This window comes from Porphyromonas gulae (assembly GCF_000765945.1).
Taxonomy (GTDB): domain Bacteria; phylum Bacteroidota; class Bacteroidia; order Bacteroidales; family Porphyromonadaceae; genus Porphyromonas; species Porphyromonas gulae.
In genome coordinates this window covers 57,672-115,342 of record NZ_JRAT01000014.1, presented here as the reverse complement: position 1 = coordinate 115,342, position 57,671 = coordinate 57,672, and the positions used below count along the sequence as shown (strand labels likewise).

The window sequence follows — 57,671 nt, the reverse complement described above, 5'->3', positions numbered from 1 at the left end:
CAGCCAAGTTTGGGATTACGGAAGGCACGGTATATAAGCATATTAGGAAATTTTCCATCCCCATAAGGCAGATTGGTAATTATGTCTATGCCCCAAAGTCAGAGATAGACCAACTGTACAAATAACCTTAGATACACATGAGAAAGGAATTACACAACACGAAAGTAACTGTGCGACTTCGCAAGAGTGCATATAGAAATGAGTGGTATCTCTACATTGAGAGTTATCCTGTCTATACTGCGGGTAACCCCGAGCCACAACGTGTCCGTGAGTATCTCAACCGCATAGTAACTACGGTAGTCTGGGATAAAACTCGGACTGCACGGACAACATCTTCGAGCAAATCGTACAAACCCAAGCGAGATTTGAATGGAGTGATACAGTGCAAAAGCGAGGTCGATCAAGAAGCTTGTATCTATGCCGATGAGGTGCGAAAGCTCCGTCAAAAAGAATACGATAATGCTGATTTGTACAGCGATGCAGATACGGCACAGGCGGAGCAAAAGGAACGTTTACAACAAAATTTCATTGCTTATTTTCGAGAGGCGATGTATAAACGACACAAAAACAGCTCCACTTCTATTCTTGTCAATTGGAAGAGAGCTCTGGATTTTCTTAAAATGTATGCGGGAGAAAATTTGCCGTTTTTCAAAATCGACAATGCTTTTGCCGAAGAGTACAAACGTTTCCTTTTGACAGCTCCTCGTGGAGGGAATAAATGTGGTACTATTTCTCACAATACGGCATCCACTTATTTTTCTATTTTCAAGGCAGCTCTTAAACAGGCATTTATAGATGGTTACCTAACCGTTGATATACCCGCCAAAATAAAAGGTATTCAGGAACAGGAGTCTCGCCGTGAATACCTTACCGTAGAGGAGTTAAATACGCTTGCTTCAACCCCTTGTGATCGTGAGGTGATGAAACGGGCAGCTCTTTTCTCTGCTCTGACAGGATTACGCCACTGTGATATTCAGAAACTAAAGTGGAAAGAGATTAACATGGATGGAGAACAGCCGAGATTGCATTTTACTCAAAAGAAGACCAAGGGAGTGGAGTATATGCCTATTTCGGAACAAGCCTTACAACTATGTGGAGAACGAAGATTGCCAGAACAATTGGTTTTTGAAGACCTGCCTAATCCGTCATGGATTTCTAAACCCCTAAAGCGTTGGATAGAGGCTGCAGGCATCAAAAAGTCCATAAGCTTTCATTGCTTCCGCCACTCCTACGCGACTCTGCAGCTTGCCAGCGGTACAGATATTTATACCGTAAGTAAGATGCTGGGACACACGAATGTGAAGACAACGCAAATCTATGCAAAGGTGGTCGATGAAAAGAAAAACAAGGCGGCTCAAGCCATAAAATTGGATACGATAGAGACAAAGAGTCAGGAATAACCTCACAAAAATGAATAAAGATGCAGTCTAAGTACTTTGAATATATAATTGTTTATTTATCCGTCTTGCTGGCGTGTGCCTTAATTGGTATAATTGTGAGATTTGTTTTTGTCTCGGCTGGAGTTGATGAATTTACTGCAACTGTAATTTTCTGGATTGTTACAGGTGTAGGTATCATTCTCTATTCAGCCCTGATGCTTCTGATTGACGGCTTGTTCACAGCTATTGTGAAGAAGTTTTTCCCTCACAAGCATTCTCCATCATCACTTCAAAAAAAGAAAGAAGTTGAGCAGGATTTGGCCCCAAAGAGTATAGAGCCCGAATTCATTCAGGAGATACGAGTTAACCAACAGCGTAAACAAAGCAATAAATCAAAAGAGAAGTTGGAGATAGCCATCTCTTATACACAGCAAGAATTTGCCCCTTATGTCTCTGATGACGATTTGATACGACTTTGTCAATACATCACAGCTTATTCAGAAGGAAACATCTTACAAAACCCTCAACCTGTCAGGGTAGCAAAGCTTGCTTCTTTAGACCTGTATCATTTCGGCTGGAATATTTGGAAACATTTCAGTATCGGCAAACAAGACGAGGTTGCTCTTTTCCTCAAACTTGTTTTTGCCGAAGCACTAAAAGACGTTGAACCCGACACCATCAAAAGCCACCTCAAAGACGATGAACAAAAAGGGCTAATCAAGATTCAGAAAAATCTATCGATCTAGATAGGGTTTGAGAGACTACTTTTTTAGAATAACTCCTTGTACTTATGTAAATATCAGACTTGAAATGTTTTGAAATTAAGAGATTTGAATTGCATAAGACTCCTAATTTTGGAGATAAAACGTTGCAAATCTAACTAAAAAACATGTTATAGCTCGTTTTTATATAATTGACAAGATTCCAAATATAACTGTGAGTATTACACCAATCACAGCTAAAGGAATGGACCACTTATTTAAACGCTCTATTTTCTTCTGTTGCTCGTATCTAGTTATAATTACACTACTTAGCTCATGAATTTTCCTGTTGACGGCTTCTTTATCTCCGAGTCGATTATAACTACTTATGTCATTAATAATATTTCTCTCATTATCAGGCAAATCCGTGTATGGATTTGTCTTTTCATTTTCTTTTATGAACTCTGTGATTGTGTTTTTAATGGCATTTGTTTCATCTGTACTAAAATCTCCTATTTCTTTACTTATAAGCATCGCCAAAATTTGTCTGAGCCATTTATTTAATCCCTGTTTATTCTCTAAATCTGCTGTGCTTAGATTTGTTATCCCTGAATAGATATTTATTAGGTCTTCGTAACATTCAATAGTGTTCTCAGAGAGTCCTCTTATAAAAGTCTCCACAAATGATTTCTTTTGAAGCTTGCGTCTTCTTCTAGTTCTTCTTAAAGTAAAAACAACAGCATAGACATAAGTTGTTGTTATTAAAGAAATTGTTATACCATAAACAATATCCTTTTCTATAAGGGCGTTTAAAATATCTTGATGTTCCATGCTCAATTCTTTCTACTTAAATTGCTTGTGTTCCATTTTTCTTATGAAGTTTATTCCATATTCTATGGGGCGTTCTTCGGCCTACCCCAATTTATAAATATCTACCTCTGCAAAGGTACAAAAATAGTCCTTAATTTATATTTTTTAGAAAAACACTTTGCAATTCCCATGAAAAATATAACTAAAACGTAGCAATCACAGTGTTTTTGTAGTGTTTTCTCCGTGTTTTGAATCACAGGGAAAACACTTTATTCATTTGTACCATGTTAAACTCAAAATAGTATAAACATGGACAACAACGAAATTTCTTTTGAGAATCTACCTAAGGCGGTAGCTCACTTAGTGAACGAAGTAGCTGAGATCAAAGCCTTGGTCGAGAAAGGGCAAGATGCAGTTATTTCTCCAAAACGTATTCCTATCGGGATAGATGAAGCGTGTAAAATCATCGGGAAGGCCAAACCTACAATTTATACGCTTGTGCGTAAGCGTTTGCTTCCTTGCTATAAGAACGGAAAGCAACTCTACTTCTTCGAGGACGAGTTGCTCGAATGGATAGCCAATGGTCGTAGAAAAACTGTGCGAGAACTTGCCGAAGACTCGAAGCTCTTTATCTCTGAAAAGAAGGCCAAGCTCTCTCATTTCTAATATCTATTCAATGATGAAAGAAGAAATGGATGAACGACCAGAAGGGAAGCAATCCAAGAATGAACGGATAGAGTCCTTTCTAAGGGAACACTATGAATTTCGATTCAATACCGTAAAAAGTCGCACGGAGTTTCGACGCTCGAATAAAGATGAACCTTTCTACCCACTCGGTAAATTCGACATCAACTCCATGCGACGGCTATTGGATTCTTCAGAAGGTATCAGTACCTCGGCAGAGAATATACGAGCGATATTGGAAAGTGATTTCTGCCCGCGTATCAATCCTGTACAGGAGTATTTCCAAAAACTATCGATTTGGAACGATGGAGAGGACTCGGAGATTATTCACTTGGCTTCGTGCGTAACGGTTCGGAATCCTGATAAGTGGCAAACTTATCTGACCAAATGGCTTATTGCAGTGGTGGCGAATGCGATGGATGATTTGTTCTGTCGCAATCACACCTGTTTGGTTTTGACTGGAGAGCAGGGTAAGTTCAAGACAACTTTCTTAGACTTGCTTTGTCCTGTGGAGCTAAAAGCATATTTGTTTACAGGTACTATTGACCCTCAAAACAAGGATACGCAGACCCTTATAGCCGAATACCTGTTTATCAATATCGACGACCAACTCAAAGCCCTCAACAAAAGAGACGAAAATGAGTTGAAGAATCTCATCACTACTCCACGGGTTAAGTATCGCAGACCATACGATACGTACATTGAAGAGTATCCTCACTTAGCCAGTTTTATGGCTTCGGTAAACGGTAATGACTTCCTTACAGATCCGACGGGTAGCCGCCGATTTCTTCCTTTTGAGGTAGAAGCTATTGACATAGAAGCTGCTAAACAGGTTGATATCAATAAGGTTTATTCGGAGGCTTGGTGGTATTGTAAAAGTGGGTATCGGTACTGGTTTGATGATGCTGAGATTGCAGAGTTGCACCGAGAGAGCGAAGGCTTTCATGTGCAGACAGTCGAATACGAAATGTTACTCAAAGGCTTTGAGAAACCAAGTCCTACGGAAGAATCTTATATGACCACTTCGGAAGTTCTGAATTATTTGCGTGGATACACTACGCTGAACCTCTCTGAAAAACGAATGGGAGAAGCTCTGCGCAAAGCAGGATTTGAACGAAAGTCTCGACGGATAGGAGGTAACCCTATGTATGTTTATCATATCAGGAAAGTCTTCCCGAATCCGTTCGTGAGTCCTTTTTGACTTATTGATGAATTACAGTTACTACTTACTACAAGAGAGGATAATCCAGTGAAAGAAAAAAGATTGAGCGTGTAGTATGGTTTTATAATCTGTCTTACAACAGAATTACTACTCGCACCAATGATACTACTACGAGAAAACAGGTTACGACTCTTTTTCTTTTCACGGTGAATGAGTTATTCATCCATATTCATGTAGTAAGGAGAATCTCCAAAACTTAGAAAAACATGATGAATATTGAACATATAAAATCCTTATCTCTGAAGGATTATTTGGCTAATAAAGGCCATTACCCAGTGAAGGAGTATACGACTTATGGAATGTATAGAAGTCCTTTTCGGGAAGAGAGTAGTCCAAGTTTCAAGGTTGATTACAGAGCAAGTCTCTGGTATGACTTTGGAAGCGGAGAAGGTGGCAGCATAATTGATTTGGTAATGAAACTACATGGCTGCACACTGTCTCAAGCAATTGGACTGTTAGAAAACCGTGTAGAGATTAGCCCTCTTACGCAGAATGACTTTGACCGACAGGCCGAAAGTGGCGAAGAGATGAAAATAATCGAAGCCGTCTCTTTGCATCATCCTAATTTGCTGAGATATCTGCAAGATCGTAAGATTGATTGTTCTGTGGCGAAACAATATTGCCGTGAGGTTCACTATCAAGTAAAAGGGCGTACTTATTACGCTATCGGAATGCCCAACGACTTGGGAGGTTATGCTATTCGTAATCTCTATTTCAAAGGCTGTTTACCTCCTTCCAGTGTCTCCTCCTTTGATCGAAATACGGACACTGTAAATCTCTTTGAAGGATTTATAGATTACTTGAGTTTTTGTACCCTTTATCCTGACAGAAATACTGAATCTGCGATTGTACTGAACTCTGTAAACAATCTCCAAAAGGCTCATTCCTTACTCTCGAAATATGCCATTGTTAACGCTTATCTCGATAACGATGCAGCAGGAAAGAAAACGCTTGAAGTGCTTCGGAGAATGAATCTTCCCGTTAATGATTGCTCCAGCCTCTATGGGGAGCATAAAGACTTGAATGATTTTCTCTGCCGAAAAAATCAAGGACTCCTTTCTCCTCCGAGAATGAAAAGTCGGGGACTCAAACGATGAATGGGTATGGAGTCAAGCCCTTTGCTTATTAGGGGAGCAAGTTTGTGTTTTGGTCAGACCAAAACCTTGCTCTTCGAGGATTGACTCATCCCGTTGGTCTATTCATAAATCAAAAAACAAATACGGCAATGAAAACAATAGAAAATCGTAATACGAATGGTCGCCCACCCAAACGACCAGTAGAAAAGAAGAAATATAAGGTTACACTGAAAATGGCAACCGAGGAGTTCTACTCTCTGAAAGCTAAAGCACGTCTTGCTGGGATTACCCGAAGTGAATACATCCGTCGTTGTATCGCTGCGAGTATCGTCAGGCAGAGACTATCTCCCGAATTGATGAATCACATTCGTCAGCTAAGTGGAATGGCCAATAATGTTAATCAGATTGCTCACAAAGCCAATGCTATGGGATACACACGAGTCTATCAAGATAACCTTGCGATGACTGAGAGATTGGATAACATCATAAAACGAATCGAAGATGATTGCTAAGATTGTTCAGGGAAGAGGATTTCGAGGGGTGATAAACTATGTTTTAGGGAAAGAACGTGCTCAGCTCTTGCAGGCGGAAGGCATTCGTCTGAAAGATAGAGAAGCTATAATCCGAAGCTTTGTTACTCAAAGCAAACTTAATCCCAAGATTACGAAACCTGTAGCCCACATCTCTTTGGATTTCTCAGCTCAAGATAAAGGGCGTTTAACGGATGCTTTTATGGTCAAGGTGGCACAGGAATATTTACAGAAAATGGGCTACTCCAACACGCAGTATATTATTGCTCGTCATCACGATACAGACCATCCACACATACACATGGTAATCAATCGTATTGATAACGATGGTCGAAGAATTTCAGATCAAAATGAAAAACTACGTAGCACAAAGGTCTGCATGGAACTGACTAAGAAATACGGATTATATATTGCTTCTGGAAAAGAGAATGTCAAGCGTGAACGGCTGAAAGGGAACGACAAAACCAAATATGAGATTTGCGACGCTCTCAAAAAAGCTATTCCTCAAAGTTTGACGTGGGGCCAGTTGCAAGCGACCCTAAAGCAATCAGGTATAGGCTTGGAATTCAAAATGAATGGCAATACAGATAAGATTCAAGGCATCATTTTTGAGAAAGACGGTAATCGGATTTCGGGTTCCCATGTAGATAGAGAATGTAGCTTCTCAAAGATTGACAGGCAGATTAAAGATAATGCCTATCAAGCACTGCAAGTGGCAGAAAAACAAGAGTTCAAAACATCGGAAACTGGAGGTGTGATGGATGCTCTTGATTCTCTTATCGGGCAACTCAACATTTTCTCTCTCTTTAATAGTCCTCATTATGATGCAACGCTTGCCGAATACATTCAGGCTCTGAAAGCCCGAAAGTTGGCAGCTAAAAGTAAAATCAGAATACGCAGGGTACTGCACTAATGTTTAATCACAAAAGAAAAAGTATATGAATACAGATAGAATGGATACCTCAGCCGTATATGGCCTATTTGAGGAATTGAAGCAAAGTCTTACTGAAATGACTACCTCCTTAAAAGGAAGATCTGAACCACAAACAATCGATTTGAGTAAAATTGAAGAGCTTTTTGGGAAGATGAATACACTTTCAAAGCAAGAGATGTTTTCTCCCGAACAAATCAGAGTCTTGGAAGAAATACTTACCAAGAGCGTAGTGGCAGGACGGGAAACAGCCTTTGAGAAGCTGGATGGATGGAATGTAGAGAAAAGAGAGACTCTACAAGCCTTTGAGGCGAAAATTGATGAGATGGGCAAAGAGAGTCGCACTGTCATCCGTAAAGAACATGTTTTTAGTCTTGACTTTAAGAATAGTAAAACGGTTATCACTCTTTGCTGTATGGGGCTTGTTATTTTGTTTTCACTGCTTGGAAACTTCTGGCAAATGCGACAAAATAGTCAACTGTCGGATAATGACTTGAAGTATCGCCACATCAAAATGTATGGAGAAGCCAATCAGGAAAAACTAATGGACTTGGAAACGGTTTTTACTTATCAGAGAGACGAAGAGCAGATTGCACTTATCCGAGAACAAGTGGAAACTTATGAGCAATTAGTCAAAGAGCAAGCTGAAAAGACAGAGCGAGCCCGTTTGAACACATCGCAGGCAAATGAACTTCAGAAGCAAGCAGAATCTATAAAACAACGGAAATAAAAGCTTCTATTTCACGCTAATTAAAATATTTAAGGGGATGAGAAAATAAATTCTCATTCCCTTTTTCTATGCTATTTCATTTCATATCTTTGCGCTATCAAACAGAAAATCTTGAAAAGATGGATAAACCTATGAATCGAATCAAAGAAGTGCTTGAGGAGAAAGGTATTAAGCAAACATGGCTTGCCGAAAAAATCGGCAAAAGCTTCAGCATCCTCAATTCCTATGTCTGCAACCGCCGTCAACCAAGTTTGGACATATTGTTTGAAATTGCGAAGATATTAGAGGTGGACGTGAGAGAGTTGATTGGCACTAAGGAAAACAGACAGAAGAGCAAATAAATTCAAAAGTTATGAAATCAAAACTAATAATGCTGATATTAAATGCTATTTATTTGATAGCAACAATCATTTGGGTAATAATTGACAAATCAATGGAATCAATAGTTGCTATTGTTGGAGGAATTGTTTCATTTGTAAGTTTCTTTGTCGCAAATGACAATTCGTTTTCAGTTAAACAAAAAATTGTTCAAAGTGGAGATAATCCTATTTCTATTGTAGGAGATGTTAAAGGAAGTCATATTGGTCACACAACTAAATAAATATATCATGAAATTATTTAGAAAGTTGTTTGGCAAGGAACTGGCAAAACCAAACACCTCTGTTGAACAGCAAGGAAAAAATCCCATATCTGTCATAGGCAATGTGACAGAGAGTTATATTGGATGCACAATCAGTATTAATGAAATTGAACCACAATGGCAAGATCGGCTCAATGCATATATAGCTACTTTGCAACAATTTAAGCCCAAAACGGCGTTATCATTGCTTGAAAAATTGGAGGCAAGTTTCGCAAGCTGTGTAAAAAAGCCTTCTCAGGAGTTTCGTTCCCTAATTTCATTTCAAAAAGGGATGTGCTATCGTTTTTTGGACGAACGAAAGAAGATGTGTGAATGTTTTATAACTGCATACAACGAAAATGCTACAGTACTTGAGTTTGAGGAGCAAGCTGCTTTATCTTATTTTAAAATAGAAGATACAACTAAGGCAAATGAACTTGCTGATAAATTATTATTGAAAAATGAATACAATACAATTGCATGGTATATTAAATTTTTGAGTACTACGCCTCACGATTTTAATTCTATACCAGCCTTTGTTCGGCAGAATATCATGTTTCAATATATGCTTTATAACTATTTCAATGTGAAGAATATTTATGAATATATTTCACAGATGAAAGTTTTCTCAATGCTTCCAGATATCAAGAATTATAACCCTCAGGATGTAACGATAGCAAATTTTGATGAAAACATGTTTTATTTAAATGTGTTTTTTGCAGACTATATACACAATTATTTTTTCTCTTTCTGCGCTCTAAATGAAGGGGATATTGAAATTTTGAGTATACTGGAGGTGCTTTTGGGCAAAATACTATCTAAAATTGAAGGGTCTGAATTAGAAAAGAAGTGTGGAACATTGTTTTTTCTTAATGCTTATATCCAATATATACTTACAAAAGAGCTGAGATATATTTCCGACATGAGAGATCATTATCTCAAATTAGAGAGCAAAAACGACACTCTTGCTTTGGTTTGTGCCAATGTGTTACAACTCAATGGACAAATAGATTATGCTCTTGAAATCTTAGATGATTCTGATTTAAAAGAGTCGAATATTTTCTACCTGAGGGCTTTCTGTTATCTAAAGAAAAATGATAAAATCCAATATAGGACAGCAATACAAGGCTGGATAAATTCCATTGAGAAAATTGATAACTATGTAGTTGATAACTATCTTGCTTCAATTTTTATATTAAAGGATATAGGCGAAACAGATGAATTAAAACTATCTGATTTTATTCAAAACGGGAAGTTTGAAAATCAGGAATTGAAAACTTTAATAGAAACGATTGTTAAATCCCTAATTAGCGGAATATTGGACTCTCCGCAGATATCGACTTTGAGCGAGTTAGCTTCTACTATTCAACAGCCGAATTTATTATTACACATTGCTTATACCTACTATCATTTTAAAATGTATGAACCTGCTATAGAGTTATATGAAAAGCACGTTGACAGAGAAAAAGAGAATCTTCATTTATTTTCCTATATGAACTCTTTATATGCAGCAAAAAAAGGCTCGGAAGAACTACTTGGACTATTAGAAAATTGGAGATTGAATTTTTCATTTCAACCTGATTTACTAAGAATTGAAGCTGATTTGTGTGTTATTTTACATAATTGGAATAGATGCTTGCAAATTTGTAATCTATTCTTAGATAAACACAAACAAGATGAGGTTTTTTTATGTCTGAAATTAAGGTGTTTAGATGTTATAAACGAAGATTGGTGTGATAGTGAAATTAAATCAATGGCAAAAAGTTTTGAAGACTATGCTTTTTCTATTGATCAAAACATACCAATAGTGGCAAGTATATTAGTCAATAGAGGTTGTTTTGTTGAAGGAATGGAAATCCTTTATAAGTATTCTGATAAAAGAAATGTCCGTTCTGCATATCTGTCTGCAACACTTATATATTCTCAAAGATCACAAAATAAAGAGCTTCTGAAAGAATTTGATGAAATTACAGATGGCTGTTTCGTAAAATATGAGTCTAATGATGAAATCAATTTCTTTGAAATGAATAAAAATGGCTCTGACAACTTATATGATGAGTTATTAGGACACAAATTAGGTGATGTAATATCCATTAAAAGAATGTCAAGCAAAGATTATTTTATTCGCATATTGCGAATAATGGATAAGTATCTTTATTTACATGATAAAATCTTAGAAGAAGCCAAGCAGCCTCTTTCGGGATTACCAATGGAACCTTTCAATTTTACTAGCACTGACCCAGAAGAAATGAAGAAAGATTTAATATCTCTTTTTGGACAACAAGGTGAACAAGAAAAACGCTTTAGAGAAACCGCGATAAATAACTACTATAAGAGAGAATTATCTTTTACTGAAGTAATAATACAGGCATTTAGGCATGATTATTTAGGAGGTTATACAAGTTTGATTTATGAGCACAGTGGTATCTCAATCCTTCCTCTTTCATTTTATGAATCACCACCTCAACTTGTTACAACGAATTATATTATTGACTTTTCTTCATTGGCTATTCTTTATCAGATAGCAAAAGAACACAGCATTACATATCCTAACAAATTTCTAATTTCAGTTTTTACTATAGATGTGATAAAACAGAAATTGAGAATTATTAAATCAGAACCAAAATCTGAATTATCAGTTGTTGTAACAAACGAAGACGTAATAAAATATCAGATTCCAGAAAATGTGCATCAAAATAATATTATATATTTAGAAGGCCTTTTAAAATGGATAGAAAATAACTGTGAAGCAGCTGTTTCTCCTAGAGTGATTGATTTTAAAAGGAATATAGATATAGAAGATAAAAAAGAGGATTTTATTGACTATGTTTTGAATACTTTGTTAGTTTTTGAAGATAAGCAATGCGTATTGCTGACAGACGACTTTGTTTATTTCAAATTCAGTTTAGCTCAGATTCAGTTCTCAATGAGCACAGAGCGATATATAAAAAACATTTTAGGAGACGAGCACCCAGCCTTGTTTGAATTTATCAAAAATAAGTATAGGGGATATACATTGACTACAAAACAATTATTCGGAGAGTTTAATAAAAAAATGAATTCCCAAGATAATTATTATACTAATTGTTTGGAAAATATCAGTATGGTTTCTGCTACTCCATGTGTAGAATTAGTGAATATGATTGTACAAACACAACTTGATACTAATCAAAAAGAGATTGAGATAAAAAATATATTTGTTAATATATTCAAAAATGGCCCTTTAACTAATGAGATTATTCAAGGTTTTCAACAGCTGCTCTTCTTAAAGTTAAACTACTCGCAAGAGAACCTCAATTTTGTTCGTCAATGTTTAGAACATGTGTATCAAATACTTGGAATAAGTATGAAGAATATAAAGAAATGATATAACTATCTCTCACAAGGAGATAAAAACCTCCTTGTCAAAACCTATTTGCTTTGTAAGTGATACACAAAATTTTCTGAATGAATTATATGTTTGACATTGGGGTGTTGAATTTATGAGCAAAGATTATCCGATACGAATGAAAATAAATAGAGATAAATGATAACGAAAAAAGAACTTCTGCAAATGCTTTCAGACACGGAGAGCTACAATATTGAGAGAACAGAATCGACTGGCAATATGGATAAGTTTTGTCAGGCTATATGTGCTTTCTCAAATGATATTTCGGGTAGTGGTAAGAATGGCTATCTCATTATTGGAGCAAAGGATAATGGAGAGTTGTCAGGTTTGCAGGTCGATGATAAACTCTTATTGCAGATTGCCAATATCCGTACTGATGGCAACATTCTCCCTCAGCCCACCATGACCGTGGAGAAGTTCCATTTTGATGAAGGGGATGTATTGGTGGCAGAAGTTCAGCCTTCTGAATTTCCTCCTGTACGTTATCGTGGTCGTGTTTGGGTGCGTGTCGGCCCTCGGAAGAGCACTGCAACAGAGGCAGAAGAAAAGATACTCACCGAAAGGCGACTCTCCAACGTTCATACTTTTGATGCCATGCCTTGTTTGGGAACGAGCATTGACGACTTGGATGTATCTCTCATTCGTAAGGAGTTTTTGCCCAAGGCTGTGGCAGAGGATATTCTCGCTGAGGACAAACGAGATATTACGGATCAACTCGCCTCCCTTGGCTTATATGATTTGCGTTATAACTGTCCGACTAATGGGGCTATTGTCCTGTTTGGAAAGAATCCTGAGCGACACGTACATGGGGCGTATATTCAATATGTACGCTTCAAGGGTAAGGATCGTGCGGGTGATATTCTCAATGAACATAAGTTTAGCGGAAATCTTTGTAGGGTATTGCCTAAGATTGATGCTTTTGTCGAGACAAGTATCTCACAAAAGCGTCCCATTCCCGTAAGTGTACTTCGGGAAGAAACAGTTTCCAAGTACCCATATTGGGCTACTCGAGAGTTGTTGATGAATGCCATTATGCACAGGGATTACGAGGGCAACGCTCCTATTCAGTTTTATGAGTACGACGACCGCATCGAGATTCAAAACCCAGGCGGATTGTACGGCAAGGTCAGTCCCGATAATTTCCCCAATGTGAGTGATTATCGGAATCCTTTTATTGCCGAAGCAATGAAAGTCTTGGGCTATGTAAACCGATTCAGCCGTGGAGTCTATCGAGTTCAGAAGGAGTTGGAAGAAAACGGTAACGGGCAAGCCTCTTTTGATTTTTCATTGATTACAGCTTTTCGAGTAGTTGAGAACGTTTCTCAAAAGTATTTTGAAGAGGGCTTTGGAGGAGAAACTGCCCAAGAAAAGCCCAAGAAAGGCCCAAGAAAAGCCCAAGAAACATCCAAGAAACATCCAAGAAACATCCAAGAAGAACTATTAGGCATAATCCAAGAAAATCCAGAGATTACACGGAGAGAAATGGAAATGATACTCGGATGTTCAACGGGTAAAATAAAGTATTACATTGAAAAAATGACCAAGCAAGGTGTCATCAAGCACGAAGGCTCTACAAAGGCTGGAAAGTGGATAATAATCAAATAAAACGTGTACATAATATTGAGCGGTCTTTTATTGCTTGTATTGGTTGTCGTGGTCATAGGAACATTTCTGCCGAGAACCAGAACAGAGACAAAACAGTGCATTTTGAATGCCCCTGTTGATGTTGTTTTTGCTATCGTGACCAACAATCAAGAATGGCATTACAGAAATTCTTTGGATGATTTGGATATCATCCGTACCTAAGGGGATATTGAAGAATGGGGAGAGACTGCCCATGGTGTAACTATCCGATTCAAGACACTTGAGAAGAGACCACATTCTTTCTACAGTTTTGAGATGGATAGTAGAATGTTCACAGGAGAGTGGCAGGCAACATTCGAACCGATGGAAGGAGGTAAAACTCTATTCACTGCGACAGAAAAGATAGAATACAAGAATCTGTTCTATCGTTTGGTTGGGTATGCTTTTATGGACTTAAACAAGTTTATGACCACATACCAAGAAGAACTCACAGCTCGAATAGAGGTCGAAAAAGCAGAGCAATAAAGACAATATAACCGATTGTTTATAATCGACTTCAGAAATCATATTTGTACCATGTGATTGCAATTTACTGTAAATCAATATAGATTTGTTTTGAAGAAGTGAAGTAATTCCGCTCACAAACGAGTACCAAACAAATAAAAATCGCAGTAAGCTATCTACTTACTGCGATTTTTATTTTTGAAAATTTGATCTATAGATTCTCTTTGAGAACCTGGATGAATGGGATGCAGAGAAAAAAGAGACTCTAGAAGCGGTCAAGGCGAAAGTTGATGAGATGGGCAAAGAGAATCGCACTGTCATCCGCAAAGAACATGTTTTTAGTCTTGACTTTAAGAATAGCAGAACAGTTATCACTTTTTGCTGTATGGGGCTTGTTATTTTGTTTTCACTGCTTGGAAACTTCTGGCAGATGCAACAAAACAGTCAACTGTCAGATAAAGACTTGAAGTATCGCCACATCAAAATATATGGAGAAGCCAATCAGGAAAAGCTAATGGATTTGGAAACGCTCTTTACCTATGAGAGAAACGAAGAGCAGATTGCACTTATCCGAGAACAAGTGGAAACTTACGAGCAATTAGTCAAAGAGCAAGCTGAAAAGACAGAGCGAGCCCGTCTGAACACATCGCAGGCAAATGAACTTCATAAGCAAGCAGAATCCATAAAACAACGGAAATAAAGCTTCTTTGCTTGTACTAGTTGAAAAGATTTAAGGGAATGAGAAAATAAATCCTCATTCCCTTTTTCTATGCTATTTCATTTCACATCCTTGCGCTATTAAACAAAGAATATTGAAAGAGATGGATAAACCTATGAATCGAATCAAAGAAGTGCTTGAAGAGAAAGGTATTAAGCAAACATGGCTTGCCGAAAAACTCGGCAAGAGCTTTAGCATTGTCAATGCCTATGTCTGCAACCGCCGTCAACCAAGCCTCGAAACCCTCTTCCAGATTGCGAAGATACTGGGAGTGGACGTGAAAGAATTAATCATTTATGCAAAAAGTACGGATTTTTAAAATTTGCCTCAAAGGATGGTATATGTGTAAAAATGACATCAAAAAAGTTGAAAACATAAAAGAAAATACGATGACTACACTAACGCATGATTTAACAAGGCATCTTAGGACTCTTCTTCAAACTCTCTCAGGATAAAAAACCTATTGGGTTCTTTATTTCTGCAGGTTGTCCATTATCTGTGCCAATGCCAGAGGGAGAATGGCCTCTCATTCCTGATATGAAACAATTATCCGAGTATGTCTCATCCCAACTACAATCTAAACTTCCTAATACCCCAAGTGTTTTTGATAGATTGATAAAGGAACTCGAATCAGCGGACAAGGATAAAAATAACCTAGAAGACGCTCTAAGCTTTGTTCGCTCGCTAAAAAGTGTGGCATGCGGAGGGGGAATGTGCACCCCTGTTGCAAGTATGGCTGTTTTCATCGAAAACTCTATCTTTGCCGATGGGAGTATTAATAACTCAAACAGAAAAAAAGATGAATAAGATGGTTGTTTTGGCAGCCGCCATAGCTATGACGGTTGCATTCGGCTCATGCAAATCCAAGCAAAGTGCCTACCGCCAAGCTTACGAGCAGGCCAAAGAACGTGAGATTGCCCAAGCTGAAGACAAGGATACGGAAACTCGTCCGATAGTTTCTAAACCGGCTATCAATGTACAGATCCGTCAGGAAAAGCTCTCTGCTTACAGTGGAGAAGATGCTTCTCGATTGGATCGGTTCAGCGTAGTGGTAGGCAGCTTCCGCAATGCAACGAATGCTCGTTCTCTGAAAGAACGCTTGGAATCTGAAGGTTATACCCCTATTTTGGCAGAAAACGAACAGGGGATGCTACGCGTAATCGTAGCCAGCTTCCCTTCACGCGAAGAGGCCATCGCTGCTCGTGAGGCCATCAAGGAACGCTATGCCCCGAACTTTCAGGATGCATGGCTGCTTGAGCGTGCTAACTAATGGACATCAGACAAGACTATCCACTCTCCAAACGCAATACATTCGGTATTGCAGCCCGGACGGATTGGTGGATCGACTACACATGCGACGCCGATATCGATCGGCTTGTGAAAGACGAATTTTTTCAAGAATGTCGCGTACAAACGATTGGCGAGGGGAGCAATCTGCTCTTCCTCGCTAATTTTCATGGTATACTGCTTCATTCCGAAGTAAAGGGTATCACCGAACTGCACAAGGATCAGGACAGTATTCTCTTGCGTGTAGGATCGGGTATGGTATGGGACGACTTCGTCGCCTATGCCGTAGAGAACAACTATTATGGCATAGAGAATCTCTCCCTCATACCGGGCCAGGTGGGGGCGTCGGCAGTCCAAAACATCGGAGCCTATGGAGTAGAAGTATCTCAGCTGATCGAGGCAGTTCATGCTCGTCATTACCGAACAGGAGAATCTCGTGTGTTTCGCAACGAAGACTGCCGATACGCATACAGATACAGTATCTTCAAAGAACCGGACTATGCCGAATGGGCTATTATGTATGTGGACTATCGTCTGCGCCTGAAGCCCTCTTTCTCACTTGAATACAAAGCCTTGGCCAAGGTCCTGGAAGAAGAACGAATCACCCCTACCCTACGATCGATTCGAGATACGGTCATACGCATCCGCAATTCCAAGTTGCCCGATCCGACCACAATAGGTAATGCGGGCAGCTTCTTCGTGAATCCGGTGGTATCTACCGAGAAATTCAATACCCTGCAAACCGAATACCCCTCCATACCAAGCTATCCCCAACCGGACGGCAGCGTGAAAGTGCCGGCCGGATGGCTGATCGAGCAATGCGGATACAAAGGGCATCGCTCCGGTGCAGTAGGCGTCTATGAACATCAGGCTTTGGTCTTGGTGAACTATGGCGGAGCTACGGGCACTCAGGTGGGTGCTTTGGCAGAAGAGATCATAGGCAGTGTCCGACAGAAATTCGGAATCACTCTCCATCCGGAGGTCAAATACATTTTATAATATATCAAGTAGCAAGCCTTTTGCCCCATGCGTTGCATATTATTAGGCTCAGGCACCAGTACCGGCGTCCCCGAAGTCGGCTGTCATTGTAGGGTATGTCGTAGCGAAGACAGGCATGACAAGCGCACCCGTACTTCTCTTCTTATAATCACGGATGCAGGGAAACGAATCCTCATCGACTGCAGCCCGGACTTTCGCCAACAAGCTCTGTTTGCCGGCATCGATTCGCTCGATGCCATTTTGCTGACTCACGAACATTTCGACCACGTCGGTGGACTCGACGATCTGCGCACCATCTGTTGGCATCGTGAGCTTGCCGTCTATGCCGAACAGAACGTACTGGACTCCATACGCGACAGACTGCACTATGTATTCCGCAAAAATCCTTATCCGGGTACTCCTCTACTGAAACTGTGCGAAGTAAAACCCGGCATGCCGTTTCAAGTAGCAGACCTGATAGTAGAGCCTCTTCGCATCATGCATGGCAGGCTGCCGATACTCGGATATAAGATAGGAGAGATGGCTTTCCTTACCGATATGAAGGATATAGCAGCAGAAGAAATCGAGTGTCTGAAAGGCTGCCGACTTCTTTTTATCAACGGCCTTCGCTACCGAAAGGAACACCCTTCGCACCAGACCATAGAGCAAGCTATTGACACAATAGGACAAATCGGCAATCCGAAAAGTGTCCTGATCCACCTCTCCCACCATGCACCTCTGCATCAGGAGCATTTGGAGATTCTTCCTCCACATATCCATTCGGGATACGACGGGCTGGAAGCCATAATCGACGAGAAGAGGATAAGAATTAAGGACTTCGAGTCGCATGTGTCCCGTTCGGAGTACCATTATCAAGACTGCGGACGCATCGATTACGAATCGGCACTGACCCTGCAACGCAAGCTCTTCCATGATGCTGTAGTAGACAAATTGGAAAACAGGAAACCGCAAAACACACTACTCTTCTGTGAACATGAACCTGTCCTAACCTTGGGGAAACACGGTCATGAAGAAAATCTGCTGCTGTCCGAATCCGAACTGAAAAGTCGCAGCATCCGACTATTTCATATAGAACGAGGAGGGGACATCACCTACCACGGGCCGGGACAAATCACGGGGTACCCCATATTCGATCTCGAACAATACGGTATCGGCTTACGCACCTATATCGAAATGCTTGAGCAGTGTATCATCGATCTCATTGCCATATTCGGTCTGAAAGGCGAACGTTCGGCCGGAGCATCCGGTGTATGGCTGGATCCTGATATACCGGGGCGTGCTCGCAAAATCTGCGCAATAGGGGTGAAAAGCAGTCGCCACATAACGATGCACGGCTTCGCCCTCAATGTCAATACGGATCTCGATTACTTCAAACTGATCAATCCCTGTGGATTCTCGGATAGAGGGGTGACTTCCATCGGTCGTGAACTCGGACGCGAGCAGGATTTCATCCTCGTCAAACAACAACTCGAAGCTATTTTCCGACGCAATTTCGGTGCTTTATAGCTCTTCTCTTCACACAAACACTCCTTTTTGATTGGAAATGTATTTTCCAGTCATAAATACACGTGAATAAACGAAAATCTCCCCACTGAGAATGCAATACGCTGATAAACAGCACATTGCATGTTTCCCTCGGATCGAATCCGCACTGTTTTATAGCCTTTGGGAACACATGCCGGAGGGGGGGCGAGCTACGCCCTATAGAGACCTTTGCGCAATAACCCTTCCACCCCCCTCATATTGATCAAGACGGACACAAGCATTGATTTGATGAAGAGAGGAGAGCTTCATGTGGGTCTCTGCGAACCTCAAGTATATACCTGAAGGAAACTTGGGGAAATCTCTGTTTACTTGGCAACCATACATCTGCTCTTCGATCTTTGCCTAAGATACAGAACTAACATGAGAGGATACTATGGTCTCATATGAGAGGATACTATGGTCTCATATGAGAGGATACTATGGTCTCACATGAGAGGATACTATGGTCTCACATGAGAGGATACTATGGTCTCATACGAGAGGATAATATGGTCTCATACGAGAAGATAATATGGTCTCATACGAGAAGATACTATGGTCTCATACGAGAAGATACTATGGTCTCATACGAGAGGATACTATAGTCTATTGATGGAAGATGCTATCTGCTCTGTGTCGGATGGCAGGTTCGGGGAGTGGGAGATTCCGTGCGAGCTGTTAAACCGATAGATAAGATCGTCGCACGGCATTTTCTTGGAGATTTCATTGTCAATTGACCGATTTCCGAGCTTCAACATCGGCTCGATCCAAGCAGAAACAGGATACCTCTCTGTACATTTGCTTGAACTGATGTATTACACAGGGATGAAAAGTTTCATCAATGGTATCCTGTAGTTCAGATCGAATCTTTTTCTACTTTGGACAGCTTGGCAAACCGAAGCAATAAGCGTTTGCGTCCCACCTGCTGAAACGAGACTTCTGCCTTAGCATTGTCGCCTTCGCCTTCGAGGGATTCGATGATTCCGATTCCGAAGCGTGCATGTGCCACCGTGTCGCCCACACGCAAATCTCCTATCTGCTGATGAACCATCCGCTCCTCATGAACAGGGGAGGAGCCGATGCGTACCAGCCGTCTGCGAATCGGCTCCGGCTGAGGCAATCTTTCGAAAGCATCGCTCCGAGAAAAATGGATGGGGAGTTCGTCACCTTGGCAGTGTCCCCCTAACATTTCTTGCGGTACACGTCGCTCAACGTACGCATCATCAAGTTCTTGCAGGAAGCGACTCGGACGCGAACGTTCTGTTCGCCCGTTTCGGGAGCGTTCCGCAGCAAAGCTGATATGACAGGATTCTTTGGCACGAGTGATAGCCACATAGAAGAGACGACGCTCCTCCTCAAGACCTTGTTCGGTAGCATTCATCATCGAAGGGAAAAGGTTTTCTTCCATACCAACGATAAAAATATGCCTGAACTCAAGTCCCTTTGCGGCATGTACCGTCATCAGGGTGACATAATCTCCGGCTACTCCCTCGGTATCTTGGTCTGTCAGGAGTACGACCTCGTTGAGGAACGTTCCCAAGGAGGGGTTCTCTCCCCTTTCTTCGGCGTAAGAAGTGCTGTATTCCTCGATGCCGTTGAGTAATTCTTTGAGGTTTTCCTGCCGACTTATTCCCTCGATACTTTTGTCCGAAAAAATTTCGGCCGAGATCCCACTCCGTTTGACCACATCGGCTGCTTGCTCATACAGAGATTCGTATTCGGACTCCTGAAGTTCACGGATGAGAGAGACGAACTCACTAAGACGGCGTCGGGCTGTAGCACTAAGATCAGGAAGGCCTTCCTGCGATTCGGACAGCACATCCCACAACGAACGTGAAGAAGCCGCGGCTATCTCGTTAAGACGAGACAGAGTGGTATCCCCTATTCCTCGCTTGGGATAGTTGATTACACGCCTGAGTGCTTCGTCATCATCGGGATTTACGATCAGACGGAAATAGGCCAGAACGTCCTTGATCTCTTTTCGCGAATAGAACGAAAGCCCACCATATATACGGAAAGGAATATTGTGTTTGCGGAGCGCCTCTTCGAAAACTCGGCTCTGCGCATTAGTGCGGTACAGAATGGCGAAATCGGAATAAGGGCAATGCTCTTGCAAGCGTCGCTCCACGATCGAGTCCGCTACCGTATAAGCCTCCAAATACCCCGATAGGCAGCCCGTCAGGCGAATACGCTCGCCTACCTGTTTGTTCGAAAAAACTTGCTTGGGGATTCGCCCCTCATTGTGAGCAATCAAGCTATTGGCTGCATTGACGATGCTCTGCGTACTCCGATAGTTTTCCTCAAGTTTGAAAAGCTTGCTCCCGGGGAACGACTTTGAAAAGCCCAGAATGTTTTCCACCTTGGCACCACGAAAGCTGTATATACTCTGAGCATCATCCCCCACAACAAATACCCTACCTTTCTCTCCCATCAACTGCCGAGCGATCAAATACTGTGCAAAGTTGGTATCCTGGTACTCATCGATCAACAAATAATCGATGCGGTCACGGTAGGTCTGCAAGACATCAGGGAAATCACGAAAAAGGACATTGATTTTGAAAAGCAGATCATCAAAATCCATGGCATTATTCTGCTTGCACAGAATGGTATAGAGAGAATAAATCTCTGCCATCCGAGGCATTCGACAGTCTATATCGTATCGGGAGAGATCCTTATTGGCAGCATACGACTCGGGAGAGATCAGCTGATTCTTGGCCATCGATATACGATGCTGTACCGCGTTGATACGATATACCTTATCATCGATATTCATGCGCTTCATCACATGACGGAGCAAGCTCTTGGTATCGTTCGTATCGTAAATGCTGAAGTCACGAGTATATCCGAGGTGTGCGGCATTCTCTCTAAGGATACGAGAGAAAACGGAATGGAATGTACCCATCTGTATCCTGTAAGCAGCAGGCCCGATCTCGCTTGCCACACGCTCCTTCATCTCTCTGGCAGCTTTGTTTGTAAAGGTCAGTGCCATCAACCTTGCGGGATCGTAGCCGGAGCGAATCAGGTGCAGCAACTTATAAACGAGTACCCGTGTTTTGCCGGAGCCTGCCCCGGCTATCACCAAGGCAGGCCCGTCATTATAAAGAACGGCAGCCTTTTGGCTGTCGTTCAATGATGAGAGATAATCTTCGGACATTACGATGCCCCGACAATCATACTGATTCTTTTAAGAAATACTTCTCGCAGCGTATCATTCGAGAGAACACGATTGAGATGACGCAGGAGTTTGTCGATCTCTTCTTCCGCATCAGTACCATGCAACAGGATTTCTGCCGTACGGATGGGAGGAAGCATTTCGTTCATTTCTCTAATCGAATCGGATGTGTACAGGAACATAAAATCACGCACATCCTCAGGCAGATTGGAGCCATCATTTCTAAGCGGGAAGATAGGACGATAGTCTCGGATAAAGCGATAGAACGGACCTAAGATGAACGGGTCTATATGCTGTACCACAGAGGAGAACTGAACGGGGGTGAGATCTTCGATGGTCTCCAGATTCATATAAAGATGGTCGATCTGCATCCTCTTGATAGCCACCGAAACAGGATCGCGCCACTCCTTCAAACGAGCAGCCTGCTCCACAAACATGAATGTACAGGGGGGGACATTATTAGCCACCTTCTTAACAAAAGCCGAAGCATGCATCACCTCGATGGGCAAGCGGCGAAGCACAGGATTTGCAAAGGCATTTCGCCAAAGGATGAAACGCTGCGGATCATTGATAATCACATATCCCGTAGCTCCGGGCTGATCGCGCAGATATACATCGGCAAGGGCAACGACTTCGCGAACGATTACATCGGAAGGAACACCGACCATCACGCCATGTCCCTCATAAGCCAAATCATATACATGCCTACGCATCTCTTCCGGCATATCGGCTGTATACTCATTATCGACTCGCTTGTCCGGATTGGTCTCGCGCAAATAATCCTGCCACTCCGTCCTACGGCAATGTTCCTGAGTCAGATCGAACACATCCTCATAGCAACGGAATGAAGCGGCAATATCCTTGGCCTCATCACAAATCTGCGGTAAGAAGCTGTAATTCTCAGGAGGCAAAGTGCCTGACTCATCGAAAAAGCGAGCACGCAAGGCCTCGAAGCGTGCCGTCTCTTCGCGTCCAACACGCATCTTGATGCTCCGGCCGCCTTTATAGCTCACGTAGATGGAACTATACTCGGGTGTATAGTCAAATTCGCCCCAAGGGTAACCGGGTACCTGATCTTGAAGAAAGAGCGTTACGGCCTCGATATGCTTGCATGTTCCAAGCCCATTCGTTCTAAAATCCAGGCAAGAACAATAATTCCGTTCGCTCCGAACACCACGGAATGCAACTCGGTATCGGTTGCGGCCGTTTGCCACCAAATAATCACCCCATATCCGATTATCATCCAAATGTTCGACCTCGAAAGGGTTCTGTTCAGCAAATTCTCTTCTTAATCCTACTTGCCACTCTTCTACGGTCATGCCTTCGGGACAAAACCGATTAGACAATTTCTGTTCTTTCATTGAATAAACCTTCCTTTACTTTACATTATATATTGTCTGCAGAATTCATGTGTACAGCACCCATCCGGCCTCTTTCGAGTTCGGCTTTTACAAATTGAGCTGTATAACTATTCCTGCATTCTATTATATCCTCCATTTTCCCTTGGTAAAGCAACCGGCCACCGCCTGCTCCTCCCTCCGGTCCTATATCAATCAAATAATCCGCACAGCGGATCACATCCAAATTATGTTCGATCACTATCACCGTATTCCCTCTCTCTATCAGGCGATTAAGGATCCCCAACAAGACGCGTACATCTTCGAAATGTAAACCCGTAGTCGGTTCATCTAATACATAGAGTGTATTTCCCGTGTCGCGTTTACTCAGCTCGGCAGCTAATTTGACTCGCTGGCACTCTCCTCCCGATAAAGTCGAAGATGGCTGTCCCAATTTGATATAGCCCAAACCGACCTCCTGTAAAACGGAAAGCTTGGATAAAATATGAGGTACATGTTCGAAAAATTCGACAGCCTTATTGATAGTCATATCCAAAACATCCGCAATGGACTTTCCTTTGTAACGGACTTCGAGTGTCTCCCTATTGTATCGCTTCCCCCGGCATCCCTCACACGGAGCAAATACATCAGGCAAAAAATTCATTTCGATCGTCTTGTATCCATTACCTTTGCAAACCTCACAGCGTCCGCCTTTGACATTGAAAGAAAAACGCCCCGGCTTATATCCACGAGCTTTACTCTCGGGCAGACCGACAAAAAGAGCACGAATATCGGTAAACAATCCCGTATATGTGGCTGCATTGCTTCTAAGCGTCCGCCCGATAGGACTTTGGTCCACGGCTATTATCTTATCTATATGCTCTAACCCCTCTATGCGGTCGTAGGGCATCGGATCCTGCAAAGAGCGGTACAGTTTTTGGCTGATAGCAGGGAATAGAGTCTTATTGATCAATGTACTTTTCCCACTACCGGAGACCCCGGTAACACATATAAATACCCCCAGCGGAAAGATAACGTCTATATTCTGCAGGTTATTGCCTTTGGCTCCAAATAATTTTATCGTTTTCCCGTTGCCGTCTCTCCTGCCGATCGACTTTTCTATACGCTTTCGTCCACTTATATAATCGGCAGTCAGCGTATCAGCCTGCACCATCTCTTCGGGACTGCCGGCAAACACCACTTCACCACCATGTCTACCGGCTCGTGGTCCTAAGTCTATTACATAGTCGGCATGCATCATCATATCCTGATCATGCTCTACCACTACCACTGTATTGCCTATATCACGCAAATCCTGAAGCGAATGAATCAACCGAAGATTGTCCCTTTGGTGAAGACCGATACTCGGTTCATCCAATATGTACAAGACCTCGACCAGCTTGCTTCCTATCTGGGTAGCCAAACGAATCCGCTGACTTTCTCCTCCGGATAAGGATGCTGCGGCTCGATTCATCGTCAAGTACTCCAGCCCCACATCTTTAAGAAATCCTAAGCGTGTCCGTATCTCTTTCAGTATCTCTATAGAAATAGCTCGCTGCGTATCCGAGAGATGTTCATCCAAAGAATCTACCCATTCTATAAGAGTCTTGATGTCCATTGCATTCACTTCTGCAATGTCCTTGCCGGCCAAACGATAGGACAGAGCTTCTTTGTTCAGACGCTTGCCGGCACAGTCAGGACAAGTCGTAGTCTTGAGAAACTGATCTGCCCATTTCTGTGCAGTCGCCGAGGCATCGGATTCTTCTGCCTGCATCAGTATATACTTAGCCACACCGTCGAAAGTAAGAGCATATCTCGACTGTCCCAGTGCCTTGTTGTTGATCGTTAGCAACTCATCCGTACCATATAGAATATCTTCGATCAGCTCTTCCGGCAAATCGCGCAAAGGTGTTTTGATCGTCACGTCGTACTTTTCGCACAATGCCTCTATTTGCCAAAAGAAAAGATTGTTCTTGTATTTACCCAATGGCTCGATGCCACCTTCGTATATACTCTTCTCACGAAATGGAATGATCTTGTCCATATCCGGCAGATTCACTTCACCCAAGCCCTTGCAGCGCGGGCAATAGCCATGAGGGGAATTGAAACTGAAATTGTGCGGAGCCGGATCGCTATACGAAATTCCCGTATCAGGACACATCATCATCCGACTAAAATGTCCCACTTCGTTTTTTTCCGAATCCAACACCATCACAAGCCCCTCGCCCTCACGCATAGCCAGTGCCAAGCTCTCCGCTATACGTTTGCTCTGATCCGGTGCCACGCGCAGCTTGTCGATCTGCACTTCGACATCATGCATCTTATAACGATCAAGCTTCATCCCGTGCAAAATCTCACGAATCTCACCATCCACGCGTACATGGAGATAGCCTTTCTTACGAAGCCTTTCGAACAGCTCCTTATAATGCCCCTTACGCGAGCGAACCACCGGAGCTAACAAAGCTATCTTTCGCCCATCGTACTTTTCCAAAATGAGGTGGAAGATTTGCTCTTCGGTGTACTTCACCATCTTCTTACCTCCGGCATAAGAATAAGCCTCCGCAGCACGGGCAAAAAGCAAACGAAAGAAGTCGTACACCTCCGTAACGGTACCGACGGTCGACCTCGGATTCCGATTGGTCGTCTTCTGTTCTATGGAAATGACCGGACTCAGCCCCTTTATCTCATCCACATCGGGGCGTTCCATGCCACCACCGAGGAAATTCCGGGCATAAGCCGAAAAAGTTTCTATGTACCGTCGCTGTCCTTCGGCAAAAAGCGTATCGAAAGCCAGTGAAGATTTTCCACTGCCGCTCATTCCCGTGATGACAGTAAGGCTATGACGCGGAATGCACACATCGATATTCTTCAGGTTGTGCACCCGTGCTCCATAGACTTCCACAGCATCGTGTAGAGCTATCTTGTCTTTTACGTTTATAACTGTATCGCGCATATATTTCCGACCACTTCCTCATACATTGCTCATGGTATTAGAACAATTGGAAAGGTCGATTCGTTTTTTGCTATCGTGGGAGGTTTCCCTCCAAGGGTGTTTCGTGTGCAGGTCGGAGGATATTGATATCCCCTTTTCGTTTGTATTTGATTCCGTCAGCCCCTTCCGCTTCAATTACGTAATAGTATACGCCCGTAGGCATCATCTTACCTCTATATTTACCGTCCCAACCTTCATCAGGATTGGTCCAGCGAAAAATCTGTTTTCCCCAACTATCGAATATGCGTCCGTCAAAACGAACGAGTGAAGAATGCTTTACCCTGAATACATCGTTCACACCCGGACTACCGTATGGGCTGAAAGCGTTAGGTATAGTCAGACTGGACTCTGCTACTTTGTAATAGTTTTCCAACAAAACCTCATCGGTACAAGTTCCCGTCCGATTCGTAGCCTGTAAGAGGATACTATACACGCCGGCCTGGCGGAATGTAAAATCCGTAGTAGTTCCATTATAAACAAGAATGCTGTTTTCTGCCCCTTCCTCTGTCCGATAGATACGCCAGACAAAGTTTGCGGCCGAAGGCTCGTTGCCGTATGCAGCAAGCGTTACAGAGAAAGGAGCGGACACGAGAGAAGCATCTCCCTCTTCGGGCGTATTATCTCCTATTGCGCTCCCATCCTCCAGCTTGTCCACGAAAGCATACACCTCCACTTTCGGTGTCAGAAGTTCATCCGTGGCAATAGCAGTGAAAGGCAGCGACAGCTCCTTGGTAAAGCGATCGCCATGAATCGTATAGACAGCGTCTGCCAACGATGCCGACACCACAAGAGTTCGTTCGTCATCCGATGCTTCAACCTCAACTTCCTTCATGGAAGGCCGAAACAAACGAGCTTCGACATCCCATTCCATATCCGAATAAGAAATCCGCACCCCCCGATCCAAGCGGCGGGGCACACCGTTAGGCTGATTATAAGGAATAGGCGGGATGGCTGCATCCACAGCTAAGTCCATCGAGATACAGGGAGACGTCTCAGAAGGTTTCCCCGTAACAGTAGAAACGGTCAGAGAATAGTCTGCATAGTTGCTTATCCAATAGTACTGAGGTAGTCTCCCATCACCGGAGATGAAATAACCACAGTTGAGTTGAGGAGCCGTAAGCGTCCACATACCATCCGAATAGGTAGCTGTAGTCACCTCTTCCGCTTCGATGGCTTTGGTCGTATAGCGATACAACTTTCCTGTACTCGTTCCGGCAAAACGCAGGGTGACAGATGCGGGATTCAGTGTATGCAGCATAAAAACCTGCAAGCGATTGGGAGAATCGTCCAGAGCTTTCATACTCGGTGCACCGACTATCTGTATCTGTGCCTTTGCTGTGCCGAAAGCCAACATGGAGAGCAAACACAGCTTTAGGAGTGTGCACAACTGATTATTTCCTTTCATCCGATTGTTTTTCTTTTTTATCCGGTCAATAATTTTTGTCAACGATTTTGCTTCGTGAGAGCGAATGGAAAGAAGGAAGAGGACGAGAGATACTCGGCTGACAGAGCATCAGTATTCCATTGTCTTGGCAAAAACAAAGTTCTTGAGCGACGTACAATCCGAAGAGTTCAGCGTTGCACTCGATCCTTCCCACTCCTTACTGCCATGACGGATGTAGATGATCTTGTCTCCGATTGTCTTCACGGAGTTCATGTCATGAGTATTGACTACTGTGGTAATACCATGCTCTTGTGTAAGAGTATGTATAAGATCGTCTATGACGAGCGAAGTCTTCGGATCCAAACCGGAGTTAGGCTCGTCACAAAAGAGATACTTCGGCCCCAAAGCAATCGCACGGGCGATGGCAGCCCGTTTCATCATACCGCCACTAATTTCGCTGGGATACTTATGTCTGGCATCGGAGAGCCCCACCCGATGCAGTAGGTGCTTAGCCCTCTCGCGACGGACTGCCGGCTTATCGCTCGAAAACATATTCATCGGAAACATAACGTTCTCCATGACCGTCATACTGTCGAAGAGCGCAGAGCCCTGAAAGAGCATACCGACCTCACGACGCAGGATTTTCAGCTCACTCTCACTCATAACCGTAATATCTCGACCATCATACAATACCTCTCCCGATGTGGGAGCGATAAGCCCAATGATACACTTCAGCAGGACGGTCTTACCCGCTCCACTGCGTCCGATGATCAGATTGGTTTTGCCCGTCTCGAATGTCGCCGAGATATTGTTGAGTACTTTCTTATCTTCGAACTGCTTACTGACTTCTCTGACTTCGATCATAATACGTTAGTATAACATTTACGCAAGCAATAAATTAGTGAGGAGCAAATCCGCCACAAGCACCAATATACTGCACTGAACCACGGCATTGGTACTTGCTTTCCCCACCTGCAATGCTCCACCCTTCACTGTATAACCGTAGTAACCGGCCACGCTCGATATGATGAAAGCATAAGCCACCGACTTGATAATGGAGTAAAACACATTGTAAGGGGAAAAGAAAAGCTGCAAACCATACTCAAAGTCGCTCCGAGGCAGATTTGGCACCAGCGAACAGGCCAGATAACCACCGACAATACCCGTGGCCATACTGATTATACTCAGAACCGGAACGAAGAGCATGAATCCGATGATTTTAGGCAGGATCAGATAATTGGCCGAGTTCACACCCATCACTTCCATAGCATCGATCTGCTCTGTCACACGCATGGTTCCCAATTCGGAGGCAATACTTGATCCCACCTTACCGGCCAAAATGAGACACATAACCGTGGAAGAAAACTCCAACAGAATGATCTCACGTGTAGAATAACCGATCGTAAAGCGCGGAATGAGTGGAGAGGTCATATTCAGAGAAAGCTGGATGGTGATAACGGCTCCGATGAAGAACGAAATGATAATTACGATCCATACCGAATCGACTCCGAGCTTGTCTATCTCCTTAATCAATTCCCTGAATGACATCCTCCACCTGTTAGGCAGAGAAAATGTCCGCTGCATCAATTTTGTATACTCTCCTATCTGTTGCAGAGTTTTATTGTTCATTCGCTTTGCTTTGGATTAGTCCTGACAAATATACGAGGTTTCGGACAAAACACTCCGAAAGCAAAGTCAGCCACATGACAATTACCATCTATCAAGCATGAAAGACAACCCCTTAACCATGTATCTTTCTGCTGACAGCTGCATTCATGTAAAATAGAACAAGCCCCTTGGTAAAGAGGTCAAAAGACATATCCCAAGAGGCTTTTTAGAGACAAGGTCAAGTGATCACGCTACAACAGATGGCTATATCTGCACCTTATGACTGAATACCTGTCCGGAAGAGAGTCGCACCGAGACTATATAAATACCATTTCGCTTTAGTCCGTTAATATTTATATCCGAATAGATTTTATTATCAACGGTTTGCCGAAGTACCATCCTGCCAGCCAAGTCGAAAAGCAATACCTCAGACACCGGAGTTTCACTTTCGATCCTTATCTTCCCGCCCAAAGTATAGACATCCACTCCTTGCGCAACTGTCGGTGAAACGAAAGAGGTTATAAGAGATTCTTTGCTCCTGAGCATTATTCCACCAACTTTCGCATAAAGAAGTTTGTCCCAAGGGCTATAGAAGAAAGTGTCAAATATCAGGCCTCCGTATATTTCATCTTCATACCACTCAAAATCAAAGACAGATGCGTCAGAGACGCAAACCCTTGTCCGACCATCTACTCCGTTAGGAGCCCCGAAAACTTCACAAGCAATCTTGTTGTCGTCCATCATGCATATATTTTGAACGATTGCATTTTGTATGTCTCCGCCAACAGGTTGCCATTTTCCTTCAGCTGCTTTTCTGATCGCAAGGGTTCCACTCATAAGTTCTGTATATGAAGTAACAAGAGCTATTATATCACCTTTTTTATTCGAGCACATGGATGCAATAATCGAGTTACTCAATTCACTTTCCGATATATCGACGAACTCACCGTTCTGATAAGTAAAGATAGTCGTAGACATTGTGGTTTCATGCATCAATGCCAGATAGATGGTGCCACTATTCGTAGCCTCTGCAAAGCGACAGCTCATAGGAGTAGAGTCTTCATAGATAGAGTTGAACTCGAAATCATTTACACCTGATGCAAAGATGTGATGTGTAGTACCTATATAAGTCACCCCTGTCGAAGAGCGGAAGACGGTCATACCATGTTCATCTGTAGCCACGGGTGTTTTGAATATACATCTCCATTCGTTCTGCTCGTTTATATACAGTTGATACTCTTGATCCCGAGAAGAAGTCGTACATACATAAACTCTGCCGTATGCATCTGTCTGAATATCCGTAACTAACTTGTCATCAAAATACGGATCATGTTCCCACCATTGTGCATTATCTCCTAATGGACGATAGTATATACCTAATTGCTCAGAAGTATAATTTGCTCCCTGCTGAGTCCTTTTTGTCACGGTTACATAGACTGTTCCCTTTGAATCAATCCCCATACTGGGAATTATATACTTAACGTTAGGCTCATTACTGATAAAAGGAGGAACTATTTCTTCCCAAAAGCTCTGTGCATTTCCACCCAATACTCCTAACATCATTAAAGCCAGACACAGAATAATTTGTTGAACTGTTGTTTTCATTTCCTTTTCGATTATTAGTTTATTTATCATTTTATTTCATCCGCATCTTTCGGCTACAGATTTCCTTTCCATTTACAATCCATGAATACACAGAACAAATCTCTGAAATACATCATCATATGACACATGCCGAAAGGTAATAATTATATCAAAAACAACAAAATCACAAAAGAAATAAGACGGGAACAATACAACCGGGGTCGGATATCATCCGCCAGCTGTCTGAACGTGGTAGAAATATTTCCGCACCTCAAATGCTGCGATTGTGGCTCGTATTTTCGAGAAAAGTGGAGTGAGATTTTTTTCGTTTTGGCTCGAGATTTTTTCTTTTCCCGAGCCAAAAGAAAAACTTTTACGCGCCACGTTTTTGGGGGGTGGCAAATCACCGTTTTTTCGGTTTGACGTGTACTGAAATAAAATTCACTCTCCGCGAGGTTTTGCCTGCGTTTTATGTTTTAGTTAGGTACGCTGTGAAAGTTGCGATGCCGTAGGCTGTTCCTTCATGATTAGAGGGCTGCACCGATGAGAAGGCAATGTGCAAATGCGTATTTCTTGTTCAGTAAAGTGATCGGGTACGTTTTGATTATTATTTTTGTGCCTCTCTTCACGATGAAGAATAAGGAATATCGGACAAACACTCATTGTACTATGGCCATCGCACCGAATCAAGCTACCCCTCAGATAGATCTGATCTACAAGATCGAAGACAAGCCTTCTTGCAAAGATGCTGTCTTTGCAGCTTTCCAACACCTCCTTGCCATCTTTGTGGCTATCATTACCCCCCCGCTTATCATTGCAGGAGCACTTAATCTGGATTTGGAGACTACTTCTTTCCTCGTCTCCATGGCTCTGTTCGCTTCGGGGGTATCCACCTTTATCCAATGTCGAAGGGTGGGGCCTTTGGGTGCCGGACTGCTATGCGTGCAGGGTACGAGTTTTTCTTTTATCGGCCCTATTATCAGTGCCGGCTTGGCCGGCGGTCTGCCGCTTATATTCGGCTGTACGATAGCAGCAGCTCCGGTGGAGATGATCGTCAGCCGCAGCTTCCGTTATCTCAAGCGGATCATTACGCCCCTCGTTTCAGGAATCGTAGTCTTGCTGATCGGTCTGAGTCTGATCAAAGTGGGGATTATCTCATGTGGAGGTGGCAATGCGGCTATGAGCGATGGGACTTTCGGCAACTGGCAAAATCTCAGTATCGCTGCTCTCGTCCTGGTGAGCGTCCTCTTCTTCAATAAGAGCAAGAACAAATACATTCGTATGAGTTCTATCGTTCTCGGTCTGCTCGTCGGTTATGCTTTAGCTTACATCCTCGGTCGTGTGGATCTCTCCGGTATGGAGACGACGAAGATTGCGCTGTTGAATATCCCTGTCCCATTCAAATACGGCCTTAGCCTGAACATCTCGTCCTTTATCGCCATAGGGCTCATCTATCTTATTACAGCCATCGAAGCGACGGGGGATATTACTGCCAATTCGATGATTTCGGGCGAACCGGTGGAGGGCGATAAATACATCAAACGTGTATCGGGTGGGGTATTGGCCGATGGGTTCAATTCCCTCCTTGCCGGTGTATTCAATTCTTTTCCCAATTCTATTTTCGCCCAAAACAACGGGTTGATTCAGCTCACGGGCGTGGCCAGTCGTCGCGTGGGCTATTACATTGCCGCTATGCTCATCGTGCTTGGCTTGTTTCCGGGTATCGGTCTTATCTTTTCTCTGATGCCCGATCCCGTATTGGGAGGAGCCACGCTCTTGATGTTCGGGACGGTAGCAGCAGCGGGGATACGCATCATTGCAGCTCAGGAGATAGACCGCAAAGCCACGATGGTCTTGGCCATTAGTCTGTCGCTGGGCTTAGGTGTCGAGTTGATGCCGGACATCTTGCGCAACATATCTCCTGATCTGAGAGGGATCTTCTCTTCGGGAATCACCACCGGTGGTCTTGCAGCTATTATCTCTAATATACTTATCCGCGGCAAATAAAATGGGCGGACAGGTAGAAAACCCAATCATTGTCTTATGGAATTGCTCAAACAGAGGATTTTGCAGGATGGCAAGTGCTATCCGGGCGGTATATTGAAAGTCGATAGCTTCATCAATCACCAGATGGACTCGAAGCTGATGTACCAGGTGGCCGAAGAGTTTGCACGACTATTTGCCGACAGCGGAGTCAACAAGATCGTTACCATCGAAGCCAGCGGTATAGCCCCGGCTATCATGGTAGGTTATATTATGAATCTGCCCGTGGTCTTCGTGAAGAAAAAACAGCCCAAGACGATGGACAATATGCTGACTACTACGGTGCATTCCTTTACCAAAAGTCGGGACTACACCGTTTGTATCAGTCACGACTTTCTGACTGCCGACGATCGCATTCTGTTCATTGACGACTTTCTTGCCTATGGCAATGCAGCTCAAGGGATCATCGACTTGGCCGAACAGACAAGTGCTAAGATTGTCGGTATGGGCTTTATCATAGAAAAAGCCTTTCAGAATGGGAGAGCAGCCCTGCAAGAAAGAGGCATAAGAGTGGAGTCGCTCGCGATCATCCAAAGCCTCGACAACTGCTGTATAACCATCGCAAACGAAGACTAACTACACGTCAATCCCATACACATCCCGTCTGCCGGCACTCAGCGGGTGGGATGTTGCTTTTCCCTTCTCTTTTCTCCCGATAAAAGGCGTGCCGTTTTCCATTTCTCGGTCGGAAATCTCATCTTTTGTAGGCATATTATGAGTACTTTTGCCCGAAAGACAAACTACAAGGATGGAACCCTTCGTACATCTGCACGTACACTCCCAATTCTCTCTGCTTGACGGACAGGCCGCTATCAATGACTTGGTAGACAAAGCCATTGCTGACGGTATGCCCGGTATTGCTCTGACCGACCATGGAGCCATGTTCGGCATCAAGGAGTTTTACAACTATGTGGAGAAGAAGAATAGCGGGCACAATGCTACGCTGAAGGACTGCAGGCGTGAACTGGATCAGTTGAACGACTCGAAGAGTGCAGATCTGCTGACCGACGAAGAGCGCGATCGCATCGTCAAGCTACAACAGAAAATAGAGGAGACGAAAAGGCTCCTCTTCAAACCCATACTCGGCTGTGAGGCTTATTGCGCTCGACGTACACGCTTCGACAAGGACAGCCAAATTCCTGACCCGTACCATCCCAGACGTTCCATCGATGCCAGCGGTTGGCACTTGATCCTGCTGGCGAAGAACTTGCAGGGGTATAAGAATCTGATCAAAATGGTCAGCTATTCATGGACCGAAGGGCAGTATTATCGTCCGCGTATCGACAAGGAGTTGTTGCAGAAGTACCATGAAGGTATCATCGTGTCTTCGGCCTGTCTGGGCGGAGAGATCCCGCAACATATCATGGCCGGAGAGATCGGCAAAGCCGAGGAGTCTATTCTTTGGTTCAAGGAGATTTTTGGGGATGATTACTACTTGGAGATTCAGCGGCACGAGACGCACAATCCGCTCGGCAATCAGGATGTTTTCCCCCAGCAGCAGCGCGTAAACCGCGTGATACTCGAGCTTGCCAAGAAGTTGGGCGTCAAGGTAATTGCCACGAACGATGTCCATTTCTGCAATGAAGAAGATGCTGAGGCGCACGATCGTCTGATCTGCCTGAGTACGGGTAAGGATCTGGACGATCCGAACAGGATGCGTTATACCAAGCAGGAATGGATGAAGACAACGGCAGAAATGAATACCATTTTCGAGGATCTGCCGGAGACGCTGTCCAATACGTTGGAAATTCTTGACAAGGTAGAGTTCTACAGCATTGACAACAAGGCCCTGATGCCGGACTTTCCGATTCCGCCCGAGTTTAAGGATGATGACGACTACCTGCGCTTCCTTACCTACGAGGGAGCCAGACGCAAGTATGGAGAGGATCTTTCCAACGAGATAAAAGAGCGTATCGACTTTGAGTTGGAAACGATCAAAGGAATGGGGTTCCCCGGCTATTTCCTCATCGTACAGGATTTCATCGCTGCCGCGCGCGGTATGGGCGTCTCTGTCGGACCCGGCCGAGGATCAGCTGCGGGATCGGCTGTAGCCTACTGTCTGGGCATCACGGACATTGATCCGATCAAATACCATCTGCTTTTCGAGCGTTTCCTCAATCCCGATCGTATCTCCATGCCTGATATCGATGTCGACTTCGATGATGACGGGCGTGCCGAAATACTTCGTTGGGTGACGGAAAAATACGGCAAAGAACGTGTGGCCCATATCATCACCTATGGTACAATGGCCACAAAGAGTTCCATTAAGGATGTGGCTCGCGTACAGAGGTTGCCCTTGCCCGAAAGCAATCGTTTGGCTAAGCTCGTACCGGACAAGATTCCCGGAGAGAAGAAAGTCAATCTGAAAAAAGCAATAGAATTTGTTCCCGAACTCAAGCAAGCATCGCTAAGCTCCGACAAGGTAATGCGTGATACGCTGAAGTATGCCCAAATGCTGGAAGGAAATGTGCGCAATACGGGTGTGCATGCCTGCGGCATCATCATCGGGAAAACGGACATCAGCGATATCGTTCCGGTCAGTACGGCTCCGGACAAAGACACGAAGGAGGAACTGCTGGTCACCCAATACGAAGGTTCTGTCATCGAGCAGACGGGGCTGATCAAAATGGACTTCCTAGGGCTGAAAACGCTCTCCATCATCAAGGAAGCTCTGGCCAACATCAAGCGACGCCATGGCATCAACTTGAATATAGACACGATCCCGCTCGACGATCCCCTTACGTATAAGCTATACAGCGATGGACGTACCATAGGTACTTTCCAATTCGAATCCGGTGGGATGCAAAAGTATCTTCGGGAGCTGCAGCCCTCTGCATTCGAGGACTTGATAGCGATGAACGCGCTCTATCGTCCCGGACCGATGGACTATATCCCATCGTTTATCGCGCGTAAGCATGGGCGTGAACCTATCTATTACGACCTGCCGGAGATGGAGCAGTATCTCAAAGAAACATACGGCGTGACGGTGTACCAGGAGCAGGTCATGCTTCTGAGTCGTAAGCTCGCCGATTTTACCCGAGGCCAGAGCGATGAGCTTCGAAAGGCTATGGGTAAAAAGCTCATCGAGAAGATGAACGTCCTCAAGGTGAAGTTCCTCGAAGGGGGAGCCCGAAATGGACATCCCAAAGATGTGCTGGAGAAGATTTGGGCGGACTGGGAGAAGTTTGCCAGCTACGCTTTCAACAAGAGTCATGCCACCTGCTACAGTTGGGTAGCCTATCAAACGGCCTATCTGAAAGCGAACTATCCGGCTGAATACATGGCCGGGGCCTTGAGTCGCAACTTGAACAACATCACAGAAATCACTAAACTCATGGATGAGTGCAAATCCATGAAGATCGGCGTATTGGTGCCTGACGTGAACGAGTCCGAAATGAAATTCTCGGTGAATGCCGATGGAGACATCCGATTCGGTCTCAGTGCTGTGAAAGGTGTAGGATCAGGAGCCGTGGAGCAGATCATTGCCGAGCGTGAAACCAACGGATTTTATAAGGATATCTTCGATTTTGTGGAGCGGATCAATCTCTCCGCTTGCAACCGTAAGACGATGGAGAGCTTGGCGTTGGCTGGTGCTTTCGACAGCTTCGGTCTGTCGCGAGAGGAATATATGGCTCCTCCTCTGACGGGTAAGGAGGAGTCGTACATACAAGCACTGATGCGCTATGGCTCCGTGGTGCAGGAGGAAAAGCACAGCCAGAGTAATTCTCTCTTTGGAGAGGAAGAAGATCTGATGATCCCTCGTCCACAACCGTCTCCCACAGAACCGTGGAACGACTTGGAGAGACTCAATAAAGAACGTGAGCTTGTGGGACTCTACCTTAGCTCCAATCCTATGGCTCAGTATCAAGTGATCCTCGACCACTATTGCAATACGCATGCAACAGACTTGGCCGATCTGGAGTCCCTGGTAGGGAAAAATCTGATTATGGCTGGTATCGTAACCAAGGCATTTCAGGGCATATCCCGCTCGAACAATCCATATTCGAAGATTACGCTGGAGGATTTGTCCGGTACCGGCGAAATACCTCTTTTCGGACAGTCGCATGTGAATTTCGGCAATTATTGCAAGGAAGGCCTCTATCTCCTCATTCGGGCATCCGTCCAGCCTCATAAGTGGAAACAAGGTGAGTTGGAATTGACTGTAAACACGATAGAACTGCTTCCGCAAGTGGCCGATACTTTGATCAAAAAGATGACCATCTTGCTGCCGGCATCGAAGATCGACAATGAACTGATCGAAACGCTATCGGACGAATTGACAAACAATTCGGGAAAAACGATGTTATTTATCAAAGTGTACGACCATACGGAAACTTTCGACGTCGAGCTGGCACAACATAAATCGCTGATCAAAGTATCCCCCGAACTGGTGAATCGATTGAAGGCTTGCGAGATTAATTTTGCACTTGAATAGACCAATCATTATAAACAAGAATAATAACCAATTAAAAACGAACAAAGTTATGGCACTGCAAATTACAGATGCAACATTTGACGGCTTGGTAGCAGAAGGCAAGCCGATGGTAGTGGATTTCTGGGCTACATGGTGCGGTCCTTGCCGCATGGTAGGTCCGATCATCGACGAACTGGCAGCGGAATATGAAGGACGAGCTATCATAGGAAAGGTGGATGTGGATGCAAATACGGAATTGCCCATGAAGTACGGCGTACGTAATATCCCTACCATCCTGTTCATCAAGAACGGCGAAGTGGTAAAGAAGCTTGTGGGTGCTCAGTCCAAAGACGTATTCAAGAAAGAATTGGATGCCTTGTTTTAATTAAGTCGGTATTGGCATTCCAAAGAAAAGTCCTGTCTGACATGCTATCTTTTGCATCGTCAGACAGGACTTTTTGTTTTTCGTTCTCAGGGCAGAGCGGGAGAGCTTTTAGTAAGCGTCGTTGCAGAAGTTCATGGCTGCTGAACACTTGGGAGGCAAATACGGTGATTTAAGAGGCGACACCAACAAAGAGAAAGGGTTGCAGTCCGGAAGTTTACGCTTATCCGATGCAACCCTTTCTCTATCGTTGTCTCACAAGGATTCGAACCTTGACAAACAGAACCAAAACCTGTTGTGCTACCATTACACCATGAGACAATCCTCATAGCAACGGAGAAGATTCCTCTCAATTGCGCTGCAAAGATATGTATTTTCGGCAAATACACAACTGTTTTCCTGTTATCTGACAGAAAATATTCTTCAGAGGCTCTTATCAGATACGAGAAATCAGGCCAATGCCTCCATGTTTCACACATCGAGTCCGTCGAATCCCAAGAGATACGCTGCCGTCTCTTCCCCGTTTGAGCGAAGGATTTTTCGAGGTCGATACCCGTACCGTTGAACGATTTGTCCTTGGCGGCCTCCCTTTGCTCTTCGATCATAATAGCCAAGTTGGCTTTGCTCCCGAAGGGGATTTGTCCCACCTTGAAAAGACAGCCTCTATTTTCTCTATCACTCTCTGAAAATAATCTCGCCGTTCCGTTGCTTGATCTTTGATTGCAATGGTAAAAGGAAAAAGTCTGTCGTATAAAAACAGCAGAGGGTGTATCGCAAGCGAAACACCCTCTGTCATTTGGAAAAATTCGTCGGTAATTATTCTGCGCTCTCAGCCGCAGGAGCTTCTTCAGCAGCGGCTTCTACCGGAGCCTCTTCCGTCTGGGCAGTCTCTTCGGCAGCGGCTTCTGCTTCAGCCTTAGCTTTGGCCTCAGCAGCTTTCTTCTCTGCCACAGCTTCTGCGCGAGCCTTGTTTACGGCCTTCTCTGCTTCGAGCTTAACCTTGTTGTCTGCTACGGCAGCTTCTTTCACCTTAATCTTCATGTTGTTAAGGGCGTCTTTTTTACCCTTCAACCAAGCTTCGAACTTGCTTTCTGCTGCAGCTTGATCAAAAGCACCCTTCTTAACACCACCGAGGAGATGCTTCATCATGAGTACACCCTCACGTGACAAGATATTACGTGCCGTGTCGGTAGGCTGTGCACCTACACCGATCCAATACAAAGCGCGCTCGAAATTCAAATCTATTGTAGCAGGATTCGTGTTCGGATTGTATGAACCGATCCTTTCAATAAACTTGCCATCTCGTGGCGCCCTGCTGTCTGCGACAACGATCTTGTAAAAGGCATAACCTTTGCGACCGTGTCGTTGCAATCTGATTTTTGTTGCCATTCTTTTGAATTTATTATTTGCGTTCGCTATTGTATTAGCAGCCGCAAAGATAGACTATTAAAATGGAACATACAAAGTGATTTTTTGCTTTGGGGGCATTACACATTCGATTCTCATGCATAGTTTACACGTAAGATATTTTTCTGAGGGGGGGAGTTTGATCGGATTGATCATGGTTGAACTAACTATATGCTACCATTTTTGTCTGCATCCTAAAACATACACAAGCGGATTTATAGGCATGGACAGGCAAGCAAGCCGGATTTTAACGAGGTAAAATCTTAAAAAAAGAGGGTATCTCTTGTCAATTGGCAGTTCCAATTTATCAAGAGATACCCTCTTACTCTTATTCGTTGCCTATGGCAGGATTCGCTTACTGTTTGATGAGCTTAGTGGTATAGTTATCGAGACGGAAGAAATAAGTGCCGTCAGGAAGATGCGTCAGGTCAATGTTCTGACGGAGAGTCTCTACTGCGAAACTATAGACTTTTACCCCATTTATATCGTATAAAGCAGCTTCCTGCCCCAAAAGAAATTCGGGGATCTCGACGAGCGCATATCCTCTTACCGGATTGGGATATATCCTGATAGAGGGAGCATCTACTGCCAAGTTCGATGTCGGACTTCCTTCGTATGGAAGCATATTGTCAGCATCACCATTGAAGTCGAATACCCGCCAGTTCTTACTTTTAGCCTTTTCCACATCCTTTACGGTACAGATATTCTTCTCATCAGTGTCTTTGAGGTCTACAACGACGAACTTGCTCTGAGCACCCACACCGGGAGAGAGTGTGGGCAGAGCATCCACCACCTTTGTCATTTCTTCACCTGCGATCAGATTGGAATGACAATCCAAAACGCTCAGCCCCCTCACCCCCGACAGATTCAAGGATGTAAGTTTGTTCGATGAGCACCAAACGTAAGCAACATCCGGATTCTTAGAAAGATCCAAGGTCGAAAGCTCATTGTCGCTACACCAAAGTGTTATCAGTAGAGGATTGGCACTCAGATCAAGTTTCGTGATCCGGTTGCCAAAGCACCAAAGGTCATTGAGTCGGGGATTGGCCGTCAGATTCAGTTCTTTCAGCTCATTGTCGGAACACCATAGATTAGCCAACTTGGGGTTTTTGTCGGTCTTCAGCTCAGTCAGCTTATTCCTGTCACAGCCGAGGATGATCAAAGCCGGATTGCCACTCAGGTCCAAACTCTCTATTTCGTTGGAATCGCACCAGACCCGCAACAGCTTTTTGTTTTGGGTCAAGTCCAGCGATTTCAGTTTGTTGTTGGTACATGACAGATAGGTCAAGTTCGGGTTTTTCGTTACGTCGACAGCCGTTGCACCTGTTTCTTTACACCCCAATCTGGTCGTATTGCCATATACGGTTATGGTCTGCGCCCCCAGTGTATATTCGTGGTATTCCTCATCGAAAAGGGTTATTTCCTCTCCGCTTTGATAGGTAGCATCTCCATTGAGATCTATCCATATCCCTTTCTTCTCTACGGAATGAACCAGCAATCGGATCTTTTCCCCTACTGCCTTGTTCGTCGTTACGGACATACGTACTCCTGTGGTCGGAGCCGGAACAAACTGTGCCTGCACAGTATGCCCCATCATCAGCAATGCAAAGATTGCGAAGATTTTCTTGGATGAAAATTTCATATTAGTATTGGTTTTCTATTTGTGGTCTTACCACGGATTCGATTCTAACAGCTTCAAGAGAACCGGCAAAACGAATGCAAAGTTTTTCTAAACAGAGTGCTGATCGACTCCATCGGCACAAAGAATATCTACAATCGCAAGATTAGCAATCCTGATCGGCGGATAGAGTAGTCGTTTTGTGAGTGATCTCTTGTTTTCGGTCGCAAATATAGTATTCCTCCGATTAATGCTAAATATCCGGAAGCAATTTGTCAGCTGTTGCACATTCCGGCACTACCGGCCTGACCTGGATTCGACGTAAGCAAATGTCGAAATTTCCGCTTGTGAGAGCATTTTTTCGGCTCGAAAGATTCCAATCTCGAAAGCCATATGGCGGCAGAAGCCATTCGCATACTGTCTCTTATCTCCATGAAGTCTCACTCGTCCAAACAATAAGGGAGCCTCACGTAAAAGGAAAAAAGGCTTCCCTGTTTTGTATCATCTTGTGTGGAAAAAAACACACACCAAAAAAGTTTTCAACAACGAAGACGAGTTTGGAATGATTCCAAATAAGAGGTTAAGAAGAAGCGAATTTTGAAGTTTGAAAGTTCAGAGAATGGATTTTTTCGGCTTAAAACATGACTTTGGAGAGATAAAAAAACGATTTGTATATAAATCATTTTCGATTTGTATATAGATCGTTTTCGATTTATATATAAATTGATCTCAATAAATATATAAATCGAATTCTATTTATATATAAAATGCATGGAATAAAAAGCCATTTAAGAAGGTGATATAAAAGAGGCACGCACCAAATTCTTCAGCGAATTTGGTGCGTGCCTTATCTATGTTTGGACTATCGGCGAGGGTTATTCCGACTTATACCTCATAATCACGATGGAAATCTATCGACTCCTTGGGACAAGAAGTATATAAATACACAAAAACGGATAAGCCAAAACGGCTATAGAAGTGGAGAAATTCAGTGCGCATATTTTTATCATTCAGTCATTTAGCAATCAATTCTATTCAATCGAAAAGTACTTTCAATAGCGATCATTAGTATCGAACAAAAGTGTTTTATCAGCTGCAAATATAACAAAAAGACTTGAGTATAAAATTCATAGTTTCCGAACAAATATTCGTCGATATTGTCAATGTTCGAGATAGAAAATTTTTCACTTAGACATGCACTATTCATCTATCATTATCAGAAAGAGGCAGTGCCTCAAGCAGCAAATTGAGGGCACGGGGAAAGGCAAAATCGTCAAGCTGTTCCTCTCGGATGCAGCGGTAGCCATCCAGTTCGGGAGCTTCATCGAGACGGGCTGTAAGCCTATAGCCATGAATCCACAAGTTGCGATGCGTAAGCTGGTGCTTGAATGTTTTGAATGGTAAGCTATCCATACTACCGGAAACGGATCGTAGCAAACCACCCAATTCGGGAGACAGCAATAAGGTCTCTAAAACTGCATGATCGGATAGCTCGACACAGGGAAACTCGTACAAACCCTGCCATATATCTCCACTCGGACGCCTTCGAATATAAGTGTAGACGCCGGTGGGGGTGATAACCCGTATATAAATGAAATAGAGATAGCGATTCGTAATCCTAAGTCCACCTTTCTTGACCGGCAAAGCATCGACACAACCGGCTGTATCGGCCATGCAAAAATGGCGTACCGGGCATAGCAGGCAAGAAGGAGACGTGGGTGTACAATGAAGTGCCCCAAACTCCATAATGGCCTGATTGTGCCTTGCCGGAGCTTCCCTGTCGAGCAAAGCATCGGCCCAGGAAGAAAAAAGCTTCTTGCCGGCAGGGGTATCTATCGGCGTATCAAGATTCATCAGTCGGCTGATGACACGAAAGATATTTCCGTCCACTGCCGCAAAAGGCAGATCATAGGCAAAGGAGAGAACAGCTGCAGCCGTATAATCCCCGACACCCGGTAGTCGCAGTATCTCCTGCCTCGTACGAGGTATGCTACCTCCGAAGTCAGAGACTATCATACGGGCTGCCCGATGCAGATTGCGCGCCCGGGAGTAATAGCCCAAGCCCTCCCACTGCTTCAGCACCTCATCTTCAGATGCAAGAGACAAGGAGCAGACATCGGGGAAGCGTTCGATAAAGCGATGATAATAATCCCTCCCCTGCTCCACTCGCGTCTGCTGCAGTATAATCTCGGATATCCAGATACGATAGGGATCGTCCGTTTGCCTCCACGGCAAATCCCGCTTATTGGCATCGTACCATTCAGCCAGTAGCCTTCGCAATTCAGGGAAATAAGGAAGAGGATCGATCTTGCTTTCCGACGGTAGACTTCTCGTTCGGGAAGAGGAATTTGTCATGCAGGATTGGAATAGGAAATGTTGTTTGTGCAAAGATATAAACTGATGTATGTAATTCTTTGCATCTTTGTAACTCATTTCGATACTTGGAATGCGACCATAGTCTTTCACAATCAGAGAACGCGATGAAAAATTTTTCTTTTTTTACCCTCCTTGCTCTGGCTGTTTTGAGCATCACCCTCTCTTCATGTGGTAATAGGAAAAGCTCTGCAGACAAACAAAAAGAGCCTTATACCCTCTCTCTCGGAGCCATGCCTTCCATGGACTATCTGCCTTTCGTTGTAGCACAGAAAACCGGCATTTACGATTCACTCGGGCTGAAACTGGAGATTGTCAAGTTTTATTCACCCAATGAACGTGATGCGGCTTTCCATTCGGGCAATGTGGAGGGTACTGTCATCGACTATACGGGAGCAGCCATGCAGCAAGCCGGAGGCATCGATCTGCAACTGGTGATGCGTCTCGACGGATACTTCCGGCTGGTAATGTCCAAAGATTATACGGGTGAGAGCTTGGAAACCCTCAAAGGAAAGAATCTGGGTATATCGCGCAATACGGTCATTGAGTACACCACCGACCGAATCATCAATACCGCAGGACTGGCCGAAAGCGACATAACCAAGACCGAGGTCAATAAGATCCCTTTGCGCTTGGAAATGCTTCGCAGCGGACAGATCGATGCAGCCGTCCTACCGGATCCATTCATTACCATTGCGATGGCAGATGGAATGATGTCCTTTGTCTCCACACAGGATCTGGGCATATTCGTAACCGGAGCGATGTTTGCCGGCAGTGTCATCAGAGAGAAGCAAGAAGCCATCGATATACTGCTTCGAGGATACGATCTGGCCGTGGACTACATCCATTCACACGATAGAAATGCCATCCGAAATATCCTGATCGAAGATGTCGGTGTACCCGAACCCTTGGTAGACGATGTGATTCTGCCCGATTATACACATGGACAGAAGCCCACGATGGAAGATCTGCAACAAACTATCGACTGGCTACACGCCAAGAAATTGGTACCGAGCGACTATACCGGCAAGGATCTGATCCGCTAAATCCGGTATAATCAAGAGACAGACGAAACGCAGATTCTTCCATTAGGCAAATGATCTCTATTCGCAATCTGGCCGTTACATATCGCCACAGGAGTACGGAAGTGAAAGCATTGGACGGTCTTTCACTGAATATTCCCGAAGGAGAGATTTTTGCCGTAACGGGACCTTCGGGCTGTGGCAAATCGACATTCCTGCACGTTTTGGCAGGCGTGCTGACAGAATATGAGGGAGAAGTGCTATTCGATGGGAAACCTCTGAATCCGAAATCATTTTCCATAGGGATAGTCCCCCAGCAATACGGGCTTCTGCCATGGAAACGAGTACGTGAGAATATCGTACTTCCATATACCCTGCGAAAGGAAGCCATAGAGATGCCGGAGTTTGAGAGCATTGTACGCATCCTCGGCTTGTCGGACATATTGCATCGGTATCCGAGGGAACTAAGCGGGGGACAACGTCAGCGCGTGGCACTGGCACGAGTCTTTCTCCAACGCCCACAGTTGCTCCTGCTTGACGAAGCATTCGCAGCTCTCGATATGCTCACAGCCGAGAAAAGCAGGCAACTCTTCCTTGGGCTTTGGGATAAACATCGGGTCACCACCGTCATGGTAACGCATAACGTGGAGGAAGCCGTAGCAATGAGTAGCCGGGTAGCCGTCATAGGGGGCATGCCCGGACGAATCAGAGGCTTGTGCGAACATCCGGATACCGATACCATCCGTAGAATGTTGAACCGGATCGAAGTATGAGAAAGACAAAAGGATTTCTGGGGCGAGTGCTCGTGGGTGCTCTACTGCTCAATCTCCTATGGTATCTGGCTGCACTGCTCCTCAATACCCCTGTGCTGGTGGATCCCCTTACTGTTTACTCCAAAATAGGAACGGTATGGCAGCAGTCCATGTCCGCACATCTGTTGGCGAGCTTGCGACGAATCGTCATCGGCATTTCGATAGCCCTCGTCTTGGGACTCATTGTCGCGCTCTCCATGTTCCGTTACAAGAGCTTCGGCCGTGTGATGGATTCGTTCGTCTATTTCTGCTATCCTATCCCCAAATTAGCACTCCTACCGATCATCATGCTCTTGGCAGGACTGGGCGATGTGACCAAAATAATTATGATCGTACTGATCATCATCTTCCAAATCATCGTCAATCTGCGCGACAGTCTTCGCAACATTCCCAAAGAGAGCTTCCTTGTCCTTACCTCATTGGGTGCCACTCATGCTCAGCTGATGCGCCATCTGATCCTGCCGGCCATTACTCCCGAAGCACTCTCTACACTACGAGTAGCCATCGGGACAGCCATATCGGTACTCTTCGTGACAGAGACATACGGGACGAACAAGGGCATGGGATTCTTCATTGTCGATGCATGGATGCGTATCAGCTATACGGAGATGTACGTAGGCATCGTGGTTTTAGGGATGGCAGGTTTTTTCCTTTTTTTGCTTGTGGATGGTCTTGAGACCGCATTGTGCAGATGGAGGAACAGTTAGCCACATAAACAAAGAAAATTATCATTCAACAAAACAATAACGCTCAAGAAATGAAAGTAAAACATCTATTAGCTGCATCCTTGGTGATGCTGGGGACAGGGAGTATTTGCGCCCAAAAGCCCGCAAACAGTATTTTCAATGCAATCAAAGAACGGGTTAGCCTCGCCGGTTATGCACAGGCAGGATTTTCCTCCTTGTGGCTCCCTGCGATGGATTCCGATGAGGAGAACTACAACACGTTCGATGTGAAACGCATCGCCCTTCGTGCCGATATTGCCATCACGAACAAATGGTCTGTAACCTTCATTCCTGATTTCGCGAAAGGATACACCAATTTGGAACTTTACACATCTTTTCGCCCCTGTTCGGGTTTCGGAATACGATTGGGACAGTTCAAAACAGCTTTTTCGATCGAAAACCAACTATCTCCATCTATTATCGAAACTATCTCATGCGGATCGATGATTTCCAACTTCCTCGCAGCAGGAAATGGTTCCGATCCTCTTATGGGTGCTCAAAGCGGACGCGACATCGGTTTGGAAATCTATGGCGATCTCTTCAACGACATGCTCGGCTATCGCCTTGGAGTACTCAACGGCCAAGGCATGAATACGCTCGATGGCTCCAAGCATAAAACCGTGGAGGGCAGCCTTACGCTCCGACCACTCGAATGTCTTTCCTTTACCGGCAGCTTCATAAGCGGTAAGACTGTGGCTTTGGGAAAACTTCCGGCCCCAATCGATGGCATGCAAATTATGGACGGAGATTTATACGACAGATCTCGCTGGAGTGTAGGAGGAATGTTTCGCTCGAAGTACTTCGACCTGCGTACCGAATATCTTGAAGGAAAGGACAATGACTTGATTACCAAAGGATTTTACACCACCGGAGTAGGCCGACTGTTCAAAAACCTCGATATCATCGGCTCGTATGACTTTATGAATCTGTACGCAAGACAACACGTTCATAATATTACAGCCGGCCTTCAGTACTGGTTCTTCCCGAAGTGTCGCTTGCAGGCACAGTATGTATTGAGTAATCCGAAAGGTGAGCACAACAGCACACACGCCCTGCTAACACAGGTGCAGGTAGCGTTCTGACAGTAGATCGGAGCAATAGGAAAGCCGATTATCAAGCTGTTTTTTGATGCGAAAGTCCGGATCAGGAGATTGCCTCCTCGTTCCGGACTTTTTCTTTTCAAGAAAACCGGCAAAAAACGGATTAGGATATAACGGGGTAGAATGTTTATCTTTGCAATCCCACATAGCGGGACAATAAGGAGTTTTTTCCCTTTCTACGGCATGGTTGCCTCTTCAATTCTATACGGTATTCTCATCGGCATTCTCGTGTCGGCTCCTATGGGGCCGATCGGGGTTCTCTGTATCCGAAGGACTCTGCACCGAGGACGACGCGATGGGTTCTACACCGGTATCGGTGCCATGCTTAGCGATCTCTTCTATGCCACTGCCACCTATCTGGGGATAGGTTTGGTAATGAACTTCATCGACAGCAATGAGGCTTGGCTACAGCTTCTCGGCAGTGTGGTCATGTTTCTATTCGGCATATATCTGTATCGGACAGCCCCTTCTTTCAAGGTGGACGATAAGGACAACAACTTTTCCGTATGGCATACCGTACTAAGCTCTTTCGGTCTTACGCTATCCAACCCTTTCATCATCTTCTTTTTTATCGCCCTTTATTCCCGTTTCAACTTCGTCACCGATATTCCCGGGAAGATGTTAGTCGGTTACACCTCCGGCATGTTGGGTATCGCTTTGGGGGCGATCGGCTGGTGGTCTCTTATCACTTATCTCTTCAGCCTGCTACGCAATCGGATCAATGTCGTCGGCATACGGTGGTTCAACCGCATCGTAGCCGTCATTTTTATGGTTATATCCGTTTTCGGATTGTTTGCCGGTTTGTCCGACATCTTGAATTAGCACACTCGCCCCTACGGGGCTAAAGCTCTCTTTCCGTTTCTTACTTTTGAGCCGCTACCATTCGGGCAAACTCACCGTTCATCGCCATCAATTCGGTCGGACTGCCACATTCGGCCACTGTGCCATCTTTGAGGACAACGATCTTGTGCGCATTGGCTACAGTGCGCATACGATGAGCGATAATGAGGACTGTCTTGTTCTTGATCAGCTCGGATATACCGGCCTGTATCTTGGTTTCATTTTCGACATCCAGACTTGCCGTGGCTTCGTCAAGGAGCACAATCGGAGCATCCTTGAGCAAGGCTCTGGCAATAGAGATGCGCTGACGTTCGCCTCCTGAAAGGTTCTCACCATTTTCACCGATCAAAGTGTCGTATCCATTCGGCAGACGATCTACAAATTCGTCGCATCTTGCCAGCCGAGCTACGCGTTTCAGCTCTTCATCCGTGGCATCGGGCTTACCTATACGGATATTATCGGCCACCGATGCATTGAAGAGCAGTACATCTTGGAAGACGATGGCATAATGACGTAGCAGGGGTTCGGGTTCGATTTGTGAAATGTCTTCCCCACCCAAAAAGATCTTTCCCCCGTCTATATCCCAAAAGCGTGCTGCCAACTTGGCCGAAGTGCTCTTTCCTCCGCCCGAAGGACCTACGAGGGCTGTCACTTCGCCCTGTTTGGCTGTAAACGATACATTGCGCAATACTTGCTTCCCTTCTTCATAAGAGAAGTCTACATTTTGGAATATGATATCGAAGTTTTGTACCGCACAATCCGTTTTGCCCTCCTGCATCGGCATAGCATTCATTTCTCTTATCCGATCAATGCGTACGTCGAGGTATTGTAAGAGAAGCAAATTGCTGAACACTTCACCAATAGGATTATATATGCTCGATCCAATAAGCAGAAAGACCAAATAGGTAAAGAGATCGATAGCCCCCTCCGACAAGAGATAAGCTCCTGCTATAATCACAGAGGCCAGTCCCAGCTTGAGGATAATATGGGAAGCATTAAGGAAGGTACATACGACAAGTTCACCTCGAATCAGGCTCTTCTCATAGGCATGGAGCTTGGCATCGAAACGCTGGGCAAACTCTTCTTCGCCATTGTATGATTTTATCTCCTGTATGTGCTCGATCCCCTCTTGTATGTGCTCGGTGACCTCTCGTTTGATATGGTAGTTCGAGCGGAATGATTGGTCCAGCATCTTTTTGGAACAGATAATAGCCAAGGCCGCTACAGGCACAACCCAAAAGAGAGCCAGCGATAGCTTCCAATTGTAGCAAAAGAGTCCGATACCGATCAAAAAGAGACTGAACAACGATGCAAAGAGCTGAGGGATGCTGTGAGAGAATACCGTCTCCATCACTGTACTATCCTCCATCATGGTGGAAGTCAGGTCGGAAAGATTCTTCTCTCCGAAGAAAGCCAGCGGCAGTTTGCGCAGCTTTTCAGCCAAGGCGATACGGCGGTTCGCACTCTCGGTATAAATCTTGGTGTACAGGCTCGTGTATTGGAAGAGAGCTATGACGAAGAGCACCGCCATAAAAGCCACTCCCATGGCTATATAATACCCAATGCCATGTGTGGCGGATCCTTGCAGATAGTCTTCGAGGAAAAGAAAAGTGAATATGGCAGGCAACATAAATCCGACATTCAAAACCGTAGTCCATGCAATGCCTTTGGCAAGATCCTGTGCACCCTTACGAGAGAGAGCGAATCGGCGTTGGAAATATCGTATCATAGATTTGTTTCGTTTCGATTAGAGGTAATTGTGTGTATTTCTTCTTTCATAATGTCCAGGAAACGGATAGCCGATATTCCTCCCACATGGATTTGTAAAGACCACCTTGTGACAGGAGTTCTTCGTGGGTACCCTGTTCGACGATTCGTCCCTTCTCAATCACAAGGATACGATCCACATGCTGCACACTCGTCAGCCGATGGGCAATCATCAGCACCGTCTTCCCTTTCGTCAGTTCGTGCAAAGCCTGCTGTATCAGCTGCTCATTTTCAGGATCGGCAAAGGCTGTTGCTTCATCAAGCACCACAATAGGAGCATCCTTGAGTATGGCACGAGCCAAAGCTATGCGCTGCTGCTCCCCTCCGGAGAGATACGTGCCTTCGGCCCCTATCTTCGTTTGCAACCCATCGGGCAAACGCTCTATAATCTCACGGCTCTGAGAGAGATCGATGGCACGATACAAAGCCCCCTCGGAAGCATCCGGGGTGCCATAGGTAATATTCTCACGAATGGTCGTTTTGAAGAGTTTGGCATTCTGAAAGACGAAAGAGATCCTGTCCATCAGTTCTTCTTTGGCTATATCCCTTACATCTACTCCACCGATTCGCACACTACCTTCGGTAGCATCCCAAAAGCGGGGGATGAGTCGGGCTATAGTGGTCTTACCTCCTCCGGAAGGTCCGACCAGTGCATAGGTTTGTCCCGAAGGAATGGAGAAACTGACATCGCTGACAGCATCCTGCACTGTACCGGTATAGCGAAAAGTAACATGATCGAAAGAGACCTCATTCGAGACGGGAATTTGCGGCCTTTCGGGCGTGGCAAGAGGTTCTTCTCGTGTCAAATTTTCCAGTCTGGTTATTGTCTCATTCAGTAAAAAGAGGTTCTGATTCAGGTAGGCCATCTTCATGATATTGGTCGTGAAAACGGGTGTAATCAGCAAGTACAGAAACATATCGGCTATTATGTTCGCCGTATTGCCGGTTTGGGCTATAAGCCAAACGGCTACAGGAACGAGGAAAAAAGCAAAGCTATTGGTGAACATGACATAGAAAGCCATCGGTTTCTGCCATCCCAAAGTGTATTCGGTCACCAATTTCTTGTACTCGATGATACTTTGGTAGAAACGCTTGAAGGAATAAACGCTCTGCTGGAAGACCTTTACTACCGGTATGCCACGCACATACTCTACGGCTTCACTCCCCATCTTCTCCTGTGCATCGAGATACCTTCGCTGGAACTTATTTTGCTTCGGATTCAACATAAAAGACATGGCTCCCACGGCAAAAGCAATCGGGAGCAGGCAGGCAATACCCAACCGCCAATCGAACACGAAGATCAGCACCAGCACCCCGACGGGAGCCATCATGCTGCCTATGACATCGGGCAAGATATGAGCTATGAAGGTATGGGTCTGTGAAGAGTCCTCATCGATGACCTTGCGCATCTTTCCGCTCAGGCGTTTGTCGAAGTAACCCAATGGCATACGCACTACACAGCGCATGGCTTCGCGCCGCATATTGATCTCTACTCTGAAAGCGGCAAGATGCGAAAGGGAAAGGGAGAGGAAATAGGCCAAGACACCGAATGCAGCTATGCCGACTGCCCACCAGGCATAGACAAATACCTGATTATCCTCGATGGTGCCCTCTCCTCCAAGGAGCGTGCGCACGATCAGCCAGATCAAGACGAACGGTACCAAGGAGACAAGCCCGTTGAGACCCGAAAGCACTAATGAAACGGGCAAGAGGATGGCTCGGTTGCCCATATAGGCTTTTATTTTTTTGATTGTGTCGTTCATTTGTATTGGTCGTTTCTGTTGTTATTAGAAGCTGTATCGGGCTTTGAACCAGAATTCGGAATTGTCTTTGTAGCGATCGAATATACCGCTGCCCTTGCTGCCGAACCAGTCGTATCCGGCCATCAGATGTATCTGGTCGTTCAGGGCATAGTCGGCAGCAAAACGACTGAACCACCCTTTGCCCGTGAGGTCGTAGTAGGAGAAGTTCGAGAGCTGGAGCGTGCTGCCGAAGAGCTTTTTGGAAACGTTGAGGGTAAGCAGAGCGGAGTGTTGCCTCTGGGAGACGAAATCCTTATACCCGAATATGCTCTCCATAGAAAACTGCCCAGAGATTATCCATTCACCAGGGGCATACCAATCGGCTCCGGCCAGCCAGTTGATCGTTTGGAAACCCTGCTGTTCGGCATGGCTCTTATAGGTGAAGTGCTTGTCGATATTGAACGCAGCTTCTCCCCTCAACACAAACTGCCCGACAGGAACGGAGAGATCGCCACCGACAAACCCCATACGATAATAACGAGGACTGACGACAATCTCCATCGGCGCAATACTCTGTACTTCGATGACGGGCATCTTGTTCCATGTATGCAGAGCAGCCAAAGAGAAGTCGATACCGGAGAGCGTAGCGCTCCATCGTGCACCGTATTCGATATTAGCGACCTTCAAGGCCGGTTTGCCGGCTTCTTCGTCCCAGACGATATTCATCCCCTGTGTAATGGGTGTGTGTGTGAAGATATTCCAAGGATTGCGAGGATCTACCGGCAGGCGGTATCCCTCAAATACGGGCAGCACCACGGCCTCCAGTCTCATAGACTCGTTGAAGACAGAAAAGCGCAAAGCATTGACCGGCATGCGAATATCATCGTAATCCTGTGCCAGAAATTCAGTCATATCCATCGGCGAAATCAGATCCGTGATGCGCACACCATCGGCAGCCCCCCAGATGACAATCTGCCGTCCGAGGCGCAAGCCCCAATGGTCTTCCTGATGTTCGAAGAAGGCCTCACGCAAGCGTAAGCCGGTCTCGTCTTTCAGCAGAGCGTTGTAGGTGGCATTGACCGATACGGCTACTTTCGAATTGCCGAACGATCTCTCCAACTCGCCCCTCACTCTCGTACGCGAACTCATGAAATCGAAGGGAGAAGTACTGCGTACGGCATGGTAGGTGTCCACGAATCCTTTGAACTCGTATCGGGAGCTTCGCTCTTCTTCCTGTCCCCACATCCGAGAAGGGAGGAAGATGAGGATGCTTACCAGCGAAAGCAGGAGGCGTAGCACCGTGTTTGTCTGCGGTTTCATGGTTTAGAGAGAGCCTTTTTCGAGAGAGGTAACGCTAAACTTGGATTCGTCGATCGGGCGGTTGAACTCCGGCGTCCTGATCTCCAGTACAGTCCGATGTCCCGTCTGCACATTGGACATATCCATCTTCTGTGCCAGCCAAAAGCCATCGACCTTCGTGATCTCGAAAAGCTCCAAGAGACGATGCAGCTTGTTCATTTTATCGTAATACTCCACCCTGACGGGTATCAGGCAATCCTGCCTGATCCAAGCGATTTTCTTGGAGAAAACATCGCGCTGATCCTTGGACGTGGACTCCAACTTCCAGCATTTATGCCCGCCGAAAGTCTCTTCGCCGAGGAGCTTGTGCGTATCCTCGTCCACATTGCGGCTGCCCATGTCGTCGTAGGTGAAGTCACTGCCCATGAAGTAGTCCTTCTTGGCAGATGCTCCACTGATGCGACGAGTCTTCTTCATCGCCGGCAGGTAGAGCCATTTGTCATCGTCCTTGCCGATCTGATCATAATCCCATGTGAGGAAACCGGTTCCTTTGACATCGCCCGGATAGAGGAAAAACATGATAGTCTTCCTGTCTTTCTTATCCTTGCCCGTATCGATGGAGTAGGAAATGAGCTTGCGCTCTCGTACGGCACCTCGCTTGTTGATGAGTTTCATCGTGAGTTCGGAGCGGCGCGTGTCACCATCGGGGCGGTCTTTTACGCGCTGTGCTATGTCGCGCCCGGTCTGGGCCGAGATGCTGAAAGAGACCATCGCCGCCATGGCTGTCAGGAGGGAGGTCTTTGCCAATCGTTTCATCGTTTTTTCGTTTTTGTTAGCTGTTCTACTTATTAGTCTTCCCCGACCCTTGCGGTGGGCAAAAATTCATAGGCATTTTACCTTATACGCCTAACCGTTGGTGATATTCGACTGAGGTCCGTGCTCAGTCTCTCCGGATGCCGACACGGCAGAATCTTCTTTCCCGAATATTCGGAATCGTCGGAACAGGAGCGGCGTGATGCAGAGGTCTGCCAAAAGGGCTGTGAACATCCCCGCAACCGATAGAATACCCATATGTACGAAGGAGTGCCCCTTGGAAATGGTGTAAGCGGCAAAGTTGGCCGAGACGATAAGACTGGTGAGCAAAATGGGCGTGCCGACGATCCGGAACGATTTGAGTATGGCTCCGCGATAATCGCGCTGGCGGTCGAACTCCAAGTGTCCGTGGTTGAAGAAGTGGATGGTATCGTCCACAGCCAAACCCAATATCATAGGCATGATCGTAGCAGTCATCATATCCAGCGGATAATCCAGAATGCCCATCAGACCGCCCACCACAATGGCGGGCATGATATTGGGGATAAGACCTATAAGCCCTACACGAATGCTACCGAAGACGATGGACATCAATAGCCCGATCACAAGCAGTGAGATAAGGAAGGAGGCGATCTGTCCGCGCACCACATACTGCATCATCGTGGTGAACTGCGGCAGGCTGCCCACCGGTGTAATCTCTGCTTCGGGGAAAAGCTTACGGGCATAGTCGGTAATGTCCTGCAATTCCCACTCGGCCTCACCCGAATTGTAGGAATTCATCTCCACTTTCAGACGCAGCCGTTTGTATTCGTAGTCTATCCAGTTTTCGGCTTCGCTGCCACCTGCGTTCTCGTAGAGGAGAAGCTGCTGTGCCACCTCTTCCGCATCATCGGGAACGCGATAGTAGACCTCATTCCCATCGTGCAGGGTCTCGTTCAGATCCTTGAGGATATTCAGGATAGAAGTCGTGCGCTTGGTCAGGGGATACGCCTCGGCATGACGAGCGATGCTGTCCAGAGCATGGAGAGCTTCGGGAGTCTTGGCCTTCCCCTCCTCGCCCAAATCGATCATAATGTCGTAGGAGTAAAGAGACCCCAATTCGCTTTCGCTCACGGAGAGGATATTACTAACGTATTCTATCCGTCTTCCCATCGTCCGTTCGATATCGAATGCCGTCTCCATTTTCAGGAATCCGAGGATCATCACCACAGTCATGATGATAAAAGCAGACCAGACGGACTTCTCATGATCCAATACCCAGGCACCGAAGGCTTCGAGCCATCGGTCCAGCCGATGCTTGCCTTCTTTTCCCACGGAGGCTTTAGGCCGGCGGTCTTTACCGAAACTCAAAGTAGTGGGCATCACCGTAATGGCAATCATAAAGGAGAAGAGGACACTGGTAGAAGTAGCGATGCCGATAAAGTGCATCGGTACGACGGGAATAGCCAGGAAAGAAAGAAGGGCGGCAAAGGTGGTGAGGGCACTGAAGAGTACGGGCCACCCTGTCTCTTCGATGGTCTCCACAGCGGCTTCCTTGCGCTTGCCATGTATCATCATCCGCCGTCGGAAATAGGAATGGATATGGATGTTGTATGCCACGGCTACGGCAAAGGCCAAGAGCATCGGTATCATCATCATACCACTGTCGATACCCAAGCGGAGATAACCCGTCAGTCCATAGGCCATGACGATGGAGGACAAGGCCGTGATTACGGGCACTACCACTCCGCATAAAGAACGAGTAGATAATGCGAGCACAATGATAGCCAGCAGAATGGCAATACCCATTACAAGAGGCAACTCTCTATTCACCCAAGCCATCTTCCTATCCGTCAGATAGGGCATACCGGCCCCTTTGGGATGCAGCGCGGCATATTCGGGCTTGCGGATAATGTTTTCCAATTCGCGTCCTACCACCATTTCAGGGGCGATAGCGCCTTTCCCTTTGTTCCATACGGAATCGGCCGGGAAGGGATTCAGCTTGAGGAGAATCCACGTAAGGGTACCGTCCCGGGACACCAGACGGTTGGCTATATATGATTTGAGGAATGCTTTGTGTCGGATCTCCGTCAGTCCGGCAGAGTCGGAAGGAATCTCTTCGGGTACGATCTGCTCGATGGTCATCCCCTCCTCATTCCCGATCATGAACTCGATGTCCGTAAGCGAAGTAATCTTATCGGCATAGGAAATGCTGTCCAGCATCTCGTTGGAAAGACGACGGATCAGCTCCAGATTTTCTTTCGTGAAAGTATTGTCACAGCGGGTCAATACAGCGGCATAGTTATCATTGCCGAAAACGGATTTGAACTCCTCCGTCTTGATGATCATGGGATCGTCTTCGAGGAAATAGTCTTCCCATGAGGATTTGATATTGAGGAAACGCAATCCATTGAATCCGAGAAAGAGAAAGAGGAAAAAACCTCCCAATACAATCCAACGCCTGCGGATAATCCATTCGCCACGATGGCGAAACCACCTGTTAATGCGTTCTATTTTCATTGCTTTGTCTCATTTGTGTTTTTTATGTTCTGTATTATATCTGCATCAGTGCTCGCCAGCCGGCCGTGCCGAAAGCGATATACTCGGACAAGCCTTGGCTGATCTCCTCATAGGTATGGGTCTCGTTCGTTATGATCTCAATAAAGACATTGACCCACCATGTAGCCCCCAATCGAATGAAAAAGGGACTTACCTCGGTATTGGCATGGGGGTATTTCTCCTTGAAGAGCCTTAGATAGTTCTCAGCGGATCGTATTTGCTTGCTGATGACCTGATCCTTGAAGTACTCCAGCGACGAGCCACCGGACTGCAAGAGCAGGAGCTTCAGCTCCGCCCGAAACTGCCGGGCAAACTGCATGAACTCCTTTGTCGTCTCTTCACGGAACTTTTCAGGCATGAGCATATAGACATCCATATTGTGCTCACTGTTGTGATCTTCCATTATCCGTCCGAATTCATCCAAGAGAGGCTGAAGCACAGCCCTGAAGAGGCTGTCCTTGTGTTCGAAGTAGTTGTATATATTGCTCACGGCTACTCCCGATTCGCGAGCGATGGTTCGGAGAGAAGCATCTCGGAATCCATTGACCATGAATTCCTCTCGTGCAGCTCGCAAGATTCTGGCACGGGCATCCGTCTCGTTTTTTGTCCTTGTCAATTCGTTATCGCTATTGGTACATGACAAAGGAACAAAGCCTGAACAGTGTTCACAATCCCGATTTTTAGGTAAAATCGACACAAAAGCGATCAAAATCTAACAACAAATCGGCAAAACGGCTGTCGATACCAATCTGTGTACCAGGCATTTCTTTCAAAAAGGGGCTTTTTCACCGGTAGAATCCTCCTCGAATAAACGCCCCTCATCATACTGCAGAGCAAATGCTTGATCGAAGCGCGAAATCCGTCACCATTTATCCATACAGAACAAATACATAAAAGAGTCATTGGCAAGGGGTACAATGCTCCCCCACGAATCGAACATATATGGAAATGAAGTGTAGCGATGTCTGGCATCCGATGGATTTAGGCGCGAGAATTTTCTCGTTTGCCTCTCCAAAAAACGTGGCGCGGGAAGTTTTTCGTTTTGGCGTGGGAAGTAAAAATTTTACGCGCTGGAACGAAAGAATTCTCGCGCCACTTTTCGGGGAAACACGCGCCACAATCGGAGCATTTTTGGTTCGTATTTGAGAAATAGCCAGCTATAGCGATTGGCCAATCTGAGCCACGGCGTAAGATCGACACCTCCATGATGGGTGCACTCTACCCACATCGCTCGTCTTAGGACGAACTCAGGTTAATAAGCCGGTGGAGATCGATGATAAGGCCTTCATTCCCGATGAAGGCGACAGACCGGGGAGTAAAACCGGAACAAACCGCTCCCGACTGCCAACCCTTTCCGGTACTTGCTTCTGTTTTTCTGTTTGCAGGTTTTTTCCGTACTTTGAACTGTATTTTGGAACAAAATAATATTCCGTTGGCATGCAACTAAAGAATTTTCGTCATAAATATCCTGTCCTCTTTCACCTGCTATTGATGATTTTGGCTTCAGGGCTTATCCTCATGGGTATTATGTTCGGACTGGATATTTACACGAGGCACAACAGTTCTATCGTAATGCCGGAGTTGCGCGGCAAAGATTTGAAAGAGGCTGAGCGTTTGCTCTCGAGCCACGATCTTCGCTACGAACTGGTCGATTCCGTTTATGACAAATCTCTGGCTCCGGGTGTCGTAGTGGAAATGGTTCCACGCAGTGGCAATACGGTCAAGCCCGGGCGTATCATCTTTCTTTCGATCAATGCAAGATCGGCTCGGAAAGGAATCGTACCCGATCTGAAAGACATGTCCAGCCGTCAGGCTCACGCTATTTTGAAAGGATTGGGCTTCGAACAGGTCACGGAGCGGTATATCTCAGGCGATTTTATCAATCTGACGGACGGAGTAGAACTGGCCGATGGCAGGAACGTACTGGCCGGCACCCGTCTGCCGATAACGACTCCGTTGGTACTACGGGTGATTAACGGTTATGCACCGCTTTCTCCGGATTCGTCACTGATC

50 protein-coding genes and 1 tRNA gene (2 of these 51 cut by a window edge) are annotated in these 57,671 nt (G+C 45.2%); 31 read left to right on the top strand and 20 right to left on the bottom strand.

Annotated elements, in window-relative coordinates:
- The 3 genes in view from HQ49_RS06815 to HQ49_RS06805 are tightly spaced (at most 20 nt apart) and all read left to right on the top strand, a layout consistent with a single transcriptional unit that may run on beyond the window.
- Positions 1–125, top strand: partial view of a helix-turn-helix domain-containing protein gene (locus HQ49_RS06815; protein ID WP_039419147.1) — the 3' portion only. Its footprint begins 430 nt before the window's first position; 125 of the gene's 555 nt are visible here — the last part of the coding sequence; its start codon lies off the left edge, out of view; it ends in the stop codon at positions 123–125.
- A 12-nt stretch (positions 126–137) separates the two neighbouring features.
- Positions 138–1,400 carry a site-specific integrase gene (locus HQ49_RS06810; RefSeq protein WP_039419145.1) on the top strand — a complete coding sequence of 421 codons (1,263 nt, stop codon included), beginning with the start codon at positions 138–140 and terminating at the stop codon, positions 1,398–1,400.
- Between the two features lie 20 nt (positions 1,401–1,420).
- Complete coding sequence (locus HQ49_RS06805; protein WP_039419143.1) at positions 1,421–2,125, top strand: hypothetical protein; 705 nt, start codon at positions 1,421–1,423, stop codon at positions 2,123–2,125.
- Positions 2,126–2,284: 159 nt separating this feature from the next.
- On the opposite strand, the gene HQ49_RS06800 is transcribed toward HQ49_RS06805, so the two are convergent.
- Positions 2,285–2,911 carry a hypothetical protein gene (locus tag HQ49_RS06800; RefSeq protein ID WP_039419142.1) on the bottom strand — a complete coding sequence of 209 codons (627 nt, stop codon included), beginning with the start codon at positions 2,909–2,911 and terminating at the stop codon, positions 2,285–2,287.
- Between the two features lie 288 nt (positions 2,912–3,199).
- Between HQ49_RS06800 and HQ49_RS06790 the strand changes: the two genes are divergently transcribed.
- The 17 genes from HQ49_RS06790 (at position 3,200) to HQ49_RS12435 (ending at position 18,668) form a co-directional block, all read left to right on the top strand.
- Positions 3,200–3,556: a helix-turn-helix domain-containing protein gene (locus HQ49_RS06790; protein WP_023940120.1), complete on the top strand. Its 357-nt coding sequence runs from the start codon at positions 3,200–3,202 to the stop codon at positions 3,554–3,556.
- 13 nt (positions 3,557–3,569) lie between these two features.
- A complete protein-coding gene (locus HQ49_RS06785) occupies positions 3,570–4,775 on the top strand; it encodes a VapE domain-containing protein (RefSeq protein WP_394331902.1) in 1,206 nt (401 codons plus the stop codon).
- Positions 4,776–5,002: 227 nt separating this feature from the next.
- Entirely contained in the window at positions 5,003–5,893 is an 891-nt protein-coding gene (locus tag HQ49_RS06780; RefSeq protein WP_235290082.1) for a toprim domain-containing protein, read from the top strand.
- A 128-nt stretch (positions 5,894–6,021) separates the two neighbouring features.
- Entirely contained in the window at positions 6,022–6,384 is a 363-nt protein-coding gene (locus HQ49_RS06775) for a MobC family plasmid mobilization relaxosome protein (protein ID WP_023940116.1), read from the top strand.
- Positions 6,374–7,315, top strand: a complete 942-nt coding sequence (locus HQ49_RS06770) for a relaxase/mobilization nuclease domain-containing protein (protein WP_039419136.1) — start codon at positions 6,374–6,376, stop codon at positions 7,313–7,315. Before HQ49_RS06775 ends, HQ49_RS06770 begins: the two co-directional genes overlap by 11 nt.
- 25 nt (positions 7,316–7,340) lie before the next feature.
- The gene (locus tag HQ49_RS06765) at positions 7,341–8,063 is read left to right on the top strand and encodes a hypothetical protein (protein WP_039419135.1); all 723 of its coding nucleotides are present in this window, start codon (positions 7,341–7,343) and stop codon (positions 8,061–8,063) included.
- A gap of 119 nt (positions 8,064–8,182) precedes the next feature.
- Positions 8,183–8,404 carry a helix-turn-helix domain-containing protein gene (locus HQ49_RS06760; protein WP_039419173.1) on the top strand — a complete coding sequence of 74 codons (222 nt, stop codon included), beginning with the start codon at positions 8,183–8,185 and terminating at the stop codon, positions 8,402–8,404.
- An 11-nt stretch (positions 8,405–8,415) separates the two neighbouring features.
- On the top strand, positions 8,416–8,664 hold the full coding sequence (locus HQ49_RS11390; RefSeq protein WP_152569152.1) for a hypothetical protein: 249 nt from the start codon (positions 8,416–8,418) through the stop codon (positions 8,662–8,664).
- Between the two features lie 7 nt (positions 8,665–8,671).
- A complete protein-coding gene (locus HQ49_RS06755) occupies positions 8,672–12,049 on the top strand; it encodes a PIN domain-containing protein (RefSeq protein WP_235290081.1) in 3,378 nt (1,125 codons plus the stop codon).
- A gap of 159 nt (positions 12,050–12,208) precedes the next feature.
- Positions 12,209–13,675 (top strand): RNA-binding domain-containing protein, encoded by a 1,467-nt coding sequence (locus HQ49_RS06750; protein WP_039419133.1) that lies wholly within the window; start codon positions 12,209–12,211, stop codon positions 13,673–13,675.
- A 294-nt stretch (positions 13,676–13,969) separates the two neighbouring features.
- Positions 13,970–14,179, top strand: a complete 210-nt coding sequence (locus HQ49_RS12180; RefSeq protein ID WP_235290080.1) for a hypothetical protein — start codon at positions 13,970–13,972, stop codon at positions 14,177–14,179.
- Between the two features lie 274 nt (positions 14,180–14,453).
- The gene (locus HQ49_RS06740; RefSeq protein WP_235290079.1) at positions 14,454–14,858 is read left to right on the top strand and encodes a hypothetical protein; all 405 of its coding nucleotides are present in this window, start codon (positions 14,454–14,456) and stop codon (positions 14,856–14,858) included.
- A 121-nt stretch (positions 14,859–14,979) separates the two neighbouring features.
- On the top strand, positions 14,980–15,195 hold the full coding sequence (locus tag HQ49_RS06735; RefSeq protein ID WP_039419169.1) for a helix-turn-helix domain-containing protein: 216 nt from the start codon (positions 14,980–14,982) through the stop codon (positions 15,193–15,195).
- Positions 15,196–15,413: 218 nt separating this feature from the next.
- Positions 15,414–15,683 (top strand): hypothetical protein, encoded by a 270-nt coding sequence (locus tag HQ49_RS06730; RefSeq protein ID WP_160224183.1) that lies wholly within the window; start codon positions 15,414–15,416, stop codon positions 15,681–15,683.
- Complete coding sequence (locus HQ49_RS06725; RefSeq protein ID WP_026292259.1) at positions 15,676–16,146, top strand: SPOR domain-containing protein; 471 nt, start codon at positions 15,676–15,678, stop codon at positions 16,144–16,146. Before HQ49_RS06730 ends, HQ49_RS06725 begins: the two co-directional genes overlap by 8 nt.
- Positions 16,146–17,162, top strand: a complete 1,017-nt coding sequence (gene murB / locus HQ49_RS06720; protein ID WP_039419129.1) for a UDP-N-acetylmuramate dehydrogenase — start codon at positions 16,146–16,148, stop codon at positions 17,160–17,162. The genes HQ49_RS06725 and murB overlap by 1 nt, the downstream gene beginning before the upstream one ends.
- A 27-nt stretch (positions 17,163–17,189) precedes the next feature.
- Positions 17,190–18,668, top strand: a complete 1,479-nt coding sequence (locus HQ49_RS12435) for an MBL fold metallo-hydrolase (RefSeq protein WP_039419127.1) — start codon at positions 17,190–17,192, stop codon at positions 18,666–18,668.
- An 874-nt stretch (positions 18,669–19,542) separates the two neighbouring features.
- On the opposite strand, the gene HQ49_RS06710 is transcribed toward HQ49_RS12435, so the two are convergent.
- The 8 genes from HQ49_RS06710 to HQ49_RS10800 form a co-directional block, all read right to left on the bottom strand.
- Positions 19,543–21,840 (bottom strand): ATP-dependent helicase, encoded by a 2,298-nt coding sequence (locus HQ49_RS06710; RefSeq protein ID WP_039419125.1) that lies wholly within the window; start codon positions 21,838–21,840, stop codon positions 19,543–19,545.
- On the bottom strand, positions 21,840–23,219 hold the full coding sequence (locus HQ49_RS06705) for an SWIM zinc finger family protein (protein WP_018965393.1): 1,380 nt from the start codon (positions 23,217–23,219) through the stop codon (positions 21,840–21,842). Before HQ49_RS06705 ends, HQ49_RS06710 begins: the two co-directional genes overlap by 1 nt.
- A gap of 25 nt (positions 23,220–23,244) precedes the next feature.
- On the bottom strand, positions 23,245–26,148 hold the full coding sequence (uvrA, locus tag HQ49_RS06700; protein ID WP_039419123.1) for an excinuclease ABC subunit UvrA: 2,904 nt from the start codon (positions 26,146–26,148) through the stop codon (positions 23,245–23,247).
- A gap of 70 nt (positions 26,149–26,218) precedes the next feature.
- Positions 26,219–27,592: a T9SS type B sorting domain-containing protein gene (locus HQ49_RS06695; RefSeq protein WP_039419167.1), complete on the bottom strand. Its 1,374-nt coding sequence runs from the start codon at positions 27,590–27,592 to the stop codon at positions 26,219–26,221.
- A gap of 108 nt (positions 27,593–27,700) precedes the next feature.
- Entirely contained in the window at positions 27,701–28,435 is a 735-nt protein-coding gene (locus HQ49_RS06690; protein WP_018965390.1) for an ABC transporter ATP-binding protein, read from the bottom strand.
- Between the two features lie 18 nt (positions 28,436–28,453).
- The gene (locus HQ49_RS06685) at positions 28,454–29,200 is read right to left on the bottom strand and encodes an MlaE family ABC transporter permease (RefSeq protein WP_018965389.1); all 747 of its coding nucleotides are present in this window, start codon (positions 29,198–29,200) and stop codon (positions 28,454–28,456) included.
- Between the two features lie 243 nt (positions 29,201–29,443).
- Positions 29,444–30,784: a T9SS type A sorting domain-containing protein gene (locus HQ49_RS06680; protein WP_039419165.1), complete on the bottom strand. Its 1,341-nt coding sequence runs from the start codon at positions 30,782–30,784 to the stop codon at positions 29,444–29,446.
- A gap of 143 nt (positions 30,785–30,927) precedes the next feature.
- Entirely contained in the window at positions 30,928–31,170 is a 243-nt protein-coding gene (locus tag HQ49_RS10800; RefSeq protein ID WP_152567413.1) for a DUF1661 domain-containing protein, read from the bottom strand.
- A gap of 262 nt (positions 31,171–31,432) precedes the next feature.
- On the opposite strand from HQ49_RS10800, the gene HQ49_RS06675 reads away from it, so the two are divergent.
- Complete coding sequence (locus tag HQ49_RS06675; protein ID WP_039419121.1) at positions 31,433–32,770, top strand: nucleobase:cation symporter-2 family protein; 1,338 nt, start codon at positions 31,433–31,435, stop codon at positions 32,768–32,770.
- 36 nt (positions 32,771–32,806) lie between these two features.
- Entirely contained in the window at positions 32,807–33,382 is a 576-nt protein-coding gene (gene xpt / locus HQ49_RS06670; RefSeq protein ID WP_018965387.1) for a xanthine phosphoribosyltransferase, read from the top strand.
- Here xpt and HQ49_RS12405 read toward each other — a convergent pair whose 3' ends face one another.
- Positions 33,383–33,517, bottom strand: a complete 135-nt coding sequence (locus tag HQ49_RS12405) for a hypothetical protein (RefSeq protein WP_018965386.1) — start codon at positions 33,515–33,517, stop codon at positions 33,383–33,385. It abuts the gene before it with no gap.
- Positions 33,518–33,554: 37 nt separating this feature from the next.
- Between HQ49_RS12405 and dnaE the strand changes: the two genes are divergently transcribed.
- A complete protein-coding gene (gene dnaE / locus HQ49_RS06665) occupies positions 33,555–37,241 on the top strand; it encodes a DNA polymerase III subunit alpha (protein WP_039419119.1) in 3,687 nt (1,228 codons plus the stop codon).
- A gap of 49 nt (positions 37,242–37,290) precedes the next feature.
- Positions 37,291–37,605: a thioredoxin gene (gene trxA / locus HQ49_RS06660; protein ID WP_004583434.1), complete on the top strand. Its 315-nt coding sequence runs from the start codon at positions 37,291–37,293 to the stop codon at positions 37,603–37,605.
- A gap of 247 nt (positions 37,606–37,852) precedes the next feature.
- Here trxA and HQ49_RS06655 read toward each other — a convergent pair.
- From HQ49_RS06655 to mutY, 4 genes are all read right to left on the bottom strand, one after another.
- A tRNA-Gln gene (locus tag HQ49_RS06655) sits at positions 37,853–37,923 on the bottom strand.
- Positions 37,924–38,418: 495 nt separating this feature from the next.
- Positions 38,419–38,991 carry a 30S ribosomal protein S16 gene (locus HQ49_RS06645; protein ID WP_018965384.1) on the bottom strand — a complete coding sequence of 191 codons (573 nt, stop codon included), beginning with the start codon at positions 38,989–38,991 and terminating at the stop codon, positions 38,419–38,421.
- A gap of 373 nt (positions 38,992–39,364) precedes the next feature.
- On the bottom strand, positions 39,365–40,651 hold the full coding sequence (locus HQ49_RS06640; RefSeq protein WP_026292255.1) for a T9SS type A sorting domain-containing protein: 1,287 nt from the start codon (positions 40,649–40,651) through the stop codon (positions 39,365–39,367).
- 1,179 nt (positions 40,652–41,830) lie between these two features.
- Positions 41,831–42,982 carry an A/G-specific adenine glycosylase gene (gene mutY, locus HQ49_RS06630; protein WP_039419114.1) on the bottom strand — a complete coding sequence of 384 codons (1,152 nt, stop codon included), beginning with the start codon at positions 42,980–42,982 and terminating at the stop codon, positions 41,831–41,833.
- 125 nt (positions 42,983–43,107) lie between these two features.
- Between mutY and HQ49_RS06625 the strand changes: the two genes are divergently transcribed.
- The 5 genes from HQ49_RS06625 (at position 43,108) to HQ49_RS06605 (ending at position 47,481) form a co-directional block, all read left to right on the top strand.
- Positions 43,108–44,046 carry an ABC transporter substrate-binding protein gene (locus HQ49_RS06625; RefSeq protein ID WP_039419112.1) on the top strand — a complete coding sequence of 313 codons (939 nt, stop codon included), beginning with the start codon at positions 43,108–43,110 and terminating at the stop codon, positions 44,044–44,046.
- Positions 44,047–44,096: 50 nt separating this feature from the next.
- On the top strand, positions 44,097–44,795 hold the full coding sequence (locus HQ49_RS06620; RefSeq protein WP_039419110.1) for an ABC transporter ATP-binding protein: 699 nt from the start codon (positions 44,097–44,099) through the stop codon (positions 44,793–44,795).
- Positions 44,792–45,541 carry an ABC transporter permease gene (locus HQ49_RS06615; RefSeq protein WP_039419109.1) on the top strand — a complete coding sequence of 250 codons (750 nt, stop codon included), beginning with the start codon at positions 44,792–44,794 and terminating at the stop codon, positions 45,539–45,541. Before HQ49_RS06620 ends, HQ49_RS06615 begins: the two co-directional genes overlap by 4 nt.
- Positions 45,542–45,591: 50 nt before the next feature.
- Positions 45,592–46,641 (top strand): porin, encoded by a 1,050-nt coding sequence (locus HQ49_RS06610; RefSeq protein WP_039419108.1) that lies wholly within the window; start codon positions 45,592–45,594, stop codon positions 46,639–46,641.
- A 201-nt stretch (positions 46,642–46,842) separates the two neighbouring features.
- The gene (locus tag HQ49_RS06605; RefSeq protein WP_018965376.1) at positions 46,843–47,481 is read left to right on the top strand and encodes a LysE family translocator; all 639 of its coding nucleotides are present in this window, start codon (positions 46,843–46,845) and stop codon (positions 47,479–47,481) included.
- Between the two features lie 40 nt (positions 47,482–47,521).
- Here HQ49_RS06605 and HQ49_RS06600 read toward each other — a convergent pair whose 3' ends face one another.
- From HQ49_RS06600 to HQ49_RS06575, 6 genes are read right to left on the bottom strand one after another with little or no spacing between them, the layout of a single operon-like run.
- Entirely contained in the window at positions 47,522–49,228 is a 1,707-nt protein-coding gene (locus tag HQ49_RS06600) for an ABC transporter ATP-binding protein (protein ID WP_039419106.1), read from the bottom strand.
- A 46-nt stretch (positions 49,229–49,274) separates the two neighbouring features.
- Positions 49,275–51,029 (bottom strand): ABC transporter ATP-binding protein, encoded by a 1,755-nt coding sequence (locus HQ49_RS06595; RefSeq protein WP_039419104.1) that lies wholly within the window; start codon positions 51,027–51,029, stop codon positions 49,275–49,277.
- Positions 51,030–51,053: 24 nt separating this feature from the next.
- The gene (locus HQ49_RS06590; protein ID WP_046200185.1) at positions 51,054–52,328 is read right to left on the bottom strand and encodes a DUF1302 family protein; all 1,275 of its coding nucleotides are present in this window, start codon (positions 52,326–52,328) and stop codon (positions 51,054–51,056) included.
- A 3-nt stretch (positions 52,329–52,331) separates the two neighbouring features.
- Positions 52,332–53,156, bottom strand: a complete 825-nt coding sequence (locus HQ49_RS06585) for an outer membrane lipoprotein-sorting protein (RefSeq protein WP_080732334.1) — start codon at positions 53,154–53,156, stop codon at positions 52,332–52,334.
- A 57-nt stretch (positions 53,157–53,213) separates the two neighbouring features.
- Complete coding sequence (locus tag HQ49_RS06580) at positions 53,214–55,619, bottom strand: efflux RND transporter permease subunit (protein ID WP_039419101.1); 2,406 nt, start codon at positions 55,617–55,619, stop codon at positions 53,214–53,216.
- Between the two features lie 34 nt (positions 55,620–55,653).
- The gene (locus HQ49_RS06575; protein ID WP_039419100.1) at positions 55,654–56,274 is read right to left on the bottom strand and encodes a TetR/AcrR family transcriptional regulator; all 621 of its coding nucleotides are present in this window, start codon (positions 56,272–56,274) and stop codon (positions 55,654–55,656) included.
- A gap of 387 nt (positions 56,275–56,661) precedes the next feature.
- Between HQ49_RS06575 and HQ49_RS11385 the strand changes: the two genes are divergently transcribed.
- Positions 56,662–56,811: a DUF1661 domain-containing protein gene (locus HQ49_RS11385; protein ID WP_369794167.1), complete on the top strand. Its 150-nt coding sequence runs from the start codon at positions 56,662–56,664 to the stop codon at positions 56,809–56,811.
- Between the two features lie 284 nt (positions 56,812–57,095).
- Positions 57,096–57,671 carry the 5' portion of a PASTA domain-containing protein gene (locus tag HQ49_RS06570; protein ID WP_026292253.1) on the top strand. It continues 81 nt past the right edge of the window, so the window shows 576 of its 657 coding nt (coding positions 1–576); the start codon lies at positions 57,096–57,098; the stop codon falls past the right edge of the window.

What these genes read in the sequence shown, in the direction of transcription:
- HQ49_RS06810 (WP_039419145.1), top strand. Translation starts at nt 138, where the DNA reads ATGAGAAAGGAATTACACAACACGAAAGTAACTGTGCGACTTCGCAAG.
- HQ49_RS06805 (WP_039419143.1), top strand. Translation starts at nt 1,421, where the DNA reads ATGCAGTCTAAGTACTTTGAATATATAATTGTTTATTTATCCGTCTTG.
- HQ49_RS06800 (WP_039419142.1), bottom strand. Translation starts at nt 2,911, where the DNA reads ATGGAACATCAAGATATTTTAAACGCCCTTATAGAAAAGGATATTGTT.
- HQ49_RS06790 (WP_023940120.1), top strand. Translation starts at nt 3,200, where the DNA reads ATGGACAACAACGAAATTTCTTTTGAGAATCTACCTAAGGCGGTAGCT.
- HQ49_RS06785 (WP_394331902.1), top strand. Translation starts at nt 3,570, where the DNA reads ATGAAAGAAGAAATGGATGAACGACCAGAAGGGAAGCAATCCAAGAAT.
- HQ49_RS06780 (WP_235290082.1), top strand. Translation starts at nt 5,003, where the DNA reads ATGATGAATATTGAACATATAAAATCCTTATCTCTGAAGGATTATTTG.
- HQ49_RS06775 (WP_023940116.1), top strand. Translation starts at nt 6,022, where the DNA reads ATGAAAACAATAGAAAATCGTAATACGAATGGTCGCCCACCCAAACGA.
- HQ49_RS06770 (WP_039419136.1), top strand. Translation starts at nt 6,374, where the DNA reads ATGATTGCTAAGATTGTTCAGGGAAGAGGATTTCGAGGGGTGATAAAC.
- HQ49_RS06765 (WP_039419135.1), top strand. Translation starts at nt 7,341, where the DNA reads ATGAATACAGATAGAATGGATACCTCAGCCGTATATGGCCTATTTGAG.
- HQ49_RS06760 (WP_039419173.1), top strand. Translation starts at nt 8,183, where the DNA reads ATGGATAAACCTATGAATCGAATCAAAGAAGTGCTTGAGGAGAAAGGT.
- HQ49_RS11390 (WP_152569152.1), top strand. Translation starts at nt 8,416, where the DNA reads ATGAAATCAAAACTAATAATGCTGATATTAAATGCTATTTATTTGATA.
- HQ49_RS06755 (WP_235290081.1), top strand. Translation starts at nt 8,672, where the DNA reads ATGAAATTATTTAGAAAGTTGTTTGGCAAGGAACTGGCAAAACCAAAC.
- HQ49_RS06750 (WP_039419133.1), top strand. Translation starts at nt 12,209, where the DNA reads ATGATAACGAAAAAAGAACTTCTGCAAATGCTTTCAGACACGGAGAGC.
- HQ49_RS12180 (WP_235290080.1), top strand. Translation starts at nt 13,970, where the DNA reads ATGGATAGTAGAATGTTCACAGGAGAGTGGCAGGCAACATTCGAACCG.
- HQ49_RS06740 (WP_235290079.1), top strand. Translation starts at nt 14,454, where the DNA reads ATGGGCAAAGAGAATCGCACTGTCATCCGCAAAGAACATGTTTTTAGT.
- HQ49_RS06735 (WP_039419169.1), top strand. Translation starts at nt 14,980, where the DNA reads ATGGATAAACCTATGAATCGAATCAAAGAAGTGCTTGAAGAGAAAGGT.
- HQ49_RS06730 (WP_160224183.1), top strand. Translation starts at nt 15,414, where the DNA reads ATGAAACAATTATCCGAGTATGTCTCATCCCAACTACAATCTAAACTT.
- HQ49_RS06725 (WP_026292259.1), top strand. Translation starts at nt 15,676, where the DNA reads ATGAATAAGATGGTTGTTTTGGCAGCCGCCATAGCTATGACGGTTGCA.
- murB (WP_039419129.1), top strand. Translation starts at nt 16,146, where the DNA reads ATGGACATCAGACAAGACTATCCACTCTCCAAACGCAATACATTCGGT.
- HQ49_RS12435 (WP_039419127.1), top strand. Translation starts at nt 17,190, where the DNA reads ATGCGTTGCATATTATTAGGCTCAGGCACCAGTACCGGCGTCCCCGAA.
- HQ49_RS06710 (WP_039419125.1), bottom strand. Translation starts at nt 21,840, where the DNA reads ATGTCCGAAGATTATCTCTCATCATTGAACGACAGCCAAAAGGCTGCC.
- HQ49_RS06705 (WP_018965393.1), bottom strand. Translation starts at nt 23,219, where the DNA reads ATGAAAGAACAGAAATTGTCTAATCGGTTTTGTCCCGAAGGCATGACC.
- uvrA (WP_039419123.1), bottom strand. Translation starts at nt 26,148, where the DNA reads ATGCGCGATACAGTTATAAACGTAAAAGACAAGATAGCTCTACACGAT.
- HQ49_RS06695 (WP_039419167.1), bottom strand. Translation starts at nt 27,592, where the DNA reads ATGAAAGGAAATAATCAGTTGTGCACACTCCTAAAGCTGTGTTTGCTC.
- HQ49_RS06690 (WP_018965390.1), bottom strand. Translation starts at nt 28,435, where the DNA reads ATGATCGAAGTCAGAGAAGTCAGTAAGCAGTTCGAAGATAAGAAAGTA.
- HQ49_RS06685 (WP_018965389.1), bottom strand. Translation starts at nt 29,200, where the DNA reads ATGAACAATAAAACTCTGCAACAGATAGGAGAGTATACAAAATTGATG.
- HQ49_RS06680 (WP_039419165.1), bottom strand. Translation starts at nt 30,784, where the DNA reads ATGAAAACAACAGTTCAACAAATTATTCTGTGTCTGGCTTTAATGATG.
- HQ49_RS06675 (WP_039419121.1), top strand. Translation starts at nt 31,433, where the DNA reads ATGGCCATCGCACCGAATCAAGCTACCCCTCAGATAGATCTGATCTAC.
- xpt (WP_018965387.1), top strand. Translation starts at nt 32,807, where the DNA reads ATGGAATTGCTCAAACAGAGGATTTTGCAGGATGGCAAGTGCTATCCG.
- HQ49_RS12405 (WP_018965386.1), bottom strand. Translation starts at nt 33,517, where the DNA reads ATGCCTACAAAAGATGAGATTTCCGACCGAGAAATGGAAAACGGCACG.
- dnaE (WP_039419119.1), top strand. Translation starts at nt 33,555, where the DNA reads ATGGAACCCTTCGTACATCTGCACGTACACTCCCAATTCTCTCTGCTT.
- trxA (WP_004583434.1), top strand. Translation starts at nt 37,291, where the DNA reads ATGGCACTGCAAATTACAGATGCAACATTTGACGGCTTGGTAGCAGAA.
- HQ49_RS06645 (WP_018965384.1), bottom strand. Translation starts at nt 38,991, where the DNA reads ATGGCAACAAAAATCAGATTGCAACGACACGGTCGCAAAGGTTATGCC.
- HQ49_RS06640 (WP_026292255.1), bottom strand. Translation starts at nt 40,651, where the DNA reads ATGAAATTTTCATCCAAGAAAATCTTCGCAATCTTTGCATTGCTGATG.
- mutY (WP_039419114.1), bottom strand. Translation starts at nt 42,982, where the DNA reads ATGACAAATTCCTCTTCCCGAACGAGAAGTCTACCGTCGGAAAGCAAG.
- HQ49_RS06625 (WP_039419112.1), top strand. Translation starts at nt 43,108, where the DNA reads ATGAAAAATTTTTCTTTTTTTACCCTCCTTGCTCTGGCTGTTTTGAGC.
- HQ49_RS06620 (WP_039419110.1), top strand. Translation starts at nt 44,097, where the DNA reads ATGATCTCTATTCGCAATCTGGCCGTTACATATCGCCACAGGAGTACG.
- HQ49_RS06615 (WP_039419109.1), top strand. Translation starts at nt 44,792, where the DNA reads ATGAGAAAGACAAAAGGATTTCTGGGGCGAGTGCTCGTGGGTGCTCTA.
- HQ49_RS06610 (WP_039419108.1), top strand. Translation starts at nt 45,592, where the DNA reads ATGAAAGTAAAACATCTATTAGCTGCATCCTTGGTGATGCTGGGGACA.
- HQ49_RS06605 (WP_018965376.1), top strand. Translation starts at nt 46,843, where the DNA reads ATGGTTGCCTCTTCAATTCTATACGGTATTCTCATCGGCATTCTCGTG.
- HQ49_RS06600 (WP_039419106.1), bottom strand. Translation starts at nt 49,228, where the DNA reads ATGATACGATATTTCCAACGCCGATTCGCTCTCTCTCGTAAGGGTGCA.
- HQ49_RS06595 (WP_039419104.1), bottom strand. Translation starts at nt 51,029, where the DNA reads ATGAACGACACAATCAAAAAAATAAAAGCCTATATGGGCAACCGAGCC.
- HQ49_RS06590 (WP_046200185.1), bottom strand. Translation starts at nt 52,328, where the DNA reads ATGAAACCGCAGACAAACACGGTGCTACGCCTCCTGCTTTCGCTGGTA.
- HQ49_RS06580 (WP_039419101.1), bottom strand. Translation starts at nt 55,619, where the DNA reads ATGAAAATAGAACGCATTAACAGGTGGTTTCGCCATCGTGGCGAATGG.